Source organism: Virgisporangium aurantiacum (assembly GCF_016863635.1).
Classification (GTDB): Bacteria; Actinomycetota; Actinomycetes; order Mycobacteriales; family Micromonosporaceae; genus Virgisporangium; species Virgisporangium aurantiacum.
In genome coordinates, this window is the sequence record NZ_BOPG01000012.1 from 287,935 (window position 1) to 345,605 (window position 57,671).

Sequence of the window (57,671 nt, forward strand, 5' to 3'; positions counted from 1 at the left end):
TGTCGGCGCGCCACTTGGCTGCCTTCAACCGTACGGTGCCGTCCGGCGTCACCGACCGTACGCCGGCGGAGGTGCTGATCCTCGTGAGGGCGTCGGCGGGCACGGTCGCGGCGACGCTGTCGACGAGGTCGAGGCGGCGCGTGGTGGTCCCGCCGGCCGCCGCGACCGCCCGCTCCGCGGCCGCCGCGTCGGTGTAGCCGACGATGACGTCGGTCTGCGGGCCGTCATGGGTCCCGGCCGCGTTCGCGATCGTCGACGGCGTGAGCGCGACCAACGCGACCACGGTCGGTACGGCGAGCAGACGTGCCCACCAGCCTCGTGCCTGTGCAGCCATGAACCCGTCCTCCGGTGTCGGCTCCGACAACGGATCCAGCGTGCGGGAGCGGGTCGTACGCCGTCGTCGGCCCGCGGGCCGGTGCCCGTCGCGGGCCGGCGGACAGTCCGGTGCGGCCCCGGTTGCCGGCCGGTTGCGTCCGCTACACCGCCTTCACGTACCGGTGCGCCGGCACCCGGACCGCACCCGGGGCGTCCGGCGCGTGGTGGTCGAACAGCCCCTCGTCGACCCAGCCCTGACGCTCGTAGAACCGGCGCGCCCGGGTGTTACCGGCGACCACGGCCAGCCACGCCGCCCCGTGCCCGGCGGCCGCCACCTGCCGCTCGGCCTCTGCGAGCAGCACGCCCGCCACACCGCTCCCCCGGTGCGCGCCGGACACGTAGACCTGCTCCACCTCGTCGCCGACCACCATGACGAACCCGGCCACCTCCCCGTCGACGGTGGCCACCGTGGTACCGCCGGTCCGCTCGACGGCCCGGGTACCGAACGACTCCGCGGTGCGGATCGCCACCAGCTCCTCGGGCACGTGGCCGAGGTGACCGTCGCGCCACCCGTCCCGCCAGATCCGGGCCACCACGTCCGCGTCACCGGCCACCGCCGGCCGCACCAGCACCTCTCCCACCCCCCGACCCTACCGACAGCCCGTCCCGCTCATCCGCGAACGCCAAGCCCCAAGTCGATCTTGCAGTTGTGCCCGCCCTTTCGCCGGAATTCACCCGTTTTTCGGCGAGCACAACTGCAAGATCGACGCCGAGGGCGCCGCAGCCAGGCGGGCTCAGACGGACGTGAGGATTGCCACGCAGGCGTCGTCGTCGGTCGGGTCGGCGGGGAGCATGCCGGCCAGCACAAGGTCCAGCAGATCGCGCGCGGACGCCGTGCCGGCCTCGCGGTGCGACCGCGCCAGCACGTGGAGCAGGCGCCGGATCTCGGTGCCGACCCCGTCGTCGCGGCGGTCGACCAGCCCGTCGGTGTACAGGCACAGCGCGGCGCCCGGCCGCATCGGCAGCTCCTCGACCGGATACTTCGGCACCGGCGTCACGCCGAGGGCCGGCCCCGGCCAGCCGGTCGGAATCACGTCCGGGTCGTTGTCCGGACCGCCCGGCAGCACCAGCAGCGGCGCGAGGTGCCCGGCGCTGGCGACGCGGAGCAGGCCGGCGTCGGGGTCGAAGTGGACGACCGCGGCGGTCGCGTGCGCGGTGTCGCGGAACGTCGCGGTCATGAACCGGTTGAGCCGGGCCAGGATCCGGCCCGGGTTCGGGTCCTCGATCGCGTACGCGCGCAGGGCCGCGCGCACCGGTCCCATCACCGCGACCTCGTGCCGGCCGTGCGCGACCACCCCGCCCACCGCGACCACCATGCCCCCGCCCGGCGCGGCCAGCGCGTCGTACCAGTCGCCGCCGGAGTCCAGCCGGTCGGGCACGGCCCGGTAGGCGGCGGCGACCCGCGCGCCCCGCACGTCCGGCAGGCGGTCGGGCAGCAACTCGCGGTGGAACCGGTCCACGAGACGGCGTTCGGCCCGGCGATCGGCGGTGACGGCGGCGTCGATCCGGACGTCCTCGATGCCGGTGACGTCGTGCGCGACGCCCCACACCGGATCGTCCACAGTGGACGGCCGGCACGAGACGACGAAGTGGCGCACCACGCCGTCCCGCCCGGCCAGCCGCAGCGGGAAGCGCCGGTCCCGCCCGGTACGCATCGCGCCCGCCACCACGGCCGTCGCGCGGCGGGCGTCGGCCGGATGCGCGCGCCGCCACAGGTCGCCCGGGCTCAGCATCGCGGCCGGCAGCCCGAGCAGGTCGGCCAACCGTCCACTGAGGACGATCAGGCCGGTGCGACGGTCGAACTCCCAGCCGCCCGCGATCGTCACCCGCTCGGTCTCGGCCAGCCGGTCGGCCAGGTCGGCCGCGTGCCGCCGCACCGCGTCCAGGTGGCCGGACGTCACGGCACCGGGCCGGGTCCGCATCGTCCCGGTCACGTCCTCCACCACGGCGACCAGGTCACCGGCCGACGAGTCGGTGGTCGGGTGCAGGCGCACGTCGAGCCAGCGCGGACCGAGGCCGACGCGGCGCGCGGCGACCCGGTAGGCCCGCCCTCCCCGCGGCACGCCGGCCGTCACGACGCCGTGCAGGCGCTCCCGGTCGGCCGCGTCGAGCCACGCCAGCCAGCCGTGCCCGAGCAGACACTCGACCGGCAGCCCGGCGATCTCGGCCAGGCGCGGGTTGACGTACGTCGCGGTCGCGTCGCTGTTCGCGAGCACCACGCCGACGCGGGTCGACTCGACCACCGCGCGCAGCCGGTCCTCCAACCGCGTCAACGCCGTGGACTTCTGCAGCAGCTTGCGCTTGAGCGCCCGCCGGTGCTCGTCGACGAACGGCTCGACGCTCATCACCGGCGACTCCGCGGAGCCGGACAGCAGCGCGTCGATCGTCGCCAGCACCACGGCCGGCCGCGCCGGTTTCACGATGACGTCGCGCACGCCGCACGCCCGCGCCAGCGTCTCGATCTCCTGCTCGTCGTAGTGGGCGGTGCTGAACGCGATCGGCACGTGCCGCGTCGCCGGGCTGCTGCGCAGGAGCCGGGCCAGTTCGTACCCGTCCAGGTCGCCGGGCATGATGATGTCGGTGATCACCGCGTCGGGCGGATCGGTCTCGGCGAGCCGCACGGCCGTGCCGCCGTCGGCCGCCTCCCGCACCTTGTGTCCACGATGGACCAGCAGCGTCCGCAGGTAGGTGCGGTTCGTGGCGTCGTCGTCGACGACGAGTACGGTCGCCATCCGTCTCCGCTCCCCCTGCCGCATCGGTCGCTGCGAAGCATGACGGGTGGTCACCGGCGTTGGGAACGGTGGTCACCTGATCGGGGCATCCGGCGGGCATTTCCGGGACGCGCACCGCGCCCTCGGGGCACACTCCGCCACTGGATCCCCAGGAGGTGTGCCGATGCATGTCCCGACGCAGCGCATCACCTCGCCGCCGCACTCCGACGACGGCGGGGCCAAGTGGTGGGCGATGCTGGAGGCCGCGCCGGACGCGATCGTGGCGGTCGACCGCACCGGCCGCATCACGGTCGTCAACGCGCAGACCGAGCGGCTGTTCGGCTACGACCGCGACGAGCTCGTCGGGCAGCTCGTCGAGGTGCTCGTGCCGCCGCAGGCGCGCGACGTCCACCCGTCCCATCGCCAGCGCTATCTCGCCGAGCCGAAACCGCGCCCGATGGGCGCGGGGATAGAGCTGTCCGCGATGCGCCGCGACGGAACCCAGTTCCCGGCGGAGATCTCGCTGTCGGCCATCGAGACCGCCGACGGCGCGCTCGTCGCGGCGGCGATCCGCGACGTGTCCGAACGGGTCCGGTTCGAGCGCCAGCTCCGCGAGAAGAACCTGGAACTGGAGAAGGCCAACAAGGCCAAGGACGCGTTCCTCGCCAGCATGAGCCACGAACTGCGGACGCCGTTGAACGCGATCATCGGCTTCACCGGCACCCTGCTGATGGGCCTGCCCGGCCCGCTCAACGAGGCGCAGGAGCGCCAGCTCCGGCTGGTCGAGACCAGCGGGCAGCACCTGCTGTCGCTGATCAACGACCTGCTCGACCTGGCGAAGATCGAGTCGGGCAAGGTCGAGATCAGCCCGCAGACCATCGACTGCCGGTCGGTGCTCGAGGAGGTCGTGCAGTCGATGCGGCCGATGGCCGAGCAGAAGGGCATCACGCTGGAGGCCGACGTGCCCGCGACCGGGTGCCTGGTGACCGCCGACCGGCGCGCCCTCGGCCAGATCCTCATCAACCTGGTGCACAACGCGATCAAGTTCACCGACTCCGGCGGCGTGCGGATCGGACTGACCCCGCCGGAGCATGACCTGCCGTGGTCGGTGACGGTGGCCGACACCGGTCCCGGCATCGATCCCGGCGACCAGGGCCGCATCTTCGGCGCCTTCGAGCGGAGCTCGAAGGGCGAACGGGAAAGCGCCGAGGGGACCGGGCTGGGGCTCTACATTTCGCACAAGTTGGCCGAGCTGATGGGCATGCGCATCGCGGTCGACAGCCGCACCGGCGAGGGCAGCGTGTTCCGCGTCGGGCCGGAGTGACGGCGGTGGGTGCCCGCATCCTGATCGTCGAGGACAACCCGCAGAGCCTCGAACTCATGAGCTACCTCCTCGGCGCCCACGGCTACGAGGTGTGCTGCGCGGCCACCGGCGCCACCGCGGTCGACGCCGGTGGGTCGGTCACCGTCGACCTGGTGCTGCTCGACCTGCAACTGCCCGACATCGACGGTTACCAGGTCCTCCGCGAACTCCGCGCCCGCGGCACCGCCGTGAAGATCATCGCCGTCACGGCGGTGGCGATGGTCGGTGACCGGGAACGCACGCTCGCCGCCGGCTTCGACCACTACATCCCCAAGCCGATCAACCCTCGCACGTTCGTCGGTGAGGTCGAGGCGTGGCTGCCCCCGGCGCTGCGCGGCCGCCGCGCCGGACCCGCGGCGGCTAGCCGCCGGCGCTCCGGGCCCGCGGGGTGGCGCCCGTCAGGCGCTGCAACAGGATGAACGCGAACAGCAGCCCGCCGATCACGATGCGCGTCCACCACGAGTTGAGGGTGCCGTCGAACGTGATGAGGGTCTGGATGACGCCCAGCACGAGCACGCCCAGCACGGTGCCGAACACGTAGCCGGAGCCGCCGGTGAGCAGCGTTCCACCGATCACCACCGCCGCGATGACGTCGAGTTCCATGCCGATCGCGATCAGCGAGTCGCCGGACAGCGTGTAGAAGCTCAGCAGGATGCCGCCGATCGCCGAGCAGAACCCGCTGATCGTGTAGACCGCGATCTTCGTCCGCCCGACCGGCAGGCCCATCAGCATTGCCGACTGCTGGTCGCCGCCGATCGCGTAGACGTTGCGCCCGAACCGGGTGTACGCGAGCACGGCCGCGCCGATCAGGACCACGACGAACACCACGATCACGCTCGGCGAGATGAAGTTGTCGCCGAACCGGATCCGCGACTGCGCGGCCTTGACCCAGAACTCGTTCTTGATCGGGATGGCCTCGTCGCTGATGAACGTGCACATGCCGCGGGCGAAGAACATCCCGGCCAGCGTCACGATGAACGGCTGGATCTCGAAGTAGTGGATGATGCAGCCCATCAGGAAACCGAGCGTCGGCCCGATCGCCAGCGCGATCACCAGCACCACACCGGCCGGGACGCTGCCGCTCTCGAGCAGCCACGCCGACACCATCGCGGTCATCGCGACGACGGATCCGACCGACAGGTCGATGCCGCCGGTCAGCAGCACGAACGTCATGCCGACCGCGACCACAAGCACGAACCCGCGGTCGATGAAGATGTTGAGCAGGACCTGCGGGTCGGAGAACGCCTGGTACTGGGAGATGCCGATCACGTACATCACGACCAGCAGGACCGCGGTCGCGATCACCGGCACGAACCGGCGCGGCACGTGGAAACCGGGCTTCTGCCGGGTGGCCTCGACGGTGGTCATGCGTTCACTCCCACCTTGGTCAGGTCGGTCGTCGGCGCGGCGGTGGGTGGTCGCCGGCGACGGCGGCCCAGCGCCGCGCGGAACTTCGGCGCCTGGATCAGGCACACGGCGATGACGACGAGCGCCTTGAACAGCAACGAGGTCTGCGGGGAGATGTTCATCGCGTACACCGTGGTCGTCAGGGTCTGGATGAGCAGGGCGCCGAGCACCGTGCCGCTGATCGAGAACCGACCGCCGGCGAGCGACGTGCCGCCGATGACCACCGCCAGGATCGCGTCGAGTTCGATCCACAGGCCGGCGTTGTTGCCGTCGGCGCTGGACACGTTCGACGTCACCATGAACCCGGCGATGCCGGCGCAGAACGCGCTGAACGCGTAGACGAACAGCATGAACCGCCGCGACCGGATGCCGGCGAGCCGGCTCGCCTCGGCGTTGCCGCCGACCGACTCGATGAGCATGCCGAGCGCGCTGCGGCGGGTCAGCGCCCACGTGAGCGCGGTGACCGCCGCCGCGATGAGGATCGCGAACGGGACGGCGAGCACGTAGCCGGCGCCGATCAGCTTGTACGGCGAGCTGTTGATCGTGATGATCTGGCCCTTGGTGATGAGCTGGGCCAGGCCGCGCCCGGCGACCATCAGGATCAGCGTGGCGATGATGGGCTGGATCCCGATGCCGGCGACGAGCACGCCGTTCCAGATGCCGAGCACCGTCGCCACCAGCAGGCCCAGCACCACGGCGATCAGTACACCGCCGACGGCGTTCTGGTCGGGCTGCTTGCTGATGTACAGGCATGCGATCGCGCCGGAGATCGCCACCACCGAGCCGACCGACAGGTCGATGCCGCCGGTGGCGATGACCATCGTCATCCCGAGCCCGACCAGGATCAGCGGCGCGCTCAGCCGCACGATGTCGATGAGGCTGCCGTACAGGTGACCGTCGCGCATCTCGATCGACACGAAGCTCGGCCGGTAGATCACGTTGGCGACGATCAGCCCGACCAGCACCACGACCGGCCAGAACAGGTGGTGCGCGGACAGCACCTTCCAGCGGGCGCTCATTCGCTCGTTCATGGTTGCGCCCCGCTCGCGATGACCTCCATGACGCGGTCGGCGTCGAGGGTGTCGTCGTTGGTCAGTTCACCGACCGCCGCGCGGTCGCGCATCACGACCACCTTGTGGCTCAACCTCAGTACCTCTTCCAGTTCCGCCGAGATGAACAGCACCGCCATGCCGCCGTCGGACAGTTCCACCACGAGTTTCTGGATCTCGGCCTTGGCGCCGATGTCGATGCCGCGCGTCGGCTCGTCGAGGATCAGCAGCCGCGGCTCGGTGATCAGCCACCGCGCCAGCACGACCTTCTGCTGGTTGCCCCCGCTGAGGTTGCGGACCGGCAGGTCGGGGTTGGCCGGACGGATGCTCAACGCCTTGATGTACTTGTCGACCAGCTCGTCCTGCCTGCGGCGGGGCACCGGACGCGCCCAGCCGCGCGCGGCCTGCAGCGCGAGGATGATGTTCTCCCGCACCGTCAACTCGGCGACGAGGCCCTCGGCGGCCCGGTTCTCCGAGCAGTACGCCACGTCGCGCCGGATCGCGGCGACCGGGGTGCGCAAAGCCACCTGCTTGCCGTCGATGCGCAGGTGTCCGGTGTCGGCCTTGTCGGCGCCGAAGAACAGCCGGGCCAGTTCCGTGCGGCCGGAGCCGAGCAGACCGGCGAGGCCCACCACCTGTCCTTTGTGGATGGTCAGGTTGAACGGCGCCACCGCGCCCTTGCGCCCGAGGCCGTCGGCCTGCGCGACCACCTCGTCGCGTTCCAACGCGGCCGGTGGACGCTTGTCGGCCTCCTCGATCCGGTCGAGCACCTCGAGTTCCTTGCCGATCATCCGCTCCACGAGGGCGAGCTGCGGCAGGTCGGCGGTGGCGTACTCCCCCACCAGCCGGCCGTTGCGCAGCACGGTGATCCGGTCGGAGACCTCGTAGACCTGGTCGAGGAAGTGGGTGACGAACAGGATCGCGATGCCGGCGTCCTTGAGGCTGCGCATGACCCGGAACAGCTGCGCCACCTCACCGGCGTCGAGGCTCGACGTCGGCTCGTCGAGGATCAGCACCTTCGGGTCGAGGTCGATGGCCCGCGCGATCGCGACCATCTGCTGGACGGCCAGCGAGTAGGTGTCGAGCCGCCGGTTCACGTCGAGGTCGAGTTCGAGCCGGCCGAGGAGCTCGCGGGCCTTGCGCCGCAGCGTGCCCCACCGGATCCGGCCCAGCGACCGGGGCTGGCGGCCGAGGTAGATGTTCTCCGCCACCGACAGGTTCGGGCAGAGGTTGACCTCCTGGTAGACGGTGCTGATCCCGGCCGCCTGGGCCCGCAGCGGCCCCGTGAACCGCACGGGCTCGCCGGCGAGCACGATCGAGCCGGCGTCGGCCTCGTAGACGCCGGTGAGCACCTTGATGAGCGTCGACTTGCCGGCGCCGTTCTCACCCATCAGGGCGTGCACCTCGCCGGGCAGCAGCCGGAAGTCCACCCCGGTGAGGGCGGTGACGCCGGGGAACGTCTTGTCGATCCCCGTCATCGAGACGATCGGCATCGTGTCGGCAGGCATCGTGTCGGCCAGCGTCGTGTCGGCCATGTGAACGGACCTCCAGCCCGGGTCCGGTGCCGCCCGCGGATCGCGGGCGGCACCGGGTCGTTCGGTCAGTACTGACGGGTGGGCAGCGCGGCCTTCGCCTGCTCCTGCGTGAAGGTGGTCTCCTGGGTCTCGATCCGCGCCGGGACCGATTCACCCTTCTTGACCTTCTTCACGAGCTCCATCAGCTGTGGGCCGAGGAGCGGGCTGCACTCGGCGATGAAGTTGAACTTGCCGTCGGCGAGCGCCTGCATGCCGTCCTTCACCGCGTCGATGGTGATGATCTTGATGTCCTTGCCGGGCACCTTGCCCGCGGCGGTGATCGCCTCGAGCGCGCCGAGACCCATGTCGTCGTTGTGCGCGAACAGCACGTCGATCTTCGGGTTGGCCTTCAGGAACTGCTCCATGACGGCCTTGCCGCCGGCCCGCTCGAAGTTACCGGTCTGCGAAGCAATGATCTTGAGCTTCGGGTTGGCGGCGATCGCGTCGGCGAAGCCCTTCTTGCGGTCGTTGGCCGGCGCGGAACCCGTGGTGCCCTGCAGTTCGACGATGTTGACGTCAGCCGTGGCGCCCTTCATCTCGTTGACCAGCCAGTCCCCGGAGGCCTTCCCCTCCTTCACGAAGTCGGAGCCGAGGAATGTCTTGTACAACGTCTTGTCCGGGGTGTCCACCGCCCGGTCGGTCAGGATCACCGGGATGCCGGCATCCTTGGCCTCCTTGAGCACGGTCTCGAAACCGGTCTCCACCTTGGGCGAGAACGCGATGACGTCGACCTTCTGCTGGATGAAGTTGCGGATCGCCGTGATCTGGTTCTCCTGCTTGCCCTGCGCGTCATCGAACTTGAGGTCGATGCCGGCCTTGGCCGCCGAATCCTTGATCGAGGTGGTGTTGGCGGTCCGCCAACCACTCTCCGCGCCGACCTGCGAGAAGCCGAGTGTGATCTTCTCGTCGGCCGCGGAACCCGAGTCGCCGCCGGTGTCGCTGTTGTTGCACGCCGCAAGGCTCATCGCGAGCAGGCCCAAAGCCACGCCCGCACAGACCTTCCTGAGCATTCCTACTCCTGTTCACGTCAGTGGGTGGTGTGGGCGGTCCAGCGACCGCCGACGCTGTTGCCGGCTCTGTCGCCGAGAGAGGCGACCTGTGAGCGTTCACAGCGGGTGACGGAACTCCTCCTTCGTATCGGGGTGGCCGGTGGGTGGTGGGCCGCGGCCGTTACGCCGCCGCGGTGCGGGAACTTTCCCGCGGGATCAGGGTCGGTGTCAGCAGGATCCGCACCGGTTCGGCGCCGCGTTCCCGCTCTTTCCGGTCGCCGATCATGCGGACGAACAGGCCGATGCTCAACCGGCCCATCTCGGTGAAGTCCTGCTTGACCGTCGACAGTGGAGGGATCATGTAGGCCGCCTCGGGCACGTCGTCGAAACCGACGACGCCGACGTCGTTGGGTATCCGCCGGCCGGCCTCGAACAGCGCCCGGAGCAGGCCGAGCGCCATCTGGTCGTTGCCGCAGAACACCGCCGTCACCGAGCGGTCGGCGGCCAGCACACGGCCCAGTTCGTAGCCGGACCGCGCGCTCCAGTCGCCGGTGAGCGCGTCGGGTGTCGGCGCGCCGGCCTCGACGAGCGCCCGCCGCCACCCCAGCCGCCGCTCGCGGGCGTCGGGGTAGCCGACCGGGCCGCCGATGTGGTGCACCGTGCGGTGCCCCTGGGCGAGCAGGTGCCGGGTGGCGACCGCGGCACCGGAGACGTTGTCGACGCCCACGAACGGCACCGCCGCGCCGCTGCCGACCCCGACCGCCACCGTGATGACGCCCGAGGGCACGGCCACCAGCGCGTGGACCGCCTCGTCGTGCGGGACCACGCCCACGATCCCCTCGACCGACTGCTCCTCGAGCCGGGAGACCGCTTCGCGCACCGCCCGCTGGGTCAGCGTGTTGATGCTCGCGACGCTGACGAAGTAGCCGGCCGACCGGGCCGCCTGCTCGATCGCGTACACCATCGACGCCGGGCCGAACAGCGTGCTGTCGACCGTGACGATGCCGATCGTGTTCGACCGACGGGTGACGAGCGTGCGGGCCGCCGAGTTGGGCTGGTAGTTGAGCTGACGCATCGCGTCGAGCACGCGTTGCCGCGTCTCGGCGCGCACGTTGGCGTGGGCGTTGACGACCCGGGAGACGGTCTGGTGGGAGACGCCGGCGAGCCGGGCGACGTCCATCATGACCGGCACGCGGGGCCGCCGCCCGTCGGTGAACGGCAACGGCGGGCCCGGAACGGCCGAGCCCGACACGGGCAGGCTCGGCACGGGCAGGCTCGTCGCACCGTCCATACGGACCTCCGGGCTGTTTCGGGGCTGTTACCGCCCCGTCAGTGTTAGCGTTCACACCTCGGCACGTCAAGACACCGTCACACACTTGAAATCGACGACTACCAGCCCTCCCGTGGATCTTGGAGCGCCCCAACTCCAAGATCCACGGTAACCGTTCGTGGCGGCCCGACCCGGGGTTTCAGCCGAGCCGGAACACCGTCGCCGCACCGGTGGTCAGCCGGCCGCTCTCGTGCCGCAGGTACGTGTTCGCGTCCGCGACGACCTGCAGCGTCACCCCGCTGCCCGACGCGGTCCGCCGGAAGCTCGCCTGCCCGGCCCACGCGGCGCCGCTCTCCACCGGATCGATGCGCACCGTTGTCCCGGACACCCGGACGTAGCGGTTCGGGAAGTTGACCGACTGCAGCGACTCCGTGCCCGCGCCGGCGAACCCGGGCACGAACCGGAACTGCGTGTCGGCCAGCTGCCGCACGCCCGCCTCCACCCGCAGCACGTAGTCGTAGTGCCGCACGTGACTCGCCGGCGCGTCGGCCGGTGACAGCCGCACGATCGGCCCGCCCTTGCCCACCGGGACGCCGAACAGCGGCGTGCCGTCGGCGTGCCAGTACAGCCGCTGCACGCGGGTGTGCCGGTTCGGGTCGTAGAGCGGGTCACCGGTGATGTCGCGGTAGTCGCGGGCGTGGTAGACGAGCACGTCGGTCACGCCGTCCTCGGCGACGGTGAACGTGTTGTGTCCCGGCCCGTACTGCGACGTGTTGGCGTTGGTGCCGAACACCGGGTCGGGCGTCTTCACCCAGCTCGAGGTGCTGAGCAGGTTCGCTGAAGCCGACGCGGTGAGCAGCCCCATGCAGTACCGGGCGTCGGTGGCGCTGGCCGAGAACGTCAGGAACACCCGCCCGTTGCGGACGATGACGGCCGGCCCCTCGTTCACCCGGAAACCCTGGATCTCCCAGCTTCTCGTCGGCGTCGCGATGCGCACCGGCTTGGTGGCCAGCGCCAGCGGCGAGCTCATCCTGGCGATGTAGAGGCTGGAGTTGACGGCGATCTCCGGCTCGCTCTGCGCCCAGACGAGGTACCTCTGTCCATTGTGGGCGAACGTGGTGGCGTCGAGCGAGAAGCTGTCCCACTCGGTGACGATCTGGCCGCGCAGCACCCAGCCGGCCGCGTCGAGCGGGTCGGCCCGCGCGGACTCCAGCACGTACATGCGGATCCGGAAGACGTTGTCCGAGTCGCCGGCCGCGAAGTAGATGTACCAGCGGTTGTCGATGCGGTGCAGCTCCGGTGCCCAGATGTGCCCGCCCATCCGGCCCGACGCCGGCCGCCGCCACACGACGGTCTCGGCCGCGTTCGTGAGACCCGCGAGCGTGGACGCGCCCCGCACGACGATCCGGTCGTACTCCGGCACCGAACCGGTGAAGTAGTACATCCCGTTGGTGCGCGGCGTGATGAACGGGTCGGCCCGTTGCGTGACGAGCGGGTTCACGGTCGTCACCCCGTAGATCTCCGCGTCGGTCCGCAGCAGGGCCGGCGCCTCCGCGGACGACGGCCCGGTGAGAGCGCCCGCGGCCGCGACGCCGAGGCCGCCCTGCAGCACGAGGCGCCGGCTGATGTGTGGGTTCATGGCTACCTCGTTCGGATCCGGAGGAACGTGACGGAGTTCGGCGGGTACGTGCGGGTGAACGCCGATCCCACCCGCACATTGCTGGTGACCGGCTGGATCGGCTCGCCCGAGCGGGTGTTCTGCTCCCCCGGGTCACCGGTGATGACGGTCATCCGGGCGGTGTCGCGCACCCGCTGCCGACCCAGGTCGATCCGCGTGACGGCCGGCGTGTCCTGCGCGTTGACCACCTTGACGATGAGCTCACCGGTGCGGTCGTCGCGCGTGACCACCTGTGCGAACGGCTGGCTCACCTGGTCGTCGGTGAAGCTGCCCCACTCCTGCCCGTTGAGGAACAGCCGCACGGTCGTCCCGCGCACCTCGATCCGGATGTCGTACGTGACACCGGCTTCGACGGAGTTCGGCTTGGCGATGACGATCGACTTGCTGCCGCCGGCGCCCTTCTGGATCGCGCCCTGCGTGTTGTTCCAGCCGCCGAGGTTCCACCAGTACAGTTCGCCGCTGTCCTGCACGCCGAACGCGACCAGGAAGCCCTCGGCACCGGAGAGCTTGGTGGCCTTGAGCGTCAGGTCGTAGTCGGTGGCGGTGATGTTGCCAGCCTTGACGAGCGTGTCGAGCGCGGCGGTGTCGGACTGCTGGTACTGGCCGTCGACGACGCTCCAGGCGCCGCGCGGCTCCACCGACGTCCACTGGCCGGCGCCGTTCGCGAAGTCGTCGCGGAACAGCACCGCGCCGTCGGTACCGGTCACCTGGACGTCGTCGTAGCGGGCGGCGGTGGCCCACGTCGACAGCCCGACCGCGCCGGTGATCCCGCGCGGCTGGATCACCGGGCCGGTGAACCGGCTGGGCACGGTGCGGTCGCCGACGTTGTTCATGAACAGCTTCTGCATCTGGTAACTGGTGGTGCCCCACGACTCGTCGTTGTCGAACCAGATCAGGTCCGGCCGCCACTGCACGTGGTCGATGTTGGCGAGCAGCGGCGCGTACGCGGCCATCTGCACGACGTCGGCGTTGCGTTCCAGGCCGGTCATGTAGTGCGCCTCGGCCAGCGAGTTGAACAGCTTGTTGTCCTGCGAGGCGAACTCGCCGAGGAACACCTTCGGACCGGCGCGGTCGTAGCTGTCGTAGCGCGCGTTGTTCTGCAGGAACCAGCCCGGGGTGTTGTAGTAGTGCTCGTCGACCATGTCGACGCCGGCCTCCCGGTTGAGCGCCCACAGCCGGTCGAACGTCGCGCCCGTGTCGTCCGGCCCGGAGTTGCCGACCACCGTCACCGTCGGGTACCTCGCCTCGATCGCGGCGCGGAACCGCAGGAAGTTCGCGAAGTACTGGTCGGGCAGGTTCTCCTCGTTGCCGACCGCGACGTGGGTGAGGCCGAACGGCTTCGGGTGACCCATCCGCGCCCGCAGGCCGCCCCAGGTGCTGCTCACCGGCCCGTTCGCGAACTCGACGAGATCGAGGGTGTCCTGGATGTGCCGTTGCAGCAGCGCCTCGTCGTTCGTCGCCCGGTTCTGCCCGCACCCGGTGACCAGGGCCGGCACCACCGGCAGCGGCATCGCGCCGATGTCCTCGGAGAACTGGAAGTACTCGAAGTAGCCCAGGCCGTAGGACTGGTTGTAACCCCAGAAGTTGCGGTTGGTGGCGCGCTCCTCGACCGGCCCGACCGTGTCCTTCCACTGGTACGACCGCGACCGCTCGTAGTTCGACGCGGCGTCGTACCCGTAGTGGCTGTTGGTGTTCACGAGGCAGCCGCCGGGGAAGCGCACGAAGCCCGGCTTCAGCGCGGCGATCTTCTCGGCGAGGTCGCGCCGCAGGCCGTTGGCCCGGTTGCGGAACGTGTCGCGGGGGAACAGCGAGATCATGTCGAGCTTCAGGGTGCCGGTTCCGGCCGCCCGCACCGAGAGGCGGCCGGCGTCGGTGTCGCGCCACGCGGTGAGCGTCCCCGTGTATTTGGACCAGGAATTGCCGCGCACCGTGAACGCGATCGGCGCGGCGAGCGCCGCGCCGGAAGTGTCGTGCAGGGTGACGCCCAGCGGCGTGCCCGCCGCGGCGTCGGTGCGCGCCCATACCGAGAAGTCGTAGCGGCCGCCCGCCTTCAGCGCGAACCCGGTGTTCCAGCCGGAGTTGGTGACGCCGTAGCCGCCGCCCTCCACAGTGGACAGTGCCAGGTTCAGGTAGGTGCGGTTGCGCTCGTTCAGCCGGGCGTCGTCGTTGACCGTGGTGGCGGTTCCGCCGGTGCCCACCGGCGTCCACGCGGTCAGGCCGGTGTACGCCTGGTTGTCGACCGGCAGGAACTCGAACGACCGGTTGCGCACGAGCTCGCCGTACAGGCCGCCGTCGGCGGCGAAGTTGATGTCCTCGAAGAAGACGCCGTACATGGTGTCGGGGATCGCGGTTCCGGCACCGCGGGGGTCGACGGTGATCGTGTACGCGGGGTCCGGCTCGGGTGCCCGCGCCTGCGCCGGCACGGCTCCCACGGACCCGGCCAGGGCCACGATCGCCAAACCGACAAGTCTTTTCGCCCGGGGCATGGTGGTCCTCCGGTGTTTTGTGAACGTTAACAAGCGGGAACAGTATCCGCTGGCCATAGCCCGTCGTCAATGCTTTGACACGTATCTGCAAAGACACCGTTCGGGGTTCCACCGGTGCCGGGTGTTCCGAAGGATGGGACCAGGCAGCGCACCGGGCGCTGCGTCCCGAAAGGACGTGTATGGAAATGTCACGGACGAGACGAGCACTCGCGGTCACCCTCGCGGCCGCAGCCGCGACAGTCGCGACCGCCCTTCCCGCCCGGGCCGACGGGGGCCCAAACACGACCGCAGCCTGCGTCGTCGGCTACCTGTGCATCCAGCCGGCCGGGGGCACCAGCCCGATCCTGGTGAAGGAGGGCGCGTCCCAGGAGTTCAAGGGCGGGCTCGTCGCCTCCTCGCTCACCAACCTCACCAAACTCGACTACTGCGTCACCGGCTCCCTCAACTTCGGGATCGCCTCCGGCGCCACGATCAACCGCATCACGACGGTCAACGCCGTGGCCCCGTCGAAGGGTGCCTGCCTGCACTGAAAATCGATCCTGGAGCCTGCGACGTCCAGGCTCCAGGATCTACCCCTTCACGGCGCCCGAGGTCATGCCGGCCACGATGTGGCGGTTGAAGAACAGGAACATCAGCAGCGGGGGCACCGTGATCAGCAGGATGTTCATGAACAGCAGGTTGTACTGCGTCGTGTACTGGCTCTGGAAGTTGTAGAGCGTCAGCTGCACGGTCGCGTTCTGGTCGCCGGGCAGGAAGTACAGCGGGTACGTGAAGTCGTTGAAGACGGCCACCGACTGCACCACGATCACCGTGATCGCCACCGAGCGCAGCAACGGGAAGATCACCCGGAAGAACAGCCGCACCGGGCCGGCGCCGTCGATCGTCGCCGCCTCGTCGAGTTCGCGGGGAATCGTCGAGATGAACGCACGGAACAGCAGCGTGCTGAACGACAGGCCGAACGCGATCTCCACCAGGATCAGCCCCGGCATCGTCTTGAACAGGCCCAGCCCCTGCAGAACCCAGATCGTCGGCACCACCGCCGGCGGGATGATCAGTCCACTGAGGACGAGGAAGTTCACCAGCCCGGTCCACCGGCTCGCCCGCCGTTGCAGCACGAACGCCGCCATCGCCGACAGCACCACCATCCCCGCCACGCTGCACACGGTGAGGATCGTGCTGTTGATGAACGCGATGACGAGCATGTAGTCGCGCGTCTCGAGGACGTCCATGAGGTTGTCGACCACGCGGAAGTGCTCGGGCCACGAGAAGTCGAGCAGCGACGCCTGTTGCTGGTCCTTCACGGCGGTGAGCACGATGAACGCGAACGGCACGATGAACACGACCACCGACACAAGGATCGACACCGCGCTCAGGGCGACGTTGCGGCGCGGCCTCACCGTTCGACCTCCTTCCGGTTGAGGAACCAGAACAACGGGACGACGACCGCGGTGACGGTCAGGAACAGCACCACGTTCCCGGCCGTCGACAGCCCGTAGAAGCCCGCCTGGTACTGCTTGTAGATGACCGACGCGATGACGTCGGACGTGAACCCCGGCCCGCCGCGCGTCATCGCCCAGATGAGGTCGAACGAACGCAGGCCGCCGATCAGCGACAGGATCACCACGGTGACCGTGGCCGGGCGGGCCAGCGGCAGCACGATGTGCCGGAAGCTCGCGAACGACCCCGCGCCGTCCATCTTGGCCGCCTCGAAGTAGTCCTGCGGGATCGACACGATGCCGGCGATGTAGATGAGCGTCGCGAGCCCGACGCCCTTCCACACGTCGACCAGTGCCACCGACAGCAACGCGTACTTCGGATCGGTCAGCCAGCCCGGCCCGTCGACGCCGATCGCGGCGAGCGACTCGTTGATGAGCCCGCGTTCGGGGTTCATCAGGATCGTGAACGTGATGCCGACACCGATCGTGCTCACCAGCACCGGGAAGAACACCACCGACCGCAGGTAGCCGCGCGCGATGATGCGCGAGGTGAGCAGCACAGCCAGCAGCAGGCCGAGCACCACCTTCAGCCCCGACGTCACCACCGCGTAGATGAGCGTGTTGACGAAACCCTTCACCAGCGCGGGTTCCTGGAAGAAGTTGGTGAAGTTGTCGAGCCCGATGAACTTGTAGTCGAAGATCGTCCAGCGGGTGAGGCTGAAGAAGAACGACGCGAACGTCGGCACGATGAACAGCGTCACGTAGACGATCGCCGCGGGAAGGTAGAACCAGTACGGGTACGGGCTCTTCCGCTTCTTCCGGCGCCCCGGGGTGTCCGGGGCGGACGAACCGCCCCGGACGTCCCGCTGTTCGACGGTGACAGCCATGAGGCCTACCAGCCGGGCAGGCCGAGTTGCTGGGCCTGCTTCTGCACGTCGCGGTCGTAGAGTTCGGCGCCGTCGGCCGCCTTGCGGATGCCGGACCCGACCTCCACGCAGATCTGCTCCAGCGCCGGGCCCTTCACCGGCGACAGGAACTCCAGCGCCGGTGTGGTGGCACGGGCGTCGAAGTACGGCTGCAGGTCCTTGATCGCCTGCGGCACGTCGGCCGGCAGCGTGCAGCCCTTCACCACGTACGGACCGCTCGGCGCGACGGTCTTGCTCTGGACGTCGCAGCCCTCGGGGCTCGCGACGAACCCGAGGAATTTCTTCGCCGCGTCGAGCTTCGCGCCGCTGGTGGTCTTCGGGATGTAGATGCCACCGGGCTCCCACACGGTGAGGCCGTTCTTCGCCGCGTCGTCACCGGGCAGCGCGAAGAAGCCGACGTCCTTCACCTTGTCGGGCGAGTTCGCGGCGATCGTCGCGACCGCGAACGTGAGGATCGGGTAGTGCGCGCCGGTGCCGTCGGCGATCATCTTCAGCCCGTTCTCCAGTTGCGCCGAGGCGAAGTCGGAGTTCTGGTAGCCGGCGTCGTGCACCTCCTGCAGCCGCTGGAACCCGCGCAGCGCCGCCGGGGTGCTGGCCACCTTCACCTTGTTGGCCGTGTACTGGTCGGCGAAGGTCGGGTTCACGCTCGCCACGTTGTGGTAGTCGGCGAGGAAGATGACCTGCGACGTCCACGTCGTCTGGTAGGTCTGGATCACCGGGGCCACCCCGGCCGCCTTGATCTTCGCGTTGTTGGCCATGAAGTCGGCCCAGGTCTTGGGCACCTGCAGGCCGAGCCTGCTGTAGACGGCCCGGTTGTAGAGCATGCCGCCGCCGACCGTACCGCCGGTGGGCGCGCCGTACACCTTCCCGTTCGCGGTCACCGTCGTCTTGAACGCCGGGTCGAGGGTGCTGACGAACGCCTGGTCGTCGACCGCGGCGAGGTTCTGCTCCGGCTTGAGCGCCTGGAACAGCGATCCCGAGTTGTAGGCGAAGATGTCGGTCATGTCCCCTGTGGACAGTCGGGTCTTGACGATGTTGTCGCCCTCGCCGCCCTGCGGGCGGGTCTCGACCTTGATGGACAGCTCGGGGTACTTGGCGTTGAACGCCTTCGCCAGCGCCTCGGCCGTCTTGACCGTCGACGGTTCGTTGTCGACGAGGTACGACAGCGCCGTGCCGTCGCCGTCACTGTCGCCGAGGCTGCCGGGCGTGCACGCGGTGAGGGCGAGCAGACCGGATACGGCCGCCAGTAACGCGGTTCGTCCAATCTTCATGGGGGTCCTCCGGATGATGGTGTCAGAAGGGAGACGGTGGTGCGGGTGGTTTCGGGTCATCGGCCGGTGCGCGGAACGAGCAGGTGAACCGGTGTTCGCCGGACCCCACCTCGACCGGGGTGACCGAGGGGTTCGGCAGGTGCACCACGGCGGTGACGCCGGGCGGCACGGTGACGTCGACGTCGAGCCGCTCACTGTCGACGCCACTGCCGCGCCGCCACGACACCGCGATGCGGCCGTAGGGGCTGTCGAACGCCGCCGACGCGTGGGTGAGCCCGCCGCCGGGCAGCGGCCGCACCGACACCCGCCGGTAGCCGGGCGCGGCCGGCGCGAGACCGGCCACCACGCGGTGCAGCCAGTCGGCGACCGCGCCGAACGCGTAGTGGTTGAACGACGTCATCTCGCCGGGGTTGACGGTGCCGTCGGGCAGCAGGCTGTCCCAGCGTTCCCAGATCGTCGTGGCGCCCATCGTCACCGGGTACAGCCACGACGGGCACTCGCGCTGCAGCACCAGGTGGTACGCGGAGTCGACGGCTCCGACGGACGTGAGGGCGTCGCAGATCAGCGGCGTGCCGGCGAACCCCGTCCCGACGTGGTGGCCCTCGGCGGCCACCAGCTCCACCAGCCGCCGGCCGGCGCGCTCGCGCTGGTTCTCCTTGGCGAGCAGGTCGCCGGTGAGGGCCATCGCGTAGGCCGTCTGCGCGTCGCTGGCCAGGCGGCCGTTCGGGGTGACGAACTCGTCGTCGAACGCGGCCGCGACGGCGTCGGCGAGGTCGGTGTAGCGGCGGTGGTCGGCCTCCTCGCCGAGCAGTTCCGCGATGCGGGCGAGGGTGCGGCTGCTGCCGGCGAGCGCCGCGGTGGCCACCAGGTTCGGGTCGGTACGCGCCGCCGCGGGCCGGTCCGGCGGCGCCGCGGGGTCGAGCCAGTCGCCGAACTGGAAACCGTCGTCCCACAACCGGTTCGCGCCGGCGATGTCGGCGATCTCGTCGACCCAGCCGCGCATGCTCGCGTACTGGGCGCGCAGCAACGCGACGTCGGCGGTGCGCTCGTGCAGCACGGCCGGCGCGGTCACCGCGACGTCGCCCCACACCGCGGCCGGCTTCGGGTCGCCGAGCAGGCCGACCCACGGCACGTAGAACGGCACCGTGCCGTACTCGCGTTGCTCGGCCGCGAGGTCGGCGAGCCACGAGGTGAGCAGGCCGGTGCAGTCGTAGAGGAACGCGGCCGTCGGTGCGAACACGGCCAGGTCGCCGGTCCAGCCGAGGCGTTCGTCGCGCTGGGGGCAGTCGGTGGGGACGTCGAGGAAGTTGCCGCGCATGCTCCAGACGACGTTCTCGTGCAACCGGTCGAGGAGCGGCTCGGAGCAGGTGAACCAGCCGGTGCGGGTCATGTCGGTGTGGCAGACGACCGCCTCGACGTCCTCGGCCGCGATCTCGCCGAGCCAGCCGTCGATCTCGGCGTAGCGGAAGCCGTGCACGGTGAACCGCGGCTCCCACTCCTCCTTCCCGCCGGTGCCGCGCAGGGTGTACACGTCGGTCGCCGCGGCCGACCGCAGCGGACGGACGCACAGGTCGCCGTCCTGCAACACCTCGGCGTGCCGCAGCGTCACCGTCGTGCCGGCCGGTCCGGACGGGCGGATCCGCAGCCGACCGGTGATGTTCTGGCCGAAGTCCACAATGGAGCGTCCGGTCGGTGAGGTCCCGATCGACACCGGCCGGACGACCTCGGTGCGACGCACCGGCGGCCCGTCGGGTGCGACGAGCACCGCCGGGTCGAACGGTTGCTCCGCGGCCGGAGCCCAGGCTTTGTCGTCGAATCCGGGTGCCGACCAGCCGTCCGGTTCGAGCCGCGCGTCGTGGTGCTCGCCGTCGTACAGGCCGGTGACGACGACGGGGCCGGGCGCGGTGCGCCATTCCTCCCCGGTGCCGACGACGACGGTGCTGCCGTCGGCGCAGGTCACCTCCAGCTGGGCCAGCAGGCCCGTCCGCTCGCCGTAGAGATCGCGGCGACCGCCGCGGAAGCCCAGCCGGCCCCGGAACCAGCCGTCGGCGAGCCAGCCGCCGACCGCGTTGGCGCCCGCGCGCAGCAGGCCGGTGACGTCGAACGTCTGGTAGCGCAGGCGGTTCCGGTAGCTGGTCCAGCCCGGGGCGAGCACGTGGTCGCCGACCCGCGCGCCGTTGAGTTCCAGTTCGTAGACGCCGTGCGCGGTGACATACAGCCGTGCGCTGACCGGTGCGGCCGGCAGGTCGAACTCCCGCCGCAGCAGCACGGCCGGCCCGTCGACGCCGGGCTCCGGCGCCGTCGCCGGTCCGATCATCCGCGCCGTCCAGTCGCCCGGCAGCAGCAGGCCCGCCTCCACGACCAGCGGTTCGCTCCACGGCGACGGTTCGTCCGTGTCGCGGCCGCGCACCCGGACCCGCACGGTCCGGCGTTGCCGGGACTCCAGCGGGGCGGCCGGCCACGGCACCAGCACCTGGTCGGGACCCTCCACAGTGGACACGGTGGAGTCGACGTCGATCTCGTAGTCGGACTGGATCCAGCCCGGCCGGTCGGACTCCACCCGCCACGACAGGCGCGGCGACGCGGAGCCGATCCCCACCGGATCGCGGTGATGCTCGGCCCGCAGGCCGACGACGCGTGATGACACGCAACCTCCATGATGCTGAAACGATTCATTCAATGGGTCGCAGAAGGCCCGGGCACGGGTGATCCAGGGAGGTCGCCGCGGGCTACGGGCACGGAATGTGATGTGGGAGCGGCCCCGGGGGTGGGTGGGCCGGTGAGTTACGGCAACATTTCGTAGAGCGTTCCCCATTGTTGTGACGCGTCGCGCCGGATGTCAAGGCCGATCCTTGGGCTGCGTAACTTACAATCCCGATCTACGGTTGTAGTTCGTTCTACAAACACCCATGGGAGTCTCCATGAGCGCCGCACCGCGCCGGATCACCATCGCCGACGTCGCCGAGCGCGCGAACGTCTCCCCCGCCGCGGTGTCGAAGGTGCTGCGCAACGCGTACGGCGTCAGCCCGGCGATGCAGACCCGGGTACAGGAGGCGATCGCCGAACTCGGCTACCGGCCGCACGCCGCGGCGCGCGGGATGCGCGGGCAGACGTACACCGTCGGCGTCCTCGTCCCCGACGTGCGCAACCCGTTCTTCCCGGAACTGATCGAGGGCATGGTCGAGCACCTCGGCGCCACCAACTACCAGGTGCTGCTCGGCCCCGGCGGCAGCGAACCCGAGTCGCAGACCCGCAGCATCGACGCGATGGTCGACCGCCAGATGGACGGCCTGATCCTCATCGCGCCGATCGTCGCCCGCCGTTTCCTGGAGGAGACCGCCCGCGCCGTACCCACCGTGGTCATCGGCCGGCACGGCCGCTCGGCCGACTACGACGCGGTCGTCGACGACGACCAGGTGGGCGCCGGCCTGGTGGTCGACCACCTCGCCGACCTCGGCCACCTCCGCATCGCGCACATCGAGCACCGGTACACCCGCCGCGGCAGCCCGACCACGATGCCGCAGACCGTGCGCGCCGAGGGCTACCGCAACGCCATGGAACGCCGCGGCCTGGGCGACTACGTCGACGTGGTCGGCAGCACCTACACCGAGGAGGGCGGCTACACGGCGACGAGGGAACTGCTCGACCGCCCGGTGCGCCCCACGGCCATCTTCGCCGGCGCCGACGCGGCCGCGATCGGCACGCTCCAGGCCGTCCACGAGGCGGGTCTGGCCGTGCCCGGCGACATCTCGGTCGCCGGCTACGACAACACGTCGATCGCCGCCCTGGGACCCATCTCCCTGACCAGCGTCGACCAGGACGGCCACCTGATGGGCGTCAACGCCGCCCGGATGCTCCTCGAACGCGTGGAAGGCAAACGCGAACGCTCCGCGCTCCTCACGCTGTCCCCCACCCTCGTCCCCCGTCGCAGCACCGCACCCCCCAGCACCAGTTGATCTTGCAGTTGTGGTGCCGGGATCACCCGTCATTGCCCGGTTTTGTGAGGCACCACAACTGCAAGATCGACGAGGAGGGGCGGGGTGGGAGGATGGGGGCATGGTTACTGGGCGTGGGGATTTGAGTGCGGAGGCTTTGGCCAGGGACATGGAGCGGGATACGCCGTTCCGGCGGTTCCGGCAGCGGCTGCAGGCCCGGCGGGGGGCACGGGTCGAGGAGACGCCCGAGGGGCCGGCCGGATGCGAACACCTGCTCGCCTTCCCGGCCCGTGACGTCGGCTCGCCCCAGGACTGCGACGACCACACCGAATCCGACGGACCGGTGGTGCACCTGCGTACCTGCCTGACGTGCGGATACGTGGGCTGCTGCGACTCGTCCAAGGGGCGGCACGCCACGGCGCACTCGGAGCACACCGGACATCCGGTGATGCAGTCGGCCGAACCGGGCGAGACGTGGCGGTGGTGCTACGTCCACGAGCAGCTGGGTTAGCCCAGCGTGCGCACCTCGGAACCCGGGGGCAGTTTCGCCCACCAGTGGCCGTACCGGCGGTAGACGGACGGGTCCCGGTCGGCCAGGAACTCCACCAGCGCGGCCGCCTCGGTCGCGAGTCCCTTCCACGCCCGCGCCGACAGCGGCCGGAACGCGGTCGCCTCGATCCCATTCCCCAACGGACGCCACACGCCGGCGACGTGGCCGTCGACGAGCAGGGTCGGCAGCACGTCGCCGTTGATCCGGGTCACCAGGGTGCGGTATTCGGGCGGGATCATCCGGCCGCGGTCGGCGTAGGCGAGCAGCGTGCTGTCCCACATCGGCAGCAGGCGCGGCGGCGCCGGGGTCCGGGCCGGCGGCAGCGGGGCGCCGGGGACGTCGTACAGGTCCGCGCCGTCGGGGCCGGTGCGGACCACGAGGTCGTCGCCGAGCGCGCGGACGGCGTCGCGGGCCGCCGTGCGGGTCAGCAGGGTGAACTGCGCGATGTCGGCGATCGACGCCGGCCCGAAGCCGTCGAGGTACCGGCGGACCAGCCGCCGCGTCGAGTCCTCGCCGTGCGCGACCGGCAGCGGGTCGGCATACGTTCGGAACACCGGCCGCGTTCCGAACGACCACGGGCCGCCGGTGGGCACCTGCACCAGCGGCGCGAAGCAGCGCAGCGCCCACCACACGCCACGATGCCGGTGCCCCAGCCGCTCCTCGAACATGGCCTCGATGTCGGCCTTCGTGCGGGCGCCGGCGGCCGCGAACGCCAGCAGGTGAACGGCGAGCTCGTCGGCGTCCGATATGGACAGTCCGCTGTCGGTGAACCGCGCGTGGCCGAGGCGCGGGCCGCGCAGCACCCGCAACAGCGCGTTGTGGAACACCGGATAGTCGGCGACGTGCACCGCGTGCAGCGTGATGCGCATCAGCGTCGCCTTGACCACCTCGGCGCCGGCGAAGGCCGCGTCGAGGTCGGCGGCGGCGAAATCGGTGACGCGGTTCCAGAGCGCCAGGTACGGCGACGCGGGCTCCTGCGCCTGCAGCGCGACCACCCGCCGCACGGCGGCACCGACCGGCACCGGCTCCCGGTTCAGCAACAGCTGACGGGCGAGCGTGGCCCGGTTCAGCTGACCGGCGGTGAGGGCGGCACCAGATGTCACCGGGCAGAGTCTAGAGTCGGCCGATGACCACCGGACCGTTCCGCGGGCTGACCCTGGCCGACACCGTCGAGCGCCTGCGCTCCGGTGCCACCGATCCGGTCGACCTCGTCGACGCCGCCCTCGACGCGATCGCCACGTCCCAGCCGGTACTCAACGCGTTCGTCACCGTCGACGCCGAGGGCGCCCGCAAGGCGGCCCGGGCCGCCCGCGACGAACCGCCGCGCGGTCCGCTGCACGGGGTGCCGGTGGCGGTCAAGGACATCGTCGACACGGCCGGGCTGCTCACCACGATGGGATCGCGGCACTTCGCCGGCCACACACCCACCCGCGACGCGACGGTCGTGGCGCGATTGAAACAGGCCGGCGCGGTCATCGTCGGCAAGACCAGCACGCACGAGTTCGCCTACGGGCCGACCGGTGACCGGGCCGCCAACGGGCCGTGCGCCAACCCGCACGACCCGGCGCGGATGGCCGGCGGGTCGAGCAGCGGCTCGGCCGCGGCGGTGGCCGCCGGGCTGGTGCCGCTCGCGGTCGGCACCGACACCGGCGGTTCGGTCCGGATCCCGGCGGCGCTGTGCGGGGTCACCGGCATCCGGCCCGGCATCGGACGCATACCGACCGACGGCGTGTTCCCGCTGTCGTGGTCGCTCGACGCGGTCGGTGTCCTCGCCACCGACGTGGCCGGCACCGCGGCGGGCTGGCGGGTCCTGGCCGGCTGCGGCGAGATGCCGGGACCCGCGCTGAAAGACCTCCGCGTCGGCCTGCCCACCGGTTTCGACCGCCTCGACGACGTCGTCCGGGAGAGCTTCGCCGCGCTCGTCGAGACGCTCGCCCGGGCCGGCGCCCGGCTGCGACCGGTGGACGTGGACGACGCCGCCGAACTGCGGGACGTCTACCTCACCGTGCAGTCGGCGGAAGCCGTTGCCGTGCACCACGAGCGGCTCGTCGAGCGCCCCGACCTCTTCAACGACGAGATCCGGACGCGACTGGACGACGCTGCGCGCGTCACCGGATTTGAATATGCCCGGGCCTTGCGCCGCCTCGCGGCCGTCCGCGCGACGGCCGCGCGCCGCCTGTCCGGCCTCGACGTGCTGCTGCTGCCGACGGTGCCGATCACCGCGCCGCCGCTGCACGCGCGCGACACCGACGTGGGCGGCGGCTGGACGTCGCCGCGCGACGCGTTGCTCGCGCACAACACGCCGTGGAGCGTCCTCGGCCTGCCCGCGATCTCGCTGCCGATCCCCACCACCGGGCTGCCGGTGGGCGCGCAACTGGTCGGCCCGCCCGGAGGTGACGCCGATCTCCTCGCGATCGCCGCCGTTGTCGAGAAGGCGTTATAGCGTTACCCGCATGGAGTTTCGTACGCTCGGCAAGACCGGAACGCTGGTGTCCACGCTGTGTCTCGGCACGATGACCTTCGGCGCGGAGACCGACGAAAAGGGCTCCCACCAACAACTTGACCGCTTCCTCGACGTCGGTGGCAATTTCATCGACACGGCCGACGTGTACAGCCGCGGCGTCTCGGAGGAGATCGTCGGCGGGTGGCTGCCGGCGCACCGGGACCGGGTCGTCGTCGCCACCAAGGGCCGCTTTCCCATGGGCGACGGGCCCAACGACGCCGGGCTCACCCGCACGCACCTGAGCCGCGCGCTCGACGCGAGCCTGCGCCGCCTCGGCACCGACCACGTCGACCTCTACCAGGCGCACGCCTGGGACCCGCTGACCCCGATCGAGGAGACGCTGCGCTTCTTCGACGACGCCGTGCGCGCCGGAAAGATCCGCTACGCCGGGGTCAGCAACTTCACCGGTTGGCAGTTGCAGAAGGCGGCGCTGCTCACCGAGTTCCTGCGGCTCACGCCGATCGTGACGCTGCAGCCGCAGTACAACCTGCTCGCCCGCGACATCGAGTTCGAGATCCTCCAGGTGTGCGAGAACGAGGGCATCGGCGTGCTGCCGTGGTCGCCGCTCGCGGGTGGCTGGCTCACCGGCAAGTACTCGGCCGACGAGGCGCCGACCGGCGCGACGCGGCTGGGCGAGAACCCGAACCGGGGCGTGGAGGCGTACGCGCGGCGCAACAACGAACGCACGTGGCAGGTGATCGAGGCCGTCCGGTCGGTCGCCGGGTCCCGTGGCGTATCGATGAGCGTCGTCGCGTTGGCGTGGCTCGCCGACCGGCCGACCGTCACGTCGGTGATCCTCGGCGCGCGCACGATCGAGCAACTCGACGACAACCTCGGCGCCGCGGGCGTCCATCTTTCTGTTGAGGAGAAAGAGCTGTTGGACGCGGCGAGCGCACCGCTGGTGGCCGACTACCCGTACGGCGGGCCGGGCGTGAACCAGCGCGCCCGCGTCATTCCGTAAGGAATTCGGCGCGCAGCGCCCGGGTGACGGGGGTGTCCGGGTGGGTGCGCGTGGTGCCGTCGACGGTGACGTCCATGACCTCGTCGTAGAAGGCGACCAGATCCTTCAGCGGTGCGGCGTCGGGCAGCGGGTGCTCGTAGGTCCAGGCCGCGTCGCGCCGTCCCGCTATCGAGAAGTAGGTGGCCTCGCCCTTGTAGGGGCAGAAGGTCGTCGTGTCGCTGGGCGTGAGGTCTCCCACGAGGTCCTCGCGCGGGACGTAGAAGCGGGTCGGCAGGCTCGTTTCGTAGACCAGGGTCGGGCTCGTGGTGTCGGCCAGGAGCCGGCCCTGGTACGCGATGCGCACGTGCCGCGACGCGGCCCGCATGTCGACGCGGTGGTACGGGTCGCGCGGGTGCGACCGGATCGGCTCGTCCTCCTCGAACCACGTGTCGAACGCGGCGAAGTCGAGCACCACGTGGCCCGCGAGGTCGGGATCGGCCGGCCGGAACGCGGCCGCGGCCCGCGTCTCGCCGTTGGCCGTGAGGGTGAACGACTCCCCCGGCGTGGAGTGCTCGGCGAACGGAATGCCCGGGTGGAGCACACCCGCCCCGGCCTCCCGCGCCGTGTCGCTTTCCAGACTCGCCCACAGATCCTCCGCCGGGACGGCGTACTGCGGACAGATCCGGCGCGGCTCCCACACGAGCACGGCCCGCGTGGTGTCGACCACCAGGCGACCGCCGAGCTCGGCCCGGATCCGCTTCTCGGTCGGCTCGTGGCGCAGCTGGTCGCGCAGGCCGGCCATGGCGTCGGACATCCTCATGTCGTCCCTCCCTTTTCATCGGACACCCTGTCTTTCAGAAGACAGGGTGTCAATCGGAATGTACGATGCCCGACGATGACGACCCGCAGATACGAGCAACGGTTGCGTGCCGAGTCGGCGGAGGCGACCCGCGCACGCATCCTCGACGCGGTGTACGAGCGGGTGCGGGCCACACCGACGCGTCCGGTGAGCGTCGAGGAGATCGCCCGCGCGGCCCGGGTCGCCCGGTCCACCGTCTACCAGGTGTTCGGGTCGCGGGCCGGGCTGTTCGACGCCCTCGCGGCCGACGTGCTCCGGCGCGGCGGCTTCGAGCGGGTGACGGCCGCGGTCGCCCACCCCGACGCCCGCGAGCACCTGCGCCAGGCGTTCCGGGCCGGCATGGAGGTGTACGCGGTGTACCGCGACGTCCACCGGGTGCTGTTCTCCACGTCGGCGGTCGACCCCGAGGCCACCGCCGGCGCGATGCGCCGCGCCGACGAGGCCCGTGCCGGTGGCATGGAGTACCTGGCCCGTCGACTCGCCGAACAGGACGCGCTGCGGCCCGGCCTGAGCGCCGACGACGCCGCCCACGTCCTGTTCGTGCTCACCGGCTTCGAGGCGTTCGACGCCCTCTACACCGGCCGCGGCCTGCCGGTCGACGACGTCGCGCGGCTGATCGTGCTGGCGGCCGAGAACGCCGTGTGCCGGTAGGTTCTGTGCTCATGGACTTCACGGTCGACGGTGTGCCGGGCGTGCTGTGGACGCCGGCCGGCGCCACCGGCGGGCGTCCGCTGGTGCTGATGTGCCACGGCCGCTCGCAGCACAAGAGGGCCGACCCGCTGGTGCGCCGGGCGGCCCGGTACGTCGAGCGGTACGGCTGGGCGGTCGCGGCGCTCGACGCCCCCGGCCACGGCGACCGGGTCACCACCGCCGAGGCGACGCTCACCGCCGTGAAGTTGCGCCGCCGCCTCGCCGAGAAACGCAAACTCGACCCCGCGACGGCCGCCGCGGCGGCTCAACGGGCGGCCGAGGCGGTGCCCGAGTGGCGGGCCGCCCTCGACCACCTCCAGGGGCTGCCCGTCGTCGGCGACGCCCACCCGGTCGGCTACTGGGGCGTGTCGATGGGCACGAGAATCGGGGTTCCGCTGGTGGCCGAGGAGCCGCGGATCGTCGCCGCCGTGTTCGGCCTGGCCGGCCTGCACCCGGGCGACGAGACGCTCCCGTCCGCCGCCGCGCGGGTGACCGTGCCGATCGAGTTCGTGCTGCAGTCCGACGACGAGATCGTCGAGCGCGAGGCGGGGCTCGCGCTGTTCGACCGGTTCGGGTCGCGGGAGAAGTCGCTGCACCTGAACCCCGGCGGCCATCTGGCAACGCCGTCCTTCGAGGCCGAAAGCTGGGAACGCTTCTTCGCGCGTCACCTCAGCGCCGCCGGTTAGCCCCTCCCCCGTACGCAGGTCGATCTTGCAGTTGTGGTGCCTATCAAAAGGGGGCAAAGCCGTCGCAACCTGGCACCACAACTGCAAGATCGGCGCGCAGGGGGTGGGCGCGCGGCGGCGGCCGGGTCGGGGACCCGGCCGCCGCACTGTGCGGGGGGACGTGCGCTGCGGGCTTGCAGGTACCCGAGCGTCAGACGGAGATCCGCCCCGCGCCCGCGTTCGCCGTCACGATGGACTTGACGTTGCAGGCGGTGTCGAGCGTGTAGGAGTACGGAATGCTCGCCACGGAACCGCCGGCCTGGCCGGATCCGGAGTTGACGAAGCAGTTGTTGCGGGCCACCAGCGTGCCGGGACCGGAGTCGCCCTCACCCAGGTGGTACGGGTCCTCGGTGTTCTCGAAGTAGTTGCCCTCGACCAGAACACCGGCGCCCTCGGTGGAGGCGACACCGTAGCTGGAGACGCCGCCGTAGTAGTTGTTGTAGACGTGCACCGGGTTGCCGAACCGCACCCGGGGGTGCCGCTGGTTGGTGCCGTCGAACCAGTTGTGGTGGTAGGTGACGCGCAGGTGGCCGATGTCCTCGCCGCCGTTGCCGTCGTCGTGGCCGAGCAGCATCGACTTGTCGTGGTCGAAGATCCGGTTCCACGACACCGTCACGAAGTCCGACGACCGCTTGATGTCGATCGCGCCGTCGTAGCCGTTCGACAGGCTGTTGTGGTCGATCCACACCCGGGTCGAGTACTGGACGTTGATCGCGTCGTCGTTCCAGTCCCGGAACGTGACGTTGCGGATGATCACGTTGCTGGCGTTGGCCACGTTCAGGCCGCAGCCGACGAGCGTGCCGCCGAGGATCGACTTGTTGGAGCCGACCCGCAGCATGCCCGAGCACGAGATCGTGCCGGAGATCCGCACCACCGAGGCGTTGGTACCGGCGATCGCGCTGGTGAGCGCCGAGGAACTGGTGACGGTGACGGAGGACGCGTTGCCGCCGCCCGTCGTGCCGCCGCCCTGGGTGGCCCAGCCGACCAGGCCCGTCGGGGCGGGGCCCGTCGGGGGTTGCGAACTGCCCGGCGGGTTCGACGGCGGGTTCGAGGTCGGCGGGTCGGTCGGCTGTCCCGACCCGACGGTGTCGACCGTAATGTCGTCGAACGACGCGGCGGCGAACTCGGTGTAGAAGCCGACCCGGCCGGCCGAGCCGGCGGTGTTGGTCGCCGAGCCGACGCTCGTGCCGTTGACGGTGCCGGAGATGGTGCTGCCGTTGACGGTCAGGCGCAGCGTGTACCAGGTGCCGGTCGAGACGGTGGTACTGACCGAACCCAGCGTGGTGACCGAGCTGCCGTTCTGCGCCTGCAGCGCCACCTGGTTGCCCGGCAGCAGCGCCAGCCGGTACCACTTCGTCGAGCTGGACGCCCGCGCGAGCAGGCCGACGACGCCGTTCGACGCCAGTGAGTTGGCCTTCACCCGGGCCTGCACGACGTAGTTCGTCCAGCTCGTCTGGCCGGCGAAGTGCCGTGCCCGCTCCGAGCCGGCGTTGCTCTGGCGGTCGACGTTCGAGCCGTCGCTGGCGACCGCCCACGAGCCGCCCGAGCTCGACCAGCCGCTGTTGTTGCCGTCTTCGAAGTTGTCGCTGAACAGCGTCTCGGCCTGCGCGGGGTTGTTGAACAGGGTGAGCGAGGCAATCACGGCGCCGGCCAGGGTGGCAGCGCCGATCGCGACCAGACGCCGCCGGCGGGGTGGTGCGTTCATGGTTCCTCCTCTGCGCTCCGACCGCGGGGCGGCGGTGCCGCACGGTCATCCTCGGGGGAAGGAAAGCGCTTTCCTAAGGACGCTAGGGAGAGGAAGCGAGCCACGTCAATGGAATCGATTTGCAGGATTGTTGCAGTGAAACGTGATCATGCGGAATCGTCCACTGTGGACAGTTCTGATGCCGGCCAGGGCGGCCGGCCGGTGGCGGCGAGGATCACGCCGCCCCACGGGTCGGCCTCGGTGAGGCGGGCCGGCAGCGGCCGCGCGTCACCCACCTGGAGCGTGACGTCGCGACGGCCGGCGCGCAGCAGGCCGACCACGCGCTCGTCGGGGTCGATCCGGCCGCCCCAGTGGAACCGGCCGTCGAGCGGGTCGACGTGCCCGGAAAGCCCCACCCGCACGGAAACCCGCACGTCGCCGCCGCGCAGAACAGCCTCACCCACGAATTCAGCGCTCACGCGATCGCTCCGCTCCGCTCCGCGATGCGTTCGCGGGCACTCTGTTGATGGTTCGCTCGCTCACGCTCGCTCACGTGCGTCACCTTGTATGTGCAACGGTGAAAGGTCGGCGGACGCCCGGACGCCCTCGAGGCCGTGCCAGAGCAGCGTCGTGAGGTACTCGGTGAGGGCGGCGCGGCTGATCGGGCGGTCGTGCCGGATCCACCAGTCGCCGACCGACTGGACCATGCCGACCATGCCGTACGCCCACGGCTCGGCCGGACCGGCGTCGAGGCCGAGCGCCCGCAACCGGTCGCCGACCGCGCGCGCGAGTTCCGTCGCGACCGTGCGGGCCGCGTTGGCGACGAGGTGCGCCATGCCCGGCAACCCGGACTGGTGCACCAGGAACCGGTACAGGTCGGGGTTGGCGCCGATCGCGGTGAGATAGGCGTCGATGGTCGCGGAGACCAGCTCGCGCTCGGCCCGCACCCGCGCCACCACCGGGACGATCTCGGCGACCACGAGTTGCGCCACGTGCTCGCCGACCGCCAGCCACAGCTCGGCCTTGTCGGCGAAGTAGCGGTAGAGCACCGGCTTGCTGACCCCGGCGACGGCCGCGACCTGGGCCATGTCGACCTCCGGGCCGTACCGGAGTACCGCCTCCACGGCGGCCTCGACGAGCACGGCCCGCCGCTGCTCACGGTGGGCCGACCAGCGGCTGCGGCGCCCGTCCCCATTGCTCTTTCTGGATCCCTGTTGCACGATACTAGAAGTAACAGATACCCAGGATTACATCAACCCGGAGGCCATAGTGGGACGGCAAGAAACCGCGGAACGCCTGCTCACCGCGTCGGTCCGGCGGTCGTACGACCCGGCGGTGACGATCGACTGGGCAGCGCCGTTCGTCGACGGCGCCTACTGGCTGCCACCGGAGCGCAGCAGCCTGTACGGCACGCCGTTGTGGGCGGGCCTGCGCGACGACCAACGGATCGAGCTGACCAAGCACGAGGTCGCGAGCGCCGCCAGCGCCGGCATCTGGTTCGAGACGGTCCTCATGCAGATGCTCATCCGCGCCTACTACGACCAGGATCCGACCAGCCCGCACGCCCAGTACGCGCTCACCGAGGTCGCCGACGAGTGCCGCCACTCCATCATGTTCGGCCGGCTGATCGAGCGGCTCGGCGTCGAGCCGACGAAGGCCCGGTGGCGCGACCACACGCTCGGCCGCTTCCTGAAGGCGACCGCCACCGGCCCGCACATGTACGCCGCCATCCTCATCGCCGAGGAGATACTGGACGCGTTCCAGCGCGAGATCGCCGCCGACGAGTCACTGCAGCCGTTGATCCGCATGGTGTCGCACATCCACGTCGTCGAGGAGGCGCGGCACGTCAAGTACGCGCGGGAGGAACTGGCGCGGCAGGTCGAGAACGCCGGCCCGGTCACGCTCGCGTACTCCCGCATGGTGATCGCGCGGGCGGCGGCGTCCGTCGTGAGCCGGCTGGTTCATCCGGACGTGTACCGCAGCGTCGGCATCGACCCGTCGATCGGGCGACGCGCGGCGCTGGCCAATCCGCAGTTCCGCGCGACGCTGAGCTGGTCGGCGTCGAAAGCCGTCGCCTATCTGGAGTCGCTGAATCTGATCGACGGCCCGTCTCGGCGGATCTGGCGACGCGCGCACCTGATTTAAGGCGCGAGCACCCCGCGGATGCAGTTCACCACGGGCTGCCCGGTCGTTAGCACGGCGGTCAGGCACTGGCCGAGAACGGTGTGGCCGGCGGCGTTCGGGTGCCACGACTCCTGGCACGTCTGGAAATACGACACGCACGTGTTGGCGATCCGCTGGATGGCGATCTTGTCGTAGCCGGACAGGCTCGTCACGAACACGCCGGACGGGCCGTCCTGCAACCGGATCGGGGTGGCCAGCGTGCCGGCCGGGCTGCCCGCGTTCTCGCACAGCCGGGCGCCGTCGAACGCGCGCTGCACGTTCAGGTAGCGCAGGTCGCGGCCGGGGAACTCGCTCGCCAGCTGGTTGCGCGTCTGCTGGACGAGCGTGCCGAGGCCCTGCGAGAACAGGTGACCGGCGGCGAGGCTGGCCCGGTGCACCGGGCATCCGGCGGCGTAGCGTTCGGCGCCCAGCGCGCGGAACTTGTCGCGGTCGTCCTCGCGGTTGTCCTCCTCGATGTAGGGCTGGGCGACGTCGAACGGCAGCGGGTTCGTGTAGTCCTGGAAGACGATCGTGTGCTGGCCGTCGGCGTCCACCGCGGCAAGCGTGGTCAGCAACGCCCGGGCGGCCGTGACGGTTTCGGCCTGCGCGGCGGCGAACTGCTGCGCGGTGGCCAGATCGGCGGCGGAGCACGGGTTCTGCGGCACCGGGCCGCCGAGGTAGGCCCAGAACTCCCACCATCCGGTCCACGCGTCGGCGATGAACCGGTTGGCGCACTTCGACGCCACGTCGCCGAACGTGAACGAGCTGTTGTTCGAGCCGAGGCCGACGAGCACCACGTCGATGTCGTGGGTCTGTGCGACGGCGCGGAGCTGGTCGAGCTGCGCGGCAACGGCGCGGCCGTTCGTCCGGGTGTTGGACGCCGCGGCGAGATCGTGCGGCTGGCCGCCCGAACACGCCAGGTTGAACCGGGCCTGAATCCCCGGCAGCGCCGCCTGGAAGATCGACGCGTTGGCCGAGCGGTGACAGAAGAACGCGTTGCTGTTCGGCGCCGACCACCCCGGGAAGCCTTGCGCCGCGCCGTTGACGTCGACCACCGGCTGGTAGCTGCCGGCGCCCTCGCCGCTGATGAAGCTGTCGCCGATCGCGACGGCGGCGGTGGGAAGGGCCGCGGTTGTCGGCCTTGCCGCGGCCGCCGTCGGTAGCGCGAGCACGGCGGCGAACAGTCCGGCCAGTAGGAGCCGCATCGTGCCTCCCAGCAGATCGACGGATCGACATCATATCCCCGAACCCGGGAATCGATTGATATGAAGCGATGGATATCCGACCGCGCTAACTTCGGACATCGGCCACCCCCGAAGGAGCTCCCCATGCGTGTGCGCACCACCCTTCTCGCGCTCGTCGCCGCGTCGACGTCCCTGTTCGCCACGCCGGTCGCGGCACAGGCCGACGAGGTCGAGCCGTTCATCATCGGCGGCGGCACCGTGTCGTCGGCGCCGTGGAGCGCCCAGATCTACCGCAACGGCTCGTTCACCTGCTCCGGCACGATCATCGCGGCGCGGTACGTGCTGACCGCCCGGCACTGCACCGGTTCCGCCATGACCGTGCGGGTCGGCAGCGTCACCCGCGGCTCGGGCACGCTCGCCAGCGTCTCCACCTACAGCACGCGGTACGACCTCGCCGTGCTCACGCTCGCCACGAGCATCAGCACCTCCTACATGCCGCTGGCGTCGGCCAACCCGCCCACCAACTCGACGAACAGCATCTACGGCTGGGGCATGACCTGCTACGAGGGCTGCTCCGCCGCCACCCAGCTGAAGACCGCCACGGTGCGGGTCACCGGCCTGTCCACGGACGCCTACGGCGGCCAGGCGATCGCCAGCACCCGGGTCAACGGCAACGCGTGGCGCGGTGACTCCGGCGGGCCGCAGGTCTACAACGGCCAGCAGGTCGGCGTCGCCTCCACGGCCGACGGCGTGAGCCGCCAGTACTACGGCAGCGTCGCCTACAGCCGCACCTGGATCCGCTCCGTCGCGGGCGTCTGAACGGGCGTCTGAGGCTCCGCCCCTGAGCGACCCCGTGGACCGTGCCCGCGGTCCACGGGGTCTCCCCCGTATCGTGGGTCGGGTGAACTTCGTGATCTACGGTGCCGGCGCGGTCGGCGGGGTCATCGGTGCCAACCTGCACCGCGCGGGCCGGTCGACGACGCTCGTCGCACGCGGCGAGCACCTCGCCGCCATCCGCAAGGGCGGGCTGAAACTCGACACCGCCGACGGCGTCCACGTGGTCGACGCGCCGGCAACCGACTCCGCCGCCGGAGTCGACTGGTCGGAAGCACCCGTGGTGCTCCTCACGGTCAAGTCGCACCAGACCGCCGGCGCGCTCGACGACCTCGCCGCCCACGCGCCCGCCGACACGGTCGTGGTGTCGGCGCAGAACGGCGTCGCCAACGAGACCGCGATCCTGCGCCGGTTCGCCAACACGTACGCCGTCACGGTGATGCTGCCCGCCACGCACCTCGAACCCGGCACGGTGGTGCAGCGCGTGCACCCGGTCCCCGGAATCCTCGACATCGGCCGGTTTCCCACCGGAACCGACGCCACGGCCGCGGCCATCGCGGCGGATCTGCACGCAGCCGGCTTCGAATCGGTGCCCCGGGCCGACATCATGGCGTGGAAGTACCGCAAACTGTTGATGAACATCGGCAACGGCATCGACGCCACGTGCCGGCCCGGCCCGGCCGCCGAGGAACTCGCCCGCCGGGCCACCGCCGAGGGCGAGGCCGTCCTCACGGCGGCCGGCATCGCGGTCATCGGTGTCGACGAGGACCGCGAGCGCCGCGCCGACATTCTCCGGATCCGCACCGACGACCGGCAGCCGCCGATGGGTGGCTCCACGTGGCAGAGCATCGCCCGCGGCACCGGCAACGTCGAAATCGACTACCTGTCCGGCGAGATCGTGCTGCTCGGCCGGCTCCACGGCCACCCGGCACCGATCAACGAACTCGTCGGTCGGGTCACGGCCGACCTGGCCCGCGGCGGCGGCGAGCCCCGCAGCCTCGACGCCGCCGACATCCTGTCCACGGTGGACCGCGGCTGAGCGTCACCCCTTTGACAGACGGCCATCGGCCCCGGTCACCGCACTGCGGCGGTCGCCTCGTGCGAGATGGAAACGCCGGCGGCTTCGGCCACCGCGAAGAACACTGTCTGACCGACGACGACGCCGAGCTCGGTGGGCTCCACCCGATCGTTGTCGATCACCACCACCGCCCCTTGGCCGAGCTCCTTCTTCCAGGACTCCGCGGCGTCACGTTCGTGGGTGTCGACGCCGCGGACCCGAACGACCCCCTTGATCGCACTGCCGTTGGCGTCGCGCCAGACAAACTCGCCGGGCTCGCCGAAGGCGTGGCTATAGAAGGCATCCTTGCTCAACCGCAGGCTGGAGAACGATCCCGCGTCGCTCTCACCCCAGACGGCGAACGGCGGGGTCGCCGCGACCGGGGAGTGCCAGACGATCAGATCGCCGGCGGCGATGGTCAGTTCGCGCGGAGTGACCGTGAACCTCCCCTTGCTGTGTCCCACCTCGACGTCGTGTTGCCGGTGCTCGGCCTCGCCCCGCTCCTGCACCTTGACGACGAACGGCCGGTCGTCCAGCGCCAGGTGGGCAGCGGTGGGGCTACCAACCGCGTACCGGATTTTGCCGGGTGCCGAAAAGCGCTGTCCGTAGCAGTCGAGGTAAGTCAGGAACCGGCTGTCCATAGCAGTCATCGGAACTCCTCGCCTATGGTGAAACGTCCACGGTCAGGATCAGTTCGTCCTCCCCGGCGCTTCCGTCGAGGGATGCCAGCACCGAATCGAGGCGGATGAGAACCGCCGGATCGATCGGGGTGGCGGCCAGCAGTTGGAACATCTGAGGCTGCTGGTAGATGGGTACTCTCAGGCCGGAGACGAACGGGGTCACGATCGGTCCCAGCAGGTTGAGCACATTGGCGATTGTGAACGCGCCGAAAATGATGGCCGACGCGAGAGCCAGCAGCGGACCGATGAACGGCACCAGCAGCAGCGCCGCAGTCACCGCGACTCCGATCGCGGCGATCAGCGCGGTGGCTGCCGGGCCGAGCACCAGGGACGGCACGCCGACGACGATGGCGTCGACGTTCCAGTTCCCGGCCACGAGGGCGGTCGCCAGTCGAAGGTCGACGGTGAAGGCGACGAAGCTCGAGTGCGATACCGGCACGGTGATGGTCGGGAAGGTGATGCAGATTCTCGGAGTGCATACGCGGCCGATGAACGGCAGTGTCACGCACACCTGGGGCAGGCAGAAGTTGAGGAAGCTGAGGTCGAGCGAGAGCGAGAGCCCCAGCGTGTAGTTGACTCTGCCGTTGTTCAGCCGGATGACGTCTGTAGGTGGCGGAATCAGGTCCACGGTTCCCGCGCTGAGTGTCGCTGTCGCGTTCCAGGACACCGAGAACGGGCCGAGGTTGCCGCTGCCGGACGTGCTCGCGGGCGGGAGCGACGCGACCGTTGTCGGTACGATCACGTTCGCCGCTGTCTCGTCGATGGCTGCAATGACGTCGGACATGACTTCCTCCTAGACCGCGGCGCCGTAAAGCTTCAACTGATCGTCTTCGCTCTCCGGCCCGCGGAGGAGATTCAGCGAGAAGGCACCCAGCCGGATCGCCGAGAACGGCAGCTCCACCGACGCCAGGGCGCCGCGCAGGAAGGTCAGAATCAGACACTCCAGCAGCGATTCCAACTTTTCCGGAGTGACGTCGACCAGTTCGACCCGCTGCAGGTCGAAGGCGATGGAACCGCTACCGAGCCCGACGGAGCGGACGACGATGCGACCGACCGCCGCGGCCTCCAATCCGACGCTGATGCTGGTTCCCGCGGGCTGTTGGTCGTTGCCACCTTGGCGGGAACGGCACAACAGGGTGAGGGTCACCGCGGTGCGGAGCGAGATCTGCCCGGGCCCGAGGGTGAGCGGTGGCGGCAGCGCCGCCGACTGGGGAGCGATGTCGGATTGTGGAATGTCGAACTGCACCGCGTATTCGATGCCGCCGGGTACTCCGGGGAAGGCGATGACCGGCACGGTGGTCCACGCGGAGGCGGATACGGGATTGTTCGTCACGGCGGGGGATGTGCGATAGTTCAGCAGCCGGGGGCGTGCGGTGAAGATTGCCCTCAGCATGTCATTGAGGCCGGTTTCATTCAGTCCGGCAAATACATTTTCAGCTTCGGTCAGGCTCATCATGACCCCTCAGCTGGAGGCGGCGCGGGCAGCAAGGCCATCGCCGATGGCGGCCGCTGAAACGGCGGCGATCGAATAGCTAGGTCGCGACTCCACCATCCTTCAACCGGCCGTTCGTGACCGTCAAGTCTCCGTACGTAGCGACACGATGTCGGATCGAGGACGCGCGGGCAGGCCCTCGGTGTCGCCGGCCACGGCGACGACCCCGGCGGCGATCCGCGCGCCCAGCCGGGCGGATTCTTCGGGACGCGCACCGCGCAGTCGCCCAGCCAGATACGCGCCCGCGAACGCGTCGCCGGCACCCACCGGGTCGACGACCTCGACCGGCACCGCTGGGATGTGCACGTCGCCGGGCAGGAAACAGCCGTCCGCGCCGGCCTTCAGGACGGTCTCGCCCACGCCGGCCCGGGCCGCCGCCGCGAACACGGCGGCCGGGTCGGTGACGCCGAACACCGGGCCGGCCTCGTCGAGCCCGAGTAGCAGGAAGTCGGCGTACGGAAGAAGTTCGCGCACCGTCGCCGCCTGCTCGTCGACGTCGCCCAGGGCGGGGCGCAGGTTGGGGTCGAGCGCCAGCCGCGCACCGGCCGGGCGCGCGCCGGTGGCGAGCGCGACGACGGCCCGCCGCGGGCCCGGGCCGAGGGCGGCGGTGATACCGGAGACGGCCACCACCGACGGCCGGGCGGCGAGCACCCGGTGAGCGTCCACTGTGTCCAGTGCGGACGCGGCCGACCCGGCCCGGTAGTAGTGGACGCGGCGCCGGCCGTCGGGCAGCGCCTCGCGGAGGAACAGCCCGGTGGGGCGGGCCGGGTCCGCCACGATGAGATCCGTGACCACGCCGAGGTTCTCCGCCGCGGCGCGGACCCGGCGGCCGAGCGGGTCGGCGCCGACCCGGGTGCAGAACGCCGCCGAGAGCCCGAGCCGCGCGACGGTCGCGCACAGCGTCAACTCCGCGCCGGCGACGCTCATCGTCACGGTGCCGGCGGTGTCCAACGGTTCCCCCGGCGAGGGCTGGAAGAGCACCATCGCCTCGCCGAAACCCACCACGTCGATCATGGCAACCATCGTGCCCGGAGGTCGTCGCGGAGGAACGCGGCCGGCGACGCGATCGACAGCCCGCCGTCGACCGGCAGGACCGTGCCGGTGACGAAGCCGGCGCCGGCCAGGAAGTGCACCGCCGCCGCCACCTCCTCCGGGCGTCCCGTGCGTCCGAGCGGATACCCGGCCGCGGCGCCCTCGACCGGGTCGCCGATCATCCCGGGCGCGACCGCGTTGACGCGCACCCCGCGCGGACCGTACTCCAGCGCCAGTTGGCGCATCAGGCCCTCCAACCCGGCCTTGGCCGCCGCGTACGCGGGGACGCCCGGCGCGGCGAGGAACGCGTTCACCGAGCTGACGGCGACGATCGCTCCCCCGTCCCGCATTCTCGGCAACGCGGCCCGGCAGATCGCGAACGCCGTGCCCAGCGTGGCGTCGAGGGCGGTGCGCCACTGCTCGTCGGTGGTCGACGTGACCGGGCCGACCGGCATCGCGGCGGCGGCGAGCACGACGACGTCGACGGACTCCATCGACCCGACAGCGGCGGCCGCGCCGACGGCCGTGGAGCAGTCCAGGACGAGGGTGTCCACAAAGGAGCTGTCCACAAAGGACTCCAGCGCGACGCCGACCACCCGGTCGCCGGAGGCGGCGAACGCCGCACCGATCGCGCGGCCGATCGGCGAACTCGCGCCGACGACGAGGACGCCCCGCATCACAGGCCCAGGTCGGCGAGGATGTCGCCCAACGCGGCGAGCGTACCGGGGTCGGCGTCACTTGCGGGGGGACGCACGACCGCCGACCCGATGATCCCGCGGCGCACCAGCACGTGCTTGTGGATCGACCACGCGATGCCCGGCTGCAGCCCGAACCGCACCAGCGGCAGCAGCCGGTTGAACCCGGCGCGCGCCGCCGCCGGGTCGCCGGCGTGCCACGCGGCGAGCACCGGCGCGAGGAGGTCGACGAACTCGCACGCGGGCATCGTGCCGACCGCGCCGCGCGCATACTCCTCCAGCAGGAACAGGGCGTTCTGCCCGCCGAGGACGGCGAAGTCGCCCGCCACGGCGTCGACGACCGCGCCGACCTTCGGCGTGGTGGGCTGGGTCTCCACCTTGACCGAGTCCACACCGTCCAGTTTGGACAGTTCGGCGATCAGCGGCACCGGCATGGTGACACCGGTCGACGCCGGCGCGTCCTGGACCATCACCGGTAGGCCGCCGCCGGCCGCGACCGCGCCGTAGAAGTCGACCACCTGTGCCGGTGACGGCTTCACCATGTGCGGCGGCACCACCATCACGACGCTCGCGCCGCCGTCGGCCGCCGCCCGGGCCTGCTCCACCGCGTCGCGGGTGCCGGTGGCGGCCACCCCGGCGACGAGCGGCAGGTGCGCCGGGATCGAGCCGGTGACCGTCCGCAGAATCTCGGCGCGTTCCCGGGCCGTCAGCGCGAAGCCTTCGCTGGCGAAGCCGAACACCGCGACACCGGCGACGCCGGACCCGACCTGGAACTCGACCAGCCGGGCGAGCGACGGGTGGTCGACGTCGCCGGCATCGGTGAACGGGGTGGCCAGCACCGGGATGAGGCCGCGGACGTCGGGCGATCGGGTCATCAGCTGTTCTCCAGGAGGGGGGCGAGGTCGACCTCGATGCCGAGGCCGGGAGTGTCGGGGAGGTCGAAGGCGACGGGTCCGCCGGTGAGCGGTGTGGTGAGGATGCGGTTGGCCACCGCCATTGTGGACGGTTGGAACTCGAACGCGGGCAGGTCGGCGACGGCGGCCGCGACGTGCAGGCCGGCGGCGACCGAGATGCCGAGCCCGACCGAGTGGTGCGGTGCGACCGGCACGTGGAACGCCGACGCCAGGTCGGCGATCGCCATCGCCTCGGTGATGCCGGTACGGGCGACGTCGGGCTGGCAGATGTCGACGGCGCGCGCGGCGAGCCAGGCCCGGAACTCGTACCGGTTCCGGAGCGCCTCACCGACCGCGACCGGCGTCGCCAACGTCCGGGCGAGTTCGCGGTGCCCGTCGACGTCCTCGGGGACCAGGGGCGCCTCGAGGAACCAGGCGCGGCGCTCGTCGAGGCCGCGGCCGAGGCGCACCGCGTCGGCGAGGCCGTAGGCCCAGTGCGCGTCGACGGCGATCCTCAGGTCCGGATGCACGGACCGGACCGCGTCGACGGTGGCGAGGTCGGCGTCGACGCCGTTGCCGAGGTGCAGCTTGATCGCGCGGACGCCTCTCGACGCCCACTCCCGCGCGAGCGCGGAACGCTCCTCGTCGGTGGATCGCGGGAGACCGGAGACGTACGTGGGGATCCGGTCCCGGTACGCGCCGCCCAGCAGCGCGTGCACCGGGGCTCCGAGCGCGCGCCCCGCCACGTCCCACAACGCGGTGTCGACGGCCGCGAGCGCGTCGGCCTGGTGACCGACGAGGTGGCCGCGTTCCCGCATCAGCCCGCTGAGCATCGTCCACAGTGGCCGGACGCGGCGCGGGTCGGCGCCGATCAGCGTCGGCGCCAGCAGCCGGTCGACGATCGCCTTCGCCACCTCGGGCGCCACCGGCGCGAGCGCCTCGCCCCAGCCGGCCAGCCCGCCGTCGGTGGTGATCCGGACCAGCATCGTCTCGAACCGGTCGGAGTAGAGGCTGCGCCACGGCGGCCGCACGTAGTAGTCGCCGCTGCCGTCACCCGGGCGCGGGCCCAGATACGTCTCGGGTGGGTCGATCTTCACCACCCACGTCTCGACAGACTCGATCTTCACACCAGGCTCCCGCCTTCCGGTTGACCACTTGCAACATACGGGATAACGTCCCGTCCTACGCAAGACATGTTCCAGGAAGGCGTGAGATGGCAGCCGAAGTGGCAAGCAGCAACCAGAGTGTCGACCGGGCGCTGTCGGTGCTGAAGGTCTTCACCGGTGGCCGCGCCGAGCTGCGCGTCTCCGACGTGGCGAAGGCGACCGGCCTCGGCCTGTCGACCGCGTCCCGGCTGCTGGCCACGCTGGAGGCGGCCGGCTTCGTCGACCGCGACCCGGTCAGCGGGCTCTACCGGCTCGGCCTCGACACGGTGTCGCTCGGCGGCGCGGTGCTCAACGCGCACCCGGTGCACCGCGAGGCCCGCCAGGTCGCCCAGAACCTCGCCGCCGAGCTCGGGCTCGGCGCGAACGTCGCGGTCCGCCGTGGCGGCCGGCTGTTCTACCTGCTCAACTTCGAGGGACGCCAGAGCCCGCGGTCGTTCGTGCTGGCCGGGCAGCACAACCCCCTGCACGCCACGGGTCTGGGCAAGTCCCTCCTCAGTGGACTGTCCGCCGCCGAGCGGCGCGACCTGCTGCCCGCCGACGCGCTCGCCGCCTACACGCCGCACACGATCACCACGCACGAGCGGCTCGACACCGAGATCGCCGCCGCCACCGCCCGCGGCTACGCCGCCGAGATCGAGGAGCTGGCGCTGGGCCGCGCCTGCGTCGCGGCCCCGATCCGCGACGGGTCGGGCGCGGTGGTCGCGGCGCTGTCGGTGTCCGGGCCGCTGTCGGTCATCGACCTGGGGACGCGGGAACCGGCGCTCGCGAACGCCGTCATCGAGGCGGCCGACTCCATCAGCGTCGGCCTCGGGTACGTCGGTCCGGTTCTGGAAGTGGCACTGTGAGGCGCGGGCTCTCCGACAAGACGTTCGGGTTCCTGCTGACGCTGCCCGCGCTGGCGCTGTTCGGCGGCGTCATCCTGTACCCGCTGATCGGCGCGCTCACCACGAGCGTGTTCGAGCAGAGCCTCGTGCTGCCCGGGCGGGCGTTCGTGGGGCTCGACAACTTCGTCGCCGTGCTCGACGACAACTTCTGGCCGGTGCTGCGCACCACGCTCGTCTTCACGTTCGCGGCCACACTCGCGCCGGTCGTCATCGGGTTCGCGCTGGCGCTCGCGTTGAACAGCCGGATCCGCGGGCGCGCCGTGCTGCGCGGCGTGTTCCTGATCCCGTGGGTGATCCCGGGTGTCGTGGTCTCGTTCGTCTGGCTGTGGATCTTCAACGCCAACTACGGGTTGCTCAACGGCGTGCTGACCGGACTGCACCTCATCGACGAACCCGTGACGTGGCTCGGCCAACCGGGCACCGCGATGGCGGCGATCGTCGTCGCCAAGACGTGGGCCAGCTTCCCCTGGATCATGGTGATGCTGCTCGCCGGTCTGCAAACGGTTCCCGCGACGCTCACCGAGGCCGCCTCGCTCGACGGCGCCGGCGCGGTCCGCCGGTTCTGGCACGTGACCCTGCCGCACATGCGCGGGATCTTCGGCATCGTGGTGCTGCTGGAGGTCATCTGGAACCTGCAGCACTTCGACACCATCTACGTGCTCACCGGCGGCGGACCGGCCGGGTCGACGACCACGTTCGCGGTGGCCGTCTACGACACCGCGTTCCGGGCGTTCGACCTCGGCAAGGCGAGCGCGCTCGGCGCCCTGTGGCTCGTGCTGATCCTCGCGCTGACGGTCGTCTGGGTGCGCGTCACCGAACGGGGTGAGCGCGCGTGACGATCACCGCGACCCGCACCGCTCCCCCGGCCGCGCCTTCCGCGAAGGAACGCCGCGCGCCGCGCCGGCGCGCGCCGTGGGGCGCGGCCGCCACGATCGCGATCATCGGCGTGTTCACGTTCGCGCCGGTGTACTGGGTGGCGGTCACCGCGCTCACGCCGACGAACGAGGTGTTCCGGTTCCCGCCGCGCTGGTTCCCCGCGCACGTCACGTTCGACCACTTCCGCAGCCTCTGGGAGAACCCGCAACTGTTGCGGTACCTGGGAAACAGCCTCATCGTCTCGACGCTCACCGCGGTGCTGACCGTCATCGTCTCCGCGTACACGGCCTACTCGTTCGCGAAGTTCCGCTACCGGGGCCGGCGTTCGCTGATGTACCTCGTGCTCGCCTCGCAGATGTTCCCGCAGGCGCTGCTGCTCATCACGCTGTACCTGGTGTTCAGCCAGTTCGGGCTGCTGAACACGTACCTCGCGCTGATCCTGTCGTTCACCACGTTCACGTTGCCGCTGTGCGTCTGGATGCTCAAGGGCTTCTTCGACACCATCCCCGACGAGCTCATCGAAGCGGCCAAAGTGGACGGTGCCGGCCAGGGCGCGATCATCCACCGCATCCTGCTGCCGGTGTCGCTGCCCGGCCTCGTCGCCACCGCGCTGTTCGCGTTCATCCGCGCGTGGAACGACTTCATCTTCGCCCTCACCCTCGCCGGCACCGAGAAGCAGACCCTGCCGCCCGGTCTGGTGAACACGTTCACCGGCGAGGCCGAGACGGCCTGGCCCTCGCTCATGGCCGCATCGCTCGTCGTGTCCCTGCCCGTCGTCATCGGATTCGCCGTCCTTCAGCGCTACCTCGTGTCCGGCCTCACCGCCGGCGCGGTGAAGGGCTGAACACCCCCTCCTCTGGAGTGCACCATGTCTGTCACCCGCCGCAGCCTGCTCGGCCTCCTGGCCGCCACACCGATTCTTGCCGCCTGCGCTCCTTCAGGTGGCTCGTCAGACTCCGGTTCGAAAAGTGGACTGTCCGACGACGGGGTCAAGGAGTTCCCGCTGACGTCGTGGTCGGCCAACGAGGCCGTCACCAAGGAACCGCTGGCGACCATCATCACGAAGTACACCGGCGCGAACGCCGGCACGTCGATCTCGTCGCCGTCGTACCCGTACAACGACTACCTGAACCAGCTGCTGTTGCAGGTGCGCGGCGGCGAACTGCGCGGTGCCGTGCAACTCGACGTCGCCTGGCTCGCCACACTCGCCGCCACCGGCAAGCTCGCCGACATCGCCAGCGTCACCGAGGGGGTCGACTACACCGAGGCGTCGCTGGAACTGGGCAAGGTCAACGGCAAGCAGTACGCGGTGCCGTGGACGCAGGCCGGCATCGGGCTCATCGCGAACTCCGAACTGCTGCAGCGGGCCGGCGTCACGTCGATGCCGAAGACCATCGACGAGTTCGAGGCGGCGCTGCGCGCGGTGAAGGGCCTCGGCGGCGGGCCAAATAGCGGGATCGTGCCGTGGGCCGCGATGACCAAGGTGGACCAGCTCAAGGACGTGCTCCCGTGGATGTGGGTGTTCGGCTCGCCCATCGTCGACAACGGGAAGATCGTGATCGGTGACGACGCCAGCGTCGCCGCGATCACGTGGTACAAGAAGCTCTACGACGAGAAGCTCATCGCACCGGACATCAACCGGTTCGACGCCCGCGCGCTGATGTCGCAGGGCCGGACGGCGTTCTACGAGGACGCGATCGGTGGCAAGGCGACCGTGCTCAAGTCGTCGCCGGATCCGGCCCTCGGCTCGAAGCTGAAGCCGTTCGCCCGTCCCGTACGGAAGTCCGGCGACAAGCCGCGGCACCTCGCGTGGGGTCACGTCGTGGCGGTCATCGACGGACCGGCCGCGTACGCGGCGGCCCAGTTCGCGAAGACCATCACCGCCGACCCCGCCTACACCACCGACTGGTTCGCCAAGACCGGGCTGCCGCCGACCACGAAGAAGGGCCTGGCCGACCAGAAGGTGCAGACCGACACGTTCACCGTCGACTTCACCCGCGAGATCGCCGCGAACGCCAGCGCCAGCCCGTTCTGGGGCTACCCGTCGTTCTCGCAGATGGAGAAGGTGCTCGCCGAACAGGTGCAGGCGATCCTCATCGGCAAGGCGACACCGGCGGCCGGGTTGGCCGAGGCGCAGAAGCAGATGACGGCGCTGGCCAAGTGACCTTCGACGACCTGCTCGACGGCCGGCCGCTGCTCGCCATCCTGCGTGGCGTGCCGGCCGACCGGGCCGTCGAGCTGGCGAACGCGGTGTGGGACACCGGGATCGGCGCGGTCGAGCTCCCGATCCAGACACCTGACGCGGTGGCGGCCCTGTCCGCCGTGGCCAAAGCGGGCGGGGCACGCGGCGAACGCGTCGGTGCCGGCACCGTCATCACCGTCGACCAGGTCTCCGTGGCCCGTGACGCCGGTGCGGCGTTCACCGTGGCGCCGGGCTTCGACCCGGAGATCCTCGCCGCGAGCCTGGCGGCGGGGATGCCGCACCTGCCGGGCGTCGCCACCCCCAGCGACGTCCAGCACGCGGTGAAGGCCGGCTGCCGGTGGCTCAAGGCGTTCCCGGCCGCCTCGCTCGGACCGCGGTGGATCCGCGAACTCCACGGCCCGTTCCCCGACGTCCAGTTCGTGGCGACCGGCGGCATCGACGCCGGCAACGCCCGCGCGTTCCTCGACGCCGGCGCCCGCTCGCTCGGCGTCGGCAGCACCGTCACCCGCCCCGGCGGCCTGACCGAACTGGTGGCCGCACTGACCCCCTGAATCGCGGAGCCCTCATGAGACGGATCCTCGCCCCCGCTCTAGTCTCCCTGTTCGTTCTCACCGCAACCCCCGCGGCCGCGACCCCCGCGACCGTCACGCTCGTGCCGTACACCATGGACTCCTCCAACCAGGCCGCCTGGTGGACGCCGCTGGAGACGTACGTGGGCGGCAACCAGTACGCCTACCTCGCGTTCAACGAACCGGGTGCCACCGCCGGCACCCACCGGGTGGCGATCGCCCGCCGCGACGGATCCGGTGCGTGGTCACGGATCCCGGTCATGAACGGTTCGGCACAGGCCGAGTACACCGACGACGTCGGCCACAACCAGCCGTCGATGGCGCGCGACGGCACCGGCCGGTTCCACGTGTTCGCGTCGATGCACAACAACGCCTGGCGCTACTTCCGGTCCGACACACCGGGTGGCGCACCGCAGAACCACGCCGCCGACCTACCCGACCAGGGCATCGGCGTCACCTACCCGGTGCTCACCACGGCACCGAACGGCGACGTGTACCTCATCGCCCGCCTCGACGGCACCAGCACGGCGGGCCGCAGCGGGAGGCTCTACCGGTGGAACAACGCCGCGTCGACGTGGACGCGCCTGGCCGTGTTCGCGGAGTCGGCCAACCGCGCCGTCTACCCGGACGACCTCCGCTTCGACTCCGCCGGCGACCTGCACCTCCTGTGGGAGTGGGGCCTGTACCCGGCGACGGCGTTCCGGCACCAGCTCAGCTACCTCCGGTACCGCCCGTCCACCGGTGCGTTCTCGTCGCCGGTTCCGGTGAGCACCTCGACCGCCGACGTCATCCAGCCGTTGGAGAGCGGGGAGGTGTACGAGGGCAACGACAGCACGAAACCGGCGGTGCAGAGCGCGAAGCTGACGCTGGACGGCACCAGCCCGAAGGTCGCCTACCGGTACCGGTCCGCGGTGAACTTCGAGGTGCGGTACGCGTACGTGAACTCAGCCGGAGCCTGGGCGCGGCAGACCGTGTACGCCGCGACGCAGACCCGGGCGGCGCTCGGGATGACGTGGCACCCCACCGAGGGGAAGCGCGTCTACTACGCCCGCGAATCCGGCGGCGCCTTCGTCGCCACCGAGAGCGGCGGCACGTGGACCTCGGCGGCGGTGGCACCCGGGCTCCCGATCGACCGGCTCGCCGTCGAACGCGACGCCACCGGAACCGACGTGCTCTACCTCGCCGACACCACCAACGGCCGCCTGTACTACGGCCGCAACTAGCCCGGAAGGACGACCCCCATGCGCAGAGTCCTGTCCCTCGCCCTCGTCGCTCTTCTGCCCACCGTCGCCCTCGCCGGGCCGGCCGCCGCCGACCCGCCCGCCTCCGGCTACACCCTCACGTTCTCCGACGAGTTCGACGGCACCGCCGTCGACACCGGCAAGTGGAACTACCGCACCGACGTCAAGGCGTACAGCGCGCAGCGGCCGGAGAACGTGTCGGTCGGCGGCGGACTGATGAGCATCGCGCTCAGGGCCGAGTCGTTCGGTGGCAAGGACTTCACCGGCGGCGGACTGGTGAGCAAGCAGAAGCTCCGGTACGGCCACTACGAGACCCGCGCGAAGATCAACAACGGCGCCGGGTGGCACAGCTCGTTCTGGCTCATGGCCGGCGACGGCAGCACCACGTTCCCGGCCGAGCAGCGCACCGAGGTCGACATCTTCGAGATCGACTCGATCAACCCGCAGACCGTCCACAATGGAGTCCTGACCTGGAAGGGCAGCGGCGTGTCGGCGGGGAAGTCGTACGGGTCCACCTACAACAGCGGCCTCGACCTGCGGCAGTGGCACACGTACGGCCTCGACTGGTCGGAGACGCAGGCGAAGTTCTACGTCGACGGCGTCCTCAGGTACACCGCCCCGTACGTCCCGACCGACTGGACCCACGACTACACCAGCATCTGGCTGACGTCGATCGCCTACGGCACCGTGCCCGACCCGTCGACGCTGCCCGCCGCGATGCAGTTCGACTACGTCCGCTACTGGCAGAAGGACTACTACGTCGACAACGACGGCCCGGCCGCCTACGGCTACTCCGAGTCGGGCACCTGGTCGACGTCGACGCTCACCGGCTGGACTGTCGCCTCGCCGACCCGCTACGCCACCTGCGGCACGGCCGCCGCCACCGCCACCTGGCGCCCGAACCTGCGCGCGGCCGGCACCTACCAGGTGTGGGCCTACAAGGTCCGGGCGGCGAACAGCGACCCCGCCCAGCGCTACGACACCATCCACAATGGAGTCACGTCGACCACCGTCGTCGACGGCACGGCCGGGTCCAGCGGCTGGGTGAGCCTGGGTACCTGGACGTTCCCGGCCGGCACGGGCGGCTACGTCCGCACCACGGCGAGCGGCACCGGCTGCGCGCGAGCCGACGCGGTCAAGTTCGTCCGGACCTAGAAAGGTGTTGCCGGCCGTGACGTCCGGCCGGTAGTGTCTCGGCTGATGTTTACGCCCAGTGACGTATAGCGGTCGCGCTGCGACACGTGGGTGGAGTCTGTCCGCTTCCGGCGGGTTTCGGTAGCGCCTGCGTGTCTGTCATGCCCGTGACAGCGCGCCGGGTAGGCGCATTCATCCACCGGAGCTCACCGTGGACAACCCCATCTCGACGCCGCCCGTGCCCCTGTGGCGCCAGCACGACTTCCGATTGTTGCTCGGGGGTCGGCTGGTGTCACAGCTGGGTGACTCGCTCCAGTTCCTCGCTCTCCCCCTCCTCGTTGTCGCCCTGACCGGGTCGCCGACCCAGGCCGGTCTCCTGCTCGGACTGCAGACCGTGGTCTACCTGGTGTTCGGGCTGGTCGCCGGCGCCTTGGTCGACAGGTGGAACCGCCGGACGACGATGATCTGGTGCGAGATCGGCCGTGGATCGCTCACCGCCACCGTCCCGGTCGCCGCGATGTCCGGAGTGCTGGGCATGCCGCAGCTCTACGCCGTGGCACTGCTCAACGGTGTGCTCAGCACCCTGTTCGGAGCGGCGAACGGGTCGGCGTTGCCGAACATCGTTCCCGTCCGCGACCTCGCGGCCGCGCTGGGGACGGTCGGGGCGTTCTCCAGCGGCCTGCGCATCGTCGGCAGCGCCGTGGCGGGCGTCGCCTACGCCGCCGGCCGGATGCTTCCGTTCGCGGTCAACGCCGTCTCGTTCCTGGCGTCCGCGGCTTTCCTCCGCGCCATCCGTACAGACTTTGAACAGGTCAGGCCCGCAGCACCCGGTTCGCCGCGCACACTGGTCACCGACATCGGACGGGGGCTGGCCTGGCTGTGGCACCGACCGGTCATCCGGACGCTGGCCCTGCTCGACGCGGCGGACAGCCTGCGATTCGGCGCGGGTTACCTGCTGATCGTCATGCTGGCCCAGGGTCTCCACGCCAGCCCCACCCAGACCGCGTTGGTGTTCACCGGCGCCGGCGTCGGCGCCTTGCTCGGCAGCCTCCTGGCGCCCGCGCTGACGCGCCGGTTCCCGCTCGGCTCGCTGTCCATCACGATGCTGTGGGCGGAAGCGCTGGCCTTTCCGTTCTACGCCCTGGCGCCGACGTGGTGGCTGCTGCTCGTGGTGGCCTTTACCGAGTCGGTCGTATCGCCGGTGTACAACGTCGCCCTGGACTCGCACCGGCTCGCCGTCACCCCCGATGCCCTGCGCGGCCGGGTCACCAGCGCGATCGACACGCTCACCACCGGCGGCGCGGCAATCGGGACCATCGCGAGCGGCGCCCTGATCGCCCGCCTCGGAACCACGACGCTGACGTTCATGCTGGCGGGGTGGCTCGCCTTCCTCGCCCTCGCCGCGACTCTGAGCCGGACCGTCCGCACGGCCCGGGTCTGAACCGCTGCACCAAGATCATCTGCGCCGCCGAGCCCGAACTCGGCGGCCTGTTCGAGCGGATCGCGCTGTGGCCCGGTTACCTGTGGCTGGGCATGGCCGGCGTCATCGTCCTCCGCGGACCTCGACATCAGTAGATGCGGCGGCCGTGGGCGTCGGGGACTCCGGACTTGCGGTAGAAGTAGGTGTTGATCTGGTCGCGCCATTCCCGGGCGGAGCGCACCTGTTCGTCGAGGAGGTCGGAGACCTTCGCGTGCAGGGCGGCGTCGGGCAATGTGACGTCGTGCCAGCGGGTGCGCATCCGTTCGGCGGCCTCGGCGCCGGCGAAATGGGAGTCGTAGATGTGCTGGACGACCGTGGCTCCACTGTGAAGGACGTGGGTGTACGGGACGTGGTGGAAGAACAGCAACAGCTCGTCGGGGCAGGTGGCGACGGACTCGTAGACGTCGCACCAGGGTTGCGGGTACTGGGCGGTGAAACCGGTGCCGGTGGCGACCGTGCGGTCGACGCCCACGCCGTCGCGGTCGGCGAAATGATAGGTACCCCACGGGGTGTACTCGTAGCCGTCGACGCTCGGGCCGTAGTGGTGGCCCGGTTGAACCATGAAGCCGACGCCCAGCGGAGCCGTGTACGACTCGTACGTGCGCCAGGAGTCGTCGAGGATGTCGTGCAGGGGCTCGCGGAGACCGGGGCCGAAGGTGAGGTCGGCCCACTCGTCGAGGATCGCGGCCGGGTCGAGGGCCGGGTTCCACGCGAGCCGGCCGAACGCGTAGAGGTTGGCCTGGGCGAGCGGGTGGCCGGTCCACTGTGGATCGTCTCCGACGTTGGAGACCGCCACCACGCCGTCGCCGGTGGCGGCGATGTCGGCGACACCGTTCCAGTTCAGGAGCTCGCTCCACTGTGGAGCCAGGTAGCAGGCGTGCTTCTGCTGGCCGGTGTACTCCTGCGTCACCTGGAACTCGACGGCCAGCCTGGTGTTCGGCATCGCCAGGATCACCGGTGACACCGGTTCGCGGGGCTGGAAGTCGATCGGGCCGTACTTCACCTGGACCACGGCGTTGTCGCGGAACCGGCCGTCGAGCGGGGCGAAGTGGTCGAACGCGGCACGGGCGCGGTCGGTGGACCGGTCGCGCCAGTCCTGCCGGTGGTTGTAGACGAACGCCCGCCAGTGGACCACTCCCCCGTGCGGGGCCAGCGCGTCGGCGAGCAGGTTCGCGCCGTCGGCATGGTCGCGCCCGTAGGCGAACGGGCCGGGCTGGCCCTCCGAGTCGGCCTTGACGACGAACCCGCCGAAGTCGGGGATCCGGTCGTAGACGGCCGCCACGGCCCGCTCCCACCACGAGACGACCGCGGGATCCACCGGATCCGCCGTCGGGAGCCCGCCGAGCGTCACCGGCGACGCGAACGACACCGACAGGTGCGTGCGGATCCCGTACGGGCGGAAGCGGTCGGCGATCGTCGCGACGTCGTCGAGGCGGTCGGTCAGCAGGCGCGCCTCGGCGGCGTGCACGTTGACATTGTTGATGGCGACGGCGTTGATGCCGGTGGCGGCGAGCAGGCGGGCGTACGCGGAGACGCGGTCGAGGTCGTCGCGCAGCTTTCCGTTGTCCCAGAAGATGGATCCGCCGGAGTAGCCGCGTTCGACCTGGCCCATCACCGGGTGCACGGCGACGTTGTCCCAGTGGTCGAGCATCCGCCGGCGCATCACGGGCCGGTGCTCCTCGGGCCCGAAGTCGGCGCCGAAGGCGGCCTCGCCGCGGCGCACGACCTCGAAGAACCCGTACAGGAGACCGTTTCCGTCGCCGGCGCGGACGTACGTGACACCGTCGCTTCTTTGCAGGGTGAACCCCTCGGGGCTGCCGTACCCGGAGTCGAGGTAAAAATCGGCCGGCGCGGTGGGCGTCTCGTTGAAGGTGACGTGGCCGCCCGCCGCCGCGATTTCCCGGACCACCGTCTCCACCGGCGGTCCTTCCCCGCGCACGACGGCCCGGCGGGATCCGATGGCGCGCAACGCTTCCGGCGGCAGCCACGCGGCGCTCACCATGAATGCATGGTTCCGTCGAGCAGGCGGTTGATGGGAAGTTGCGCGGGCGCGTACGGGTAGCGCGCGGCGGCCTCCTCGTCGATGTCGACGCCGAGTCCCGGTTCCTCTGACGGATGCAGGTAGCCGTCGGCGAAGCGGTACGTGTGCGGGAAGACGGCGTCGGTCTCCGCGGTGTGGCGCATGTACTCCTGGAGGCCGAAGTTGGGGATGCTCACGTCGACGTGCAACGCGGCGGCCATGCACACCGGCGACAGGTCGGTGGCGCCGTGCGAACCGCTGCGCACGTGGTACAGCGCGGCGAGGTCGAAGATGCGGCGCAGGTGCGTGATTCCGCCCGCGTGCACGACGGTGGTGCGGATGTAGTCGATGAGTTGTTCGGTGATGAGTTGTTGGCAGTCCCAGATCGTGCTGAAGACCTCGCCGACGGCGACGGGTGTGGTGGTGTGCTGACGGATGAGGCGGAAGCCCTCCTGGAGTTCGGCGGGAACCGGATCCTCCATCCACGTCAGGGAATACGGTTCGAGGCTCTTGCCGAGGCGCGCGGCTTCGATCGGTGTGAGTCGATGGTGTACGTCGTGGAGGAGCTTGAGCCCGGGGCCGAACTCCGCGCGGACCCGGGCGAACACCGACGGGACGTGGTCGAGGTACGCCTCGGTGCTCCACGCGTTCTCGGTGGGGAGCGCGGCGTCGGCGGGCTCGTAGAACATGCGGTCGTGGGCGACGCCGTAGGTGCTCGCGAGCCCGGGGACGCCGGTCTGCACGCGCACCGCGCGGTACCCGAGGTCGACGTAGTGGGACACCTCGGTGAGGACGTCGTCGACAGTTTCGGCGTTCGCATGACCGTAGACGGTGACGCCGTCGCGGCTCCGCCCGCCGAGCAACTGGTACACGGGTAGGCCGGCGACCTTGCCCTTGATGTCCCACAGCGCCGTGTCGACGGCGGCGATCGCGGTCATCGTGACCGGGCCGCGCCGCCAGTACGCGCCCTTGTAGAGGTACTGCCAGGTGTCTTCGATGCGGGCGGGGTCGCGGCCGATCAGCACGGGGATCACGTGTTCGGTGAGGTAGGCGGCGACCGCGAGTTCGCGCCCGTTCAGCGTGGCGTCGCCGACGCCGGTGACCCCGTCGTCGGTGACAATCTTCAGGGTGACGAAGTTGCGCCCCGGGCAACTGACGATGACCCGGGCGTCCGTGATCCGCATCAGCGAAGTCTACGGGGTCGGATCCGAAGAACCGCAGGGGTCGTCATCGACGTATCGACGTTCTACAATGCGCGTGACGGTCGGCGCGACACGTCTTCACGGGGGATCGAAAGGACCAGCACCATGAACCGCTTGATGCTGTTCGTCGCCGTCCTGGCGATGGTCGTGTCGGTCGCACAGCCGGCCTCGGCCGTTCCGCCGCCGCCGTCACCGGACATCGGCACCAACGGCTGGTACCACCTGCAGAGCGAGTACAAGGGCCGGATCGACGACGTCAAGGGCTGGTCGGTCACCTGGCAGGTTCCGCAGTTCAACAACGGTACCGAGGCATGGGGCGCGGTCGGCCAGTGGTTCAACAACCTGGAGACCGGCATCTACTACACCTCCCACGAGGGCTGGTGGGTGTACTACTACGCCGACGACGACGGCCTGACCGGAAACAACTCGGGGTGCACGCAGTCGTGGACGGTCGGCGGGCACTGCCACGGCGCGATGGAGAACCTCGCCGCCGGAAAGCAGGTCACGTTCACGTTCCAGTGGTGCGACACGAACCACGTCGCCAACGTCAACGGCACGAAGGTGTGCGCGTGGGTGAACATGAACGACGGGGTCGGCGACCGCTTCCTGGCCGGGGACACCCCGCCCGCCGGCAACCGCGAGATGTACACCCACGACGTCGAGACGTTCGGCGACTCCCGCATCGTCGAGCCGGTGATCCCGTGCGGCAAGCCGGTGGTCATGGCCGGGCAGCGGATCAAGAACGCCGCGGGCCAGTGGTCCAACCTGACCGGTGACGCCTGGAACTTCCACGACACCAACCCGTCGTACGAGTACACCAACGTGAACACCGCCGCGAACCCGGCCCGGTGGGAGAGCTGTTCGAGCGCGAAGAAGGTCGACACGATCGGCGCGCTGCGTACCGGCGAGGCCCTCGTGTACCTGCGCAACTCCATCACCGCCGGCGGCAACGACATCCCGGGCTTCACGGTGACCAACCCGACGACCAACACGATCCTGGTCGGCGACTGGGACGGCGACGGCGTCGACAGCCTCGGCCTGTACCGGCCCTCCGACATCAGCCTGCACCTGCGCAACCCGCTCGACGGCACGAAGAGCCGGGACTTCGCCTACTTCGCCGACCAGTTCATGGCCGCCGGTGACGTGCCGGTGGTGGGCGACTGGAACGGCGACGGCAAGGACACCGTCGGGTCGTACCGGCCGAGCACCAGCACGTTCCGGTTCCGGAACTCGGCGTCGAACGGGGCGCCCGACATCACATACGTGCTGGGAGCGGTCGGCGACACGCCGGTCATCGGCGACTGGAACGGCGACGGGATCGACAGCGCCGGGCTCTTCCGCGCGTCCACCGGCACCTTCTACCTCCGCAACGACCTGACCGCCGGGACGTTCCAGTCCACGTTCAAGCACCCGCAGATCAACGCGAACGACATTCCGGTGGTCGGCGACTGGAACGGTGACGGCAAGGACACCGTGGGGTCGTTCCGGTCGACCGGGCACACGTTCCGGCTGTTGCAGGACAACATCGTGAGCGCGGCGATGTACCCGGCGTTCGCCTACGGGGCCGACGGGGACCGACCGCTGGTCGGTGACTGGAAGCTGGACGCGGCGACGCCGACCACCGGCCAGTTCGCCAACACGTACGGCTACTACGTCAACTGGGACTCCGCCGCCCAGCGGTGGCTCAACGCGAACCCGACCGACAGCCGGGCCAGCACCATCCGGTTCAACGTCGCGCAGCAGTCGGCGGGTAAGTGGTTCGGCGCGTCGAGCGGCGACGTCGGCGCCGCGGTGAAGTCCTATGTGGACCTCGCCGCCGTCTCGGCCGGTCCGACCGGGCGGGTGCCGATCCTGGTCGCCGACAACCTGCCGGGCCGCGAGTGCGGCCGGGGCACCGGTGCCGGCGCCGCGACGCCGGAGGCGTACGCCACCTGGATCGCGGCGTTCGCCGCCGCGATCGGCAACCGGCCGTCGGTGGTGGTCCTGGAGCCGAACGCGTTGGCCGCGCTGGACTGCCTCCCCGAGGCCGACCGGCAGACCCGGCTGGAACTGTTGGCCTACGCCACCCAACAGCTCAAGGCGGCGGCACCCCGGGCGTGGGTCTACCTCGACGCCGGGAACCCGAACGCGATCGCCCCGGCCGTGATGGCCGAGCGGCTGTACTCGGCGGGCGTCGCGAACGTCCGCGGGTACGCGGTGAACGCCGGCAGCGTCTACCCGACCAACCAGTCGACGACGTACGCCCAGTCGATCTACACCGCGCTGAACGACGGCCACGGGCTGCTGTCCCGCTTCATCGTCGACACCAGCCGCAACGGCGCCGACGTGGCGGTGAACCCGGTCGTCGACGGCGAGTGGTGCAACCCGTCCAAGCGCAAGCTCGGTGCCGTCTCCGATCTGGACCCCGCACCCAAGGCGTACAACACGCCGCGCGGCCCGGACATGGTGCTCTGGGTCAAGGAACCCGGGGTCTCCGACGGCCCGTGCGGGTCGGCGCCGACGGTCGCGGAGGGCGCGTTCAGCCCGGACCTGGCGGTCGCCCTCATCAACGGAACATGACCTGCGGCATTTGAACACTTACATGTTTCGATGTACTTTCGTCGTGCCCATCCACGGGGGGTGGGAACCGATGATTGCGAGCGAGCATGATCATGCGAAGAATCGCCACGGTGGGCCTGGCAGCGGTGATGACCCTCGGGTCGGCGGCCACCAGCGCCGTGGCGGATCCGGCGCCGGACTCGAAACCGACAACCGTCATCAGCAGGCACGACGTCTTCCCCGGCGCGCAGGTCGGCGGGCCCCGCACGGGTCCGCTGGCCACGTCGGTACCGGGCGGAATCACGACACAGGGACTCGTCGGCGGACCGTTCATCGGGTTCACCTGTGACGGGACGGCCGGCGCGCGGGTCGAGGTGCTGTACGTCCGCGAAGCGACGATGCCCGACCGGTACGCGGCCCTCCAACCGATCATCCAGGCCTGGCTGCTCAACGCCGACGCGGCCTACAACGACGGCGCCGCCCGCGGCAGCCGCAGCCGGCACATCCGGTTCCTCACCGAGACCGTCAACGGCTCGTGCCAGGCCGTGGTGCGCAACGTGGTGGTGCCGGCCGGCTCGCTGAACGAGTTCGGAACCTCGGTCGACGCCGTGCGGGCGCTCGGATACAACATCGAGAGCCGCAAGTACATCATGCTGACCGAGCACAACAGCATCTGCGGCGTCGGCGGGCTGTTCGACGACGACCGGCCCGGTGCCGACAACTTCCACAACAACTGGGCCACCTACAGCCGCGTCGACGCGATCGCCAACTGCCTCGGCGCCAACGCGATCGCGCACGAGTTCGGGCACACCATCGGCGCCGTGCAGGACACCGCCCCGCACGCGATCGAACCCGGGCACTGCAGCCAGCGCTTCGACATGATGTGCTACGCCGCCGGGTCCACAATGGACTGCCCGCAGTGGGACCAGGAACGGCTGCCCGACTGCGGCGCCGACGACTACTTCAACGTCACCCCGGCGTCCGGGTCCTACCTGGCGACCCACTGGAACCTGGCCAACAGCGTCCACCTGCGCGCCGGCACCACGGTGGACAACCAGAACTACCCGCGGCCCGGGTTCACCTACAACGTCACCAACGTCGCGTCGGGCAAGGCACTCGACATCGACCCGACCACCGGCAGCGTCAACGACACGCTGAAGTACCTGCACGCCACCACGGCGAACAGCGCCTCGGGCAGCCAGAAGTGGCTGATGGCCTACACCACCGGCATCCAGATCATGAACAGCCAGAGCCTGCTGTGCGTCGACACCGCGTTCAGCGGCGAGACGCCGGGCACCCGGGCGCTGCAGTACATCTGCAACGGCCAGGACGGCATGCGCTGGGCGTACCTGCCGCACTCCGACGGCTCGTTCACGGTGCTCAACTGGCGCAACGGACTCGCGCTCACCCAGCCGACGGCCACCGACCCGCTGGTGAACCAGCAGGTCTACACCGGCGCGGCGAACCAGCGGTGGTTCTTCACCAAGCTCGCCTACCCGGCACCGGCCGCGACCAACACCGTCAACTACATCACGGCGCTGAACAACCGGGAGAGCGTCGCGGTGCCGACCGGTGCCGTGGCGGGCACGGCCATCACGCACGCCGCGCGGGGCACCGCGACGACGCAGCAATGGCGCCTGACCGCGGTCGGGTCGTACTACCAGCTGGTCAACATCGCGACCGGCCTGTGCGCCAGCAACAACCAGACCACGACCGAGGGTCTGGCGCTGACGTTGCGCGCCTGCGACACCACGTTGCAGGGTCAGCAGTGGGCGCTGCGCCGGGTGGCCGACGCCCGCTTCATCCTCGTCAACCGCTACAGCGGCAAGGCGGCCGCGATGACGACGGCGGCCGGCTCGGCGCTGACGCAGAACACGATCAACATCGACAACCGCGCGCAGATTTTC

The 57,671-nt window shown here is 70.5% G+C and carries 51 protein-coding genes (2 of these 51 only partly in view); 22 read left to right on the forward strand and 29 right to left on the reverse strand.

The window, feature by feature from the left end; genetic code table 11:
* The 3 genes from Vau01_RS10145 to Vau01_RS10155 form a co-directional block, all read right to left on the reverse strand.
* Positions 1–334 carry the beginning of a S8 family serine peptidase gene (locus Vau01_RS10145; protein ID WP_203989743.1) on the reverse strand. 1,409 nt of this gene lie to the left of the window's left edge, so the window shows 334 of its 1,743 coding nt (coding positions 1–334); its start codon is at positions 332–334; the stop codon falls past the left edge of the window.
* A 142-nt stretch (positions 335–476) separates the two neighbouring features.
* The gene (locus Vau01_RS10150) at positions 477–956 is read right to left on the reverse strand and encodes a GNAT family N-acetyltransferase (protein WP_239151467.1); all 480 of its coding nucleotides are present in this window, start codon (positions 954–956) and stop codon (positions 477–479) included.
* Between the two features lie 153 nt (positions 957–1,109).
* Positions 1,110–3,107 (reverse strand): SpoIIE family protein phosphatase, encoded by a 1,998-nt coding sequence (locus Vau01_RS10155; protein WP_203989750.1) that lies wholly within the window; start codon positions 3,105–3,107, stop codon positions 1,110–1,112.
* A gap of 163 nt (positions 3,108–3,270) precedes the next feature.
* Here Vau01_RS10155 and Vau01_RS10160 point away from each other — a divergent pair, with 163 nt between their 5' ends.
* Entirely contained in the window at positions 3,271–4,410 is a 1,140-nt protein-coding gene (locus Vau01_RS10160; protein WP_203989752.1) for a sensor histidine kinase, read from the forward strand.
* Between the two features lie 5 nt (positions 4,411–4,415).
* Positions 4,416–4,868, forward strand: coding sequence for a response regulator (locus tag Vau01_RS10165; RefSeq protein ID WP_203989754.1), 453 nt, complete (start codon positions 4,416–4,418; stop codon positions 4,866–4,868).
* Here Vau01_RS10165 and yjfF read toward each other — a convergent pair.
* The 7 genes from yjfF to Vau01_RS10200 form a co-directional block, all read right to left on the reverse strand.
* Positions 4,810–5,817, reverse strand: a complete 1,008-nt coding sequence (yjfF, locus tag Vau01_RS10170; protein ID WP_203989755.1) for a galactofuranose ABC transporter, permease protein YjfF — start codon at positions 5,815–5,817, stop codon at positions 4,810–4,812. The genes Vau01_RS10165 and yjfF overlap by 59 nt on opposite strands.
* A complete protein-coding gene (locus tag Vau01_RS10175; RefSeq protein WP_203989757.1) occupies positions 5,814–6,887 on the reverse strand; it encodes an ABC transporter permease in 1,074 nt (357 codons plus the stop codon). Before Vau01_RS10175 ends, yjfF begins: the two co-directional genes overlap by 4 nt.
* Positions 6,884–8,440, reverse strand: a complete 1,557-nt coding sequence (locus tag Vau01_RS10180) for a sugar ABC transporter ATP-binding protein (protein WP_239151468.1) — start codon at positions 8,438–8,440, stop codon at positions 6,884–6,886. Before Vau01_RS10180 ends, Vau01_RS10175 begins: the two co-directional genes overlap by 4 nt.
* 65 nt (positions 8,441–8,505) lie before the next feature.
* On the reverse strand, positions 8,506–9,489 hold the full coding sequence (locus tag Vau01_RS10185; protein ID WP_203989759.1) for an ABC transporter substrate-binding protein: 984 nt from the start codon (positions 9,487–9,489) through the stop codon (positions 8,506–8,508).
* Positions 9,490–9,649: 160 nt separating this feature from the next.
* Positions 9,650–10,759: a LacI family DNA-binding transcriptional regulator gene (locus Vau01_RS10190; protein ID WP_239151469.1), complete on the reverse strand. Its 1,110-nt coding sequence runs from the start codon at positions 10,757–10,759 to the stop codon at positions 9,650–9,652.
* Between the two features lie 178 nt (positions 10,760–10,937).
* Positions 10,938–12,377, reverse strand: coding sequence for a family 43 glycosylhydrolase (locus tag Vau01_RS10195; RefSeq protein WP_203989761.1), 1,440 nt, complete (start codon positions 12,375–12,377; stop codon positions 10,938–10,940).
* A gap of 2 nt (positions 12,378–12,379) precedes the next feature.
* Positions 12,380–14,866, reverse strand: a complete 2,487-nt coding sequence (locus Vau01_RS10200) for an alpha-L-arabinofuranosidase family protein (protein WP_239151520.1) — start codon at positions 14,864–14,866, stop codon at positions 12,380–12,382.
* 215 nt (positions 14,867–15,081) lie between these two features.
* Here Vau01_RS10200 and Vau01_RS10205 point away from each other — a divergent pair, with 215 nt between their 5' ends.
* Positions 15,082–15,432 carry a hypothetical protein gene (locus Vau01_RS10205; RefSeq protein WP_203989766.1) on the forward strand — a complete coding sequence of 117 codons (351 nt, stop codon included), beginning with the start codon at positions 15,082–15,084 and terminating at the stop codon, positions 15,430–15,432.
* A gap of 39 nt (positions 15,433–15,471) precedes the next feature.
* Here the strand turns inward: Vau01_RS10205 and Vau01_RS10210 are convergent, their stop codons facing one another.
* Genes Vau01_RS10210 through Vau01_RS10225 form a run of 4 tightly spaced genes read right to left on the reverse strand, consistent with a single transcriptional unit; the run spans position 15,472 to position 21,182 of the window.
* Complete coding sequence (locus Vau01_RS10210; protein WP_203989768.1) at positions 15,472–16,299, reverse strand: carbohydrate ABC transporter permease; 828 nt, start codon at positions 16,297–16,299, stop codon at positions 15,472–15,474.
* Complete coding sequence (locus tag Vau01_RS10215; protein WP_203989770.1) at positions 16,296–17,225, reverse strand: carbohydrate ABC transporter permease; 930 nt, start codon at positions 17,223–17,225, stop codon at positions 16,296–16,298. The genes Vau01_RS10210 and Vau01_RS10215 overlap by 4 nt, the downstream gene beginning before the upstream one ends.
* A 5-nt stretch (positions 17,226–17,230) precedes the next feature.
* Positions 17,231–18,535 (reverse strand): ABC transporter substrate-binding protein, encoded by a 1,305-nt coding sequence (locus Vau01_RS10220; RefSeq protein ID WP_203989778.1) that lies wholly within the window; start codon positions 18,533–18,535, stop codon positions 17,231–17,233.
* 22 nt (positions 18,536–18,557) lie between these two features.
* On the reverse strand, positions 18,558–21,182 hold the full coding sequence (locus Vau01_RS10225) for a glycoside hydrolase family 78 protein (RefSeq protein ID WP_239151470.1): 2,625 nt from the start codon (positions 21,180–21,182) through the stop codon (positions 18,558–18,560).
* 274 nt (positions 21,183–21,456) lie between these two features.
* Between Vau01_RS10225 and Vau01_RS10230 the strand changes: the two genes are divergently transcribed.
* The gene (locus Vau01_RS10230; protein WP_203989782.1) at positions 21,457–22,491 is read left to right on the forward strand and encodes a LacI family DNA-binding transcriptional regulator; all 1,035 of its coding nucleotides are present in this window, start codon (positions 21,457–21,459) and stop codon (positions 22,489–22,491) included.
* A gap of 148 nt (positions 22,492–22,639) precedes the next feature.
* Positions 22,640–22,981, forward strand: coding sequence for a UBP-type zinc finger domain-containing protein (locus Vau01_RS65215; protein ID WP_203989784.1), 342 nt, complete (start codon positions 22,640–22,642; stop codon positions 22,979–22,981).
* Here Vau01_RS65215 and Vau01_RS10240 read toward each other — a convergent pair.
* On the reverse strand, positions 22,978–24,123 hold the full coding sequence (locus Vau01_RS10240) for a winged helix DNA-binding domain-containing protein (RefSeq protein WP_203989786.1): 1,146 nt from the start codon (positions 24,121–24,123) through the stop codon (positions 22,978–22,980). The two genes, Vau01_RS65215 and Vau01_RS10240, sit on opposite strands and share 4 nt — an antisense overlap.
* A gap of 23 nt (positions 24,124–24,146) precedes the next feature.
* On the opposite strand from Vau01_RS10240, the gene Vau01_RS10245 reads away from it, so the two are divergent.
* Both Vau01_RS10245 and Vau01_RS10250 read left to right on the forward strand, forming a co-directional pair.
* On the forward strand, positions 24,147–25,463 hold the full coding sequence (locus Vau01_RS10245) for an amidase (protein ID WP_203989794.1): 1,317 nt from the start codon (positions 24,147–24,149) through the stop codon (positions 25,461–25,463).
* A gap of 10 nt (positions 25,464–25,473) precedes the next feature.
* The gene (locus tag Vau01_RS10250; RefSeq protein WP_203989796.1) at positions 25,474–26,484 is read left to right on the forward strand and encodes an aldo/keto reductase; all 1,011 of its coding nucleotides are present in this window, start codon (positions 25,474–25,476) and stop codon (positions 26,482–26,484) included.
* Here Vau01_RS10250 and Vau01_RS10255 read toward each other — a convergent pair.
* On the reverse strand, positions 26,474–27,283 hold the full coding sequence (locus Vau01_RS10255) for a DUF427 domain-containing protein (protein WP_203989805.1): 810 nt from the start codon (positions 27,281–27,283) through the stop codon (positions 26,474–26,476). The genes Vau01_RS10250 and Vau01_RS10255 overlap by 11 nt on opposite strands.
* A gap of 75 nt (positions 27,284–27,358) precedes the next feature.
* On the opposite strand from Vau01_RS10255, the gene Vau01_RS10260 reads away from it, so the two are divergent.
* Together Vau01_RS10260 and Vau01_RS10265 are read left to right on the forward strand one after the other, a co-directional pair.
* The gene (locus Vau01_RS10260) at positions 27,359–27,973 is read left to right on the forward strand and encodes a TetR/AcrR family transcriptional regulator (RefSeq protein ID WP_203989807.1); all 615 of its coding nucleotides are present in this window, start codon (positions 27,359–27,361) and stop codon (positions 27,971–27,973) included.
* Between the two features lie 11 nt (positions 27,974–27,984).
* Complete coding sequence (locus Vau01_RS10265; RefSeq protein WP_203989808.1) at positions 27,985–28,698, forward strand: alpha/beta hydrolase family protein; 714 nt, start codon at positions 27,985–27,987, stop codon at positions 28,696–28,698.
* A 190-nt stretch (positions 28,699–28,888) separates the two neighbouring features.
* Here the strand turns inward: Vau01_RS10265 and Vau01_RS10270 are convergent, their stop codons facing one another.
* From Vau01_RS10270 to Vau01_RS10280, 3 genes are all read right to left on the reverse strand, one after another.
* Positions 28,889–30,442: a pectate lyase family protein gene (locus Vau01_RS10270; RefSeq protein ID WP_203989810.1), complete on the reverse strand. Its 1,554-nt coding sequence runs from the start codon at positions 30,440–30,442 to the stop codon at positions 28,889–28,891.
* A 146-nt stretch (positions 30,443–30,588) separates the two neighbouring features.
* Positions 30,589–30,900: a DUF4873 domain-containing protein gene (locus tag Vau01_RS10275; RefSeq protein ID WP_203989812.1), complete on the reverse strand. Its 312-nt coding sequence runs from the start codon at positions 30,898–30,900 to the stop codon at positions 30,589–30,591.
* A 60-nt stretch (positions 30,901–30,960) separates the two neighbouring features.
* Positions 30,961–31,641: a TetR family transcriptional regulator gene (locus Vau01_RS10280; protein ID WP_203989814.1), complete on the reverse strand. Its 681-nt coding sequence runs from the start codon at positions 31,639–31,641 to the stop codon at positions 30,961–30,963.
* 49 nt (positions 31,642–31,690) lie between these two features.
* On the opposite strand from Vau01_RS10280, the gene Vau01_RS10285 reads away from it, so the two are divergent.
* A complete protein-coding gene (locus tag Vau01_RS10285; protein ID WP_203991112.1) occupies positions 31,691–32,566 on the forward strand; it encodes an AurF N-oxygenase family protein in 876 nt (291 codons plus the stop codon).
* Here Vau01_RS10285 and Vau01_RS10290 read toward each other — a convergent pair.
* Positions 32,563–33,789 (reverse strand): SGNH/GDSL hydrolase family protein, encoded by a 1,227-nt coding sequence (locus tag Vau01_RS10290; RefSeq protein WP_203989816.1) that lies wholly within the window; start codon positions 33,787–33,789, stop codon positions 32,563–32,565. The genes Vau01_RS10285 and Vau01_RS10290 overlap by 4 nt on opposite strands.
* Before the next feature lie 123 nt (positions 33,790–33,912).
* Here Vau01_RS10290 and Vau01_RS10295 point away from each other — a divergent pair, with 123 nt between their 5' ends.
* Positions 33,913–34,587, forward strand: coding sequence for a S1 family peptidase (locus tag Vau01_RS10295; RefSeq protein WP_203989825.1), 675 nt, complete (start codon positions 33,913–33,915; stop codon positions 34,585–34,587).
* An 82-nt stretch (positions 34,588–34,669) separates the two neighbouring features.
* Positions 34,670–35,641: a ketopantoate reductase family protein gene (locus Vau01_RS10300; protein ID WP_203989834.1), complete on the forward strand. Its 972-nt coding sequence runs from the start codon at positions 34,670–34,672 to the stop codon at positions 35,639–35,641.
* Between the two features lie 35 nt (positions 35,642–35,676).
* Here Vau01_RS10300 and Vau01_RS10305 read toward each other — a convergent pair whose 3' ends face one another.
* The 7 genes from Vau01_RS10305 to Vau01_RS10335 all read right to left on the reverse strand — a co-directional run bounded on the left by Vau01_RS10305 (position 35,677) and on the right by Vau01_RS10335 (position 41,578).
* Positions 35,677–36,309, reverse strand: coding sequence for a cupredoxin domain-containing protein (locus Vau01_RS10305; RefSeq protein ID WP_203989836.1), 633 nt, complete (start codon positions 36,307–36,309; stop codon positions 35,677–35,679).
* 13 nt (positions 36,310–36,322) lie between these two features.
* Complete coding sequence (locus Vau01_RS10310) at positions 36,323–37,123, reverse strand: hypothetical protein (RefSeq protein ID WP_203989838.1); 801 nt, start codon at positions 37,121–37,123, stop codon at positions 36,323–36,325.
* Between the two features lie 9 nt (positions 37,124–37,132).
* Positions 37,133–37,792 carry a hypothetical protein gene (locus Vau01_RS10315; RefSeq protein ID WP_203989840.1) on the reverse strand — a complete coding sequence of 220 codons (660 nt, stop codon included), beginning with the start codon at positions 37,790–37,792 and terminating at the stop codon, positions 37,133–37,135.
* A gap of 123 nt (positions 37,793–37,915) precedes the next feature.
* The gene (locus tag Vau01_RS10320) at positions 37,916–38,845 is read right to left on the reverse strand and encodes a sugar kinase (RefSeq protein ID WP_203989842.1); all 930 of its coding nucleotides are present in this window, start codon (positions 38,843–38,845) and stop codon (positions 37,916–37,918) included.
* Positions 38,842–39,540, reverse strand: coding sequence for an SDR family NAD(P)-dependent oxidoreductase (locus Vau01_RS10325; RefSeq protein WP_239151471.1), 699 nt, complete (start codon positions 39,538–39,540; stop codon positions 38,842–38,844). Before Vau01_RS10325 ends, Vau01_RS10320 begins: the two co-directional genes overlap by 4 nt.
* Positions 39,540–40,433, reverse strand: a complete 894-nt coding sequence (locus Vau01_RS10330) for a dihydrodipicolinate synthase family protein (protein WP_203989846.1) — start codon at positions 40,431–40,433, stop codon at positions 39,540–39,542. The genes Vau01_RS10325 and Vau01_RS10330 overlap by 1 nt, the downstream gene beginning before the upstream one ends.
* Entirely contained in the window at positions 40,433–41,578 is a 1,146-nt protein-coding gene (locus Vau01_RS10335; protein ID WP_203989848.1) for a mandelate racemase/muconate lactonizing enzyme family protein, read from the reverse strand. Before Vau01_RS10335 ends, Vau01_RS10330 begins: the two co-directional genes overlap by 1 nt.
* Positions 41,579–41,664: 86 nt before the next feature.
* On the opposite strand from Vau01_RS10335, the gene Vau01_RS10340 reads away from it, so the two are divergent.
* The 8 genes from Vau01_RS10340 to Vau01_RS10375 all read left to right on the forward strand — a co-directional run bounded on the left by Vau01_RS10340 (position 41,665) and on the right by Vau01_RS10375 (position 49,965).
* Entirely contained in the window at positions 41,665–42,462 is a 798-nt protein-coding gene (locus Vau01_RS10340; protein ID WP_203989850.1) for an IclR family transcriptional regulator, read from the forward strand.
* Positions 42,459–43,337, forward strand: coding sequence for a carbohydrate ABC transporter permease (locus Vau01_RS10345; protein WP_203989857.1), 879 nt, complete (start codon positions 42,459–42,461; stop codon positions 43,335–43,337). The genes Vau01_RS10340 and Vau01_RS10345 overlap by 4 nt, the downstream gene beginning before the upstream one ends.
* Positions 43,334–44,221: a carbohydrate ABC transporter permease gene (locus tag Vau01_RS10350; protein ID WP_239151472.1), complete on the forward strand. Its 888-nt coding sequence runs from the start codon at positions 43,334–43,336 to the stop codon at positions 44,219–44,221. The genes Vau01_RS10345 and Vau01_RS10350 overlap by 4 nt, the downstream gene beginning before the upstream one ends.
* A 24-nt stretch (positions 44,222–44,245) precedes the next feature.
* Positions 44,246–45,541, forward strand: coding sequence for an ABC transporter substrate-binding protein (locus Vau01_RS10355; RefSeq protein ID WP_203989859.1), 1,296 nt, complete (start codon positions 44,246–44,248; stop codon positions 45,539–45,541).
* A complete protein-coding gene (locus Vau01_RS10360) occupies positions 45,538–46,131 on the forward strand; it encodes a bifunctional 4-hydroxy-2-oxoglutarate aldolase/2-dehydro-3-deoxy-phosphogluconate aldolase (protein ID WP_203989861.1) in 594 nt (197 codons plus the stop codon). The genes Vau01_RS10355 and Vau01_RS10360 overlap by 4 nt, the downstream gene beginning before the upstream one ends.
* Before the next feature lie 14 nt (positions 46,132–46,145).
* Complete coding sequence (locus tag Vau01_RS10365; RefSeq protein WP_203989863.1) at positions 46,146–47,372, forward strand: BNR-4 repeat-containing protein; 1,227 nt, start codon at positions 46,146–46,148, stop codon at positions 47,370–47,372.
* 18 nt (positions 47,373–47,390) lie between these two features.
* Positions 47,391–48,545 carry a glycoside hydrolase family 16 protein gene (locus tag Vau01_RS10370; protein WP_203989865.1) on the forward strand — a complete coding sequence of 385 codons (1,155 nt, stop codon included), beginning with the start codon at positions 47,391–47,393 and terminating at the stop codon, positions 48,543–48,545.
* A 190-nt stretch (positions 48,546–48,735) separates the two neighbouring features.
* The gene (locus Vau01_RS10375) at positions 48,736–49,965 is read left to right on the forward strand and encodes an MFS transporter (RefSeq protein ID WP_203989867.1); all 1,230 of its coding nucleotides are present in this window, start codon (positions 48,736–48,738) and stop codon (positions 49,963–49,965) included.
* A 127-nt stretch (positions 49,966–50,092) separates the two neighbouring features.
* Here Vau01_RS10375 and Vau01_RS10380 read toward each other — a convergent pair whose 3' ends face one another.
* Positions 50,093–52,006 carry an alpha-glucuronidase gene (locus tag Vau01_RS10380; protein WP_203989869.1) on the reverse strand — a complete coding sequence of 638 codons (1,914 nt, stop codon included), beginning with the start codon at positions 52,004–52,006 and terminating at the stop codon, positions 50,093–50,095.
* Positions 52,000–53,208, reverse strand: coding sequence for a D-mannonate dehydratase ManD (gene manD / locus Vau01_RS10385; RefSeq protein ID WP_203989871.1), 1,209 nt, complete (start codon positions 53,206–53,208; stop codon positions 52,000–52,002). The genes Vau01_RS10380 and manD overlap by 7 nt, the downstream gene beginning before the upstream one ends.
* A 123-nt stretch (positions 53,209–53,331) precedes the next feature.
* Between manD and Vau01_RS10390 the strand changes: the two genes are divergently transcribed.
* Positions 53,332–55,785 (forward strand): glycoside hydrolase family 6 protein, encoded by a 2,454-nt coding sequence (locus tag Vau01_RS10390; protein WP_203989878.1) that lies wholly within the window; start codon positions 53,332–53,334, stop codon positions 55,783–55,785.
* A gap of 92 nt (positions 55,786–55,877) precedes the next feature.
* Positions 55,878–57,671, forward strand: the 5' portion of a protein-coding gene (locus Vau01_RS10395) for an RICIN domain-containing protein (RefSeq protein WP_203989880.1). The gene runs 18 nt beyond the window's last position; only the first 1,794 of its 1,812 coding nucleotides appear in the window; the start codon lies at positions 55,878–55,880; the stop codon falls past the right edge of the window.

Excerpts from the sequence above, each read along its gene's own strand:
- Vau01_RS10320 (WP_203989842.1), bottom strand. The coding sequence starts at position 38,845 with ATGATCGACGTGGTGGGTTTCGGCGAGGCGATGGTGCTCTTCCAGCCC.
- Vau01_RS10250 (WP_203989796.1), top strand. The coding sequence starts at position 25,474 with ATGGAGTTTCGTACGCTCGGCAAGACCGGAACGCTGGTGTCCACGCTG.
- Vau01_RS10255 (WP_203989805.1), bottom strand. The coding sequence starts at position 27,283 with ATGAGGATGTCCGACGCCATGGCCGGCCTGCGCGACCAGCTGCGCCAC.
- Vau01_RS10245 (WP_203989794.1), top strand. The coding sequence starts at position 24,147 with ATGACCACCGGACCGTTCCGCGGGCTGACCCTGGCCGACACCGTCGAG.
- Vau01_RS10155 (WP_203989750.1), bottom strand. The coding sequence starts at position 3,107 with ATGGCGACCGTACTCGTCGTCGACGACGACGCCACGAACCGCACCTAC.
- Vau01_RS10315 (WP_203989840.1), bottom strand. The coding sequence starts at position 37,792 with ATGAGCCTGACCGAAGCTGAAAATGTATTTGCCGGACTGAATGAAACC.
- Vau01_RS10160 (WP_203989752.1), top strand. The coding sequence starts at position 3,271 with ATGCATGTCCCGACGCAGCGCATCACCTCGCCGCCGCACTCCGACGAC.
- Vau01_RS10230 (WP_203989782.1), top strand. The coding sequence starts at position 21,457 with ATGAGCGCCGCACCGCGCCGGATCACCATCGCCGACGTCGCCGAGCGC.
- Vau01_RS10330 (WP_203989846.1), bottom strand. The coding sequence starts at position 40,433 with ATGACCCGATCGCCCGACGTCCGCGGCCTCATCCCGGTGCTGGCCACC.
- Vau01_RS10290 (WP_203989816.1), bottom strand. The coding sequence starts at position 33,789 with ATGCGGCTCCTACTGGCCGGACTGTTCGCCGCCGTGCTCGCGCTACCG.
- Vau01_RS10190 (WP_239151469.1), bottom strand. The coding sequence starts at position 10,759 with ATGGACGGTGCGACGAGCCTGCCCGTGCCGAGCCTGCCCGTGTCGGGC.
- Vau01_RS10270 (WP_203989810.1), bottom strand. The coding sequence starts at position 30,442 with ATGAACGCACCACCCCGCCGGCGGCGTCTGGTCGCGATCGGCGCTGCC.
- Vau01_RS65215 (WP_203989784.1), top strand. The coding sequence starts at position 22,640 with ATGGAGCGGGATACGCCGTTCCGGCGGTTCCGGCAGCGGCTGCAGGCC.
- Vau01_RS10370 (WP_203989865.1), top strand. The coding sequence starts at position 47,391 with ATGCGCAGAGTCCTGTCCCTCGCCCTCGTCGCTCTTCTGCCCACCGTC.
- Vau01_RS10205 (WP_203989766.1), top strand. The coding sequence starts at position 15,082 with ATGGAAATGTCACGGACGAGACGAGCACTCGCGGTCACCCTCGCGGCC.
- Vau01_RS10340 (WP_203989850.1), top strand. The coding sequence starts at position 41,665 with ATGGCAGCCGAAGTGGCAAGCAGCAACCAGAGTGTCGACCGGGCGCTG.
- manD (WP_203989871.1), bottom strand. The coding sequence starts at position 53,208 with ATGCGGATCACGGACGCCCGGGTCATCGTCAGTTGCCCGGGGCGCAAC.
- Vau01_RS10295 (WP_203989825.1), top strand. The coding sequence starts at position 33,913 with ATGCGTGTGCGCACCACCCTTCTCGCGCTCGTCGCCGCGTCGACGTCC.
- Vau01_RS10185 (WP_203989759.1), bottom strand. The coding sequence starts at position 9,489 with ATGCTCAGGAAGGTCTGTGCGGGCGTGGCTTTGGGCCTGCTCGCGATG.
- Vau01_RS10325 (WP_239151471.1), bottom strand. The coding sequence starts at position 39,540 with ATGCGGGGCGTCCTCGTCGTCGGCGCGAGTTCGCCGATCGGCCGCGCG.
- Vau01_RS10390 (WP_203989878.1), top strand. The coding sequence starts at position 53,332 with ATGAACCGCTTGATGCTGTTCGTCGCCGTCCTGGCGATGGTCGTGTCG.
- Vau01_RS10220 (WP_203989778.1), bottom strand. The coding sequence starts at position 18,535 with ATGAAGATTGGACGAACCGCGTTACTGGCGGCCGTATCCGGTCTGCTC.
- Vau01_RS10195 (WP_203989761.1), bottom strand. The coding sequence starts at position 12,377 with ATGAACCCACACATCAGCCGGCGCCTCGTGCTGCAGGGCGGCCTCGGC.
- yjfF (WP_203989755.1), bottom strand. The coding sequence starts at position 5,817 with ATGACCACCGTCGAGGCCACCCGGCAGAAGCCCGGTTTCCACGTGCCG.
- Vau01_RS10380 (WP_203989869.1), bottom strand. The coding sequence starts at position 52,006 with ATGGTGAGCGCCGCGTGGCTGCCGCCGGAAGCGTTGCGCGCCATCGGA.
- Vau01_RS10355 (WP_203989859.1), top strand. The coding sequence starts at position 44,246 with ATGTCTGTCACCCGCCGCAGCCTGCTCGGCCTCCTGGCCGCCACACCG.
- Vau01_RS10215 (WP_203989770.1), bottom strand. The coding sequence starts at position 17,225 with ATGGCTGTCACCGTCGAACAGCGGGACGTCCGGGGCGGTTCGTCCGCC.
- Vau01_RS10180 (WP_239151468.1), bottom strand. The coding sequence starts at position 8,440 with ATGGCCGACACGACGCTGGCCGACACGATGCCTGCCGACACGATGCCG.
- Vau01_RS10310 (WP_203989838.1), bottom strand. The coding sequence starts at position 37,123 with ATGTCCGACGTCATTGCAGCCATCGACGAGACAGCGGCGAACGTGATC.
- Vau01_RS10265 (WP_203989808.1), top strand. The coding sequence starts at position 27,985 with ATGGACTTCACGGTCGACGGTGTGCCGGGCGTGCTGTGGACGCCGGCC.
- Vau01_RS10365 (WP_203989863.1), top strand. The coding sequence starts at position 46,146 with ATGAGACGGATCCTCGCCCCCGCTCTAGTCTCCCTGTTCGTTCTCACC.
- Vau01_RS10305 (WP_203989836.1), bottom strand. The coding sequence starts at position 36,309 with ATGACTGCTATGGACAGCCGGTTCCTGACTTACCTCGACTGCTACGGA.
- Vau01_RS10175 (WP_203989757.1), bottom strand. The coding sequence starts at position 6,887 with ATGAACGAGCGAATGAGCGCCCGCTGGAAGGTGCTGTCCGCGCACCAC.
- Vau01_RS10260 (WP_203989807.1), top strand. The coding sequence starts at position 27,359 with ATGACGACCCGCAGATACGAGCAACGGTTGCGTGCCGAGTCGGCGGAG.